The sequence below is a fragment of the Streptomyces sp. NPDC008238 genome (genome assembly GCF_042956445.1).
Lineage (GTDB): Bacteria > Actinomycetota > Actinomycetes > Streptomycetales > Streptomycetaceae > Actinacidiphila.
The window spans coordinates 1-55209 of record NZ_JBIBGK010000004.1 but is presented as its reverse complement, the minus strand read 5'-3'; the positions used below and the strand labels follow the sequence as shown (position 1 = coordinate 55209).

Below are 55209 nucleotides of genomic sequence, written 5' to 3'. Positions count from 1 at the left end.
GGCCGCGCCAGGCTGCACGGCGCCCCGCACACCAGGAGCCGCGACCGGGCCGCCGTCAGCCACCACTACGACCTGTCCAACGACTTCTACGAACTCCTCCTCGACCCCTCCATGGCGTACTCCTGCGGCTACTGGACCCGCGACGACGACCCCACGTACGGCCTCGCCGACGCCCAGCGCGACAAGCTCGAACTCATCTGCCGCAAGCTGGACCTGCGCCCCGGCACGCGGCTGCTCGACATCGGCTGCGGCTGGGGCGCGCTCGCCCTCCACGCCGCCAGGACCCACCGCGCGCAGGTCCACGCCGTCACCCTCTCCGCCGCCCAGCGGGACTTCGTCCGCGAGCGGATCCGCCGGGAGGGGCTGGAGCAGTACGTCACGGTCGAACTGCGCGACTACCGCGACCTGGAGGGGGACGGCGGCTACGAGGCGGTCAGCGCGGTCGAGATGGGCGAGCACGTCGGCGACGAGCACTACCCGCGGTTCGCGGCCGCCGTCCACCGCATGCTGCGCCCCCGGGGCAGGGCACTGGTGCAGCAGATGTCCCGCGGGCGCGCCGCTCCCGGCGGCGGCGCCTTCATCGGGACGTACATCGCCCCCGACATGCACATGCGGCCGCTGGGCCGCACCGTGAACCTGCTGGAGGACGCGGGGCTGGAGGTCAAGGCCGTGGAGTCGCTGCGAGAGCACTACGTGCGCACCGTGCGGGCCTGGCTGGCCACCCTGGAGCGGCGCTGGCCCGACGTCGTCCTCCTGGCCGGCGAGGAGACCGCCCGTGTGTGGCGGCTGTACCTGGCGGGCGGCGCGCTGGCCTTCGCGGAACGCCGCATGGGCGTCGACCAGATCCTCGCCGTACGGCCCACCGCCGACGGCACCGGTGCCCCGGCCGGCACGCCCGCCGCCTGGTACGCGGGGTGGTGAGGGCGATGGACGGCTTCCCCTGGGGCGCGTTCGGGGCGGGCGCGGCCGTGGCGGCCGGGGCCGCGCTCGCCGTCATGCTCGCCACCTTCGCCTTCGCGCTGTCCCGCGGCCGACACCGCTACGTCGACGTCGCCTGGGGCGCGGCCTTCACGGCGGTCGCCGCGTCCGCCTACGGCATGTCCGCCGGGCACGGCGACCCGGCCCGTCGCGCGCTGGTGTTCGCGCTGACCGCCGTGTGGGGCCTGCGGCTCGCCGTCCACATCGTGCGCCGCGGGCGCGGCCACGGCGAGGACCCCCGCTACGAGGCCTTCCTGGCCAAGGCCCCCGGCAGCCGGGCCGCCTACGCCCTGCGCGCGGTGTACCTGCTGCAGGGCGCGCTCGTCCTGGTCGTCTCGCTGCCCGTCCAGGCCGCCTCGTACATCCCCGGCCCGGCCGGCCCGGCGGCGGTCGTCGGGGCGCTGCTCTGGCTCACCGGCCTGCTCTTCGAGGCCGTCGGCGACCACCAACTGGCCCGCTTCAAGGCCGACCCGGCGAACCGCGGCCGCATCATGGACCGCGGCCTGTGGAGCTGGACCCGGCACCCCAACTACTTCGGCGACTTCTGCGTCTGGTGGGGCCTGTTCGCGCTCACCTGCGACGCCTGGCAGGCCGCCGCGGCGTCGGCCGTCTCGCCGCTGCTGATGTCGTACCTGCTCACCCGGGGCAGCGGCAAGGCCCTGCTGGAGCGCCACATGGCGGACCGCCCCGGCTGGGCCGGCTACGCCGCACGCACCAGCGGCTTCTTCCCCCGGCCGCCGCGGGGGCGGGGCGCTGCCCCGCCCCGGTGAGCGGCGGCCCGCGGCGCCGGGGTGTTGCTGCGGCGCACAGGCGGGCCGTGTGCGCGACTGAGCGGCCATGGCGGGCGTGGGGTACGCCCGTTGCGCGGCGTTGTATGCCGCGGGCGTCGCGGGCGTCGCGGGCGTCGCGGGCGTCGCGGGCGCGGCGGCCCGCGGCGCCGGGCCGAGTGCGGGGTGCCGGGTGGCCCGGCGGTCTGGTGCGGGTGTCCACGGGCGGCAGACGCGTGCCGCAGCAAGGTGGACGGGGTGTTGGTGCGGGCCGCGAGTGGGCCGGGTGTGCGTTGGGGTGCGGTCATGGCGGGTGTGGGGATGTCCGTTGGGCGGTGCCGTGTGGCGCGGATGCCGCGTCGAGTGCCCGGCCGCGGTGGGCGGTTCGGGAACGTCGGGGCCGCGCTTTCGCCGAGCGCGGGGTGCCGGGTGGCCCGGTTGTCCGGCGCGGCGTGTGCACGGTCGGCAGGGCGGCGGGACCGTATGCCGCGCGAGCCTGACGCGGGGCGGGTGGTCGGGCTGTCGGGCGGCCGGAGGCGGGGTGCCGGGGTGGAACGGCTGTCCCCTCCGTGTGTTCACGGCCGCAGAGGACGCCGCGTCTCCCGGGCGGACGGCCGCCCGTCCGCACGCCGGTTGACGCGGCTCACCTCCGGGGAGGGCCGCTACTTGCCGCGGGCGCCGCGGAAGCGGGCGAGGGCCTCGTCGAGGTCGACGAGGGGGGCGGGGTAGTCCAGGGCGGCGCGTTCCGCCTCGGGGAGCCGCCAGGGGCGGTGCACGGCGCCGCCCGGCACGTCGGCCAGTTCCGGCACCCAGCGGTGCACGTAGGCGCCGTCCGGGTCGAAACGGCGGGCCTGCACCAGGGGATTGAGCACCCGGTTGGGGCGGGTGTCGGTGCCGGTGCCCGCCACCCACTGCCAGTTCAGCTGGTTGTTGGCGACGTCGCCGTCCACCAGCAGCTCCAGGAAGTGCGCGGCGCCGATCCGCCAGTCCACGTACAGCGTCTTCGTCAGGAAGCTCGCGGCCAGCAGCCGCGCCCGGTTGTGCATCCAGCCCTCGTGCCGCAACTGCCGCATTGCCGCGTCGATCACGGGGTAGCCGGTGCGGCCCTCGCGCCACGCGTCCGCCTCCGGGCCGTCGCCGCGCCAGCGGTCGCCGCGCGTGCGCAGGTCCCGGGAGGCGGCGTCGGGGCGGGCGGCGAGCACCTGGTGGTGGAACTCCCGCCACGCCAACTGCCGTACGAACGCGTCCGCGCCGGGCCCGCCGGCGTCCCGGCCGCTCCGGACCAGTTCGGTGGCCGACAGGCAGCCGAAGTGCAGGTAGGGCGAGAGCCGGGAGGTGGCGTCGCCCGCCAGGTCGTCGTGCCGGTCCTCGTACGCGGAGAGCCCCGACGCCCGCCAGGCCCGCCAGCGTTCGCGGGCCTCGGTCTCCCCGCCCGCGGGCAGCCCGGGCGAGGTGTCCTTCGGCGCCTTCGGGAGCGGGCGGGACGTGACGCCGTCCGGCACCCGGACGGTGCGGGGCGCGCCCAGCGGGTCGCGCAGGTCCACGGTCTCCCAGCGCCGGAAGTACGGGGTGAACACCCCGAAGCTGTCCTTGCCCGCCGGGGTCACCGCACCGGGCGGGGCCGCCGTCAGCACGGCGTCGTGCACCCGCAGTTCACGTCCGGCCCCGGTCAGCGCCTTCCGTAGCCGCTCCTCGCGCCGCGCGGCGTAGCGGCTCACCCCGGCGGCGATGTGCACCTGCCCGGCACCGGTCTCCTCGGCGACCCGGCAGGTCTCGCGTGCCACGTCCCCGCGGCGCAGCACCAGCCGTCCGCCGCGCTTCCGCAGCCCCTCGTCGAGGTCGGCGAGGCAGTCGGCGAGGAACGCGGCGCGGTTGGGCGCGGCGAAGCCCGCCGCCTCGATGGCCTCGTCGAGCACGAACAGGGGGACGACCTGTGCGGCGGAGTCGAGGGCGGCACACAGGACGGGGTTGTCGTGCAGCCGCAGATCGGCGGTGAACAGGCAGATCGACGTCGTCGTCACGTCCGTTGCACTCCTCCTGGCCGGTGGTGCCGCCCGGCGAGCCTATGGCGCCGCCCCTCCCCACGCCGTGAGGCGCCCCGCCGCGTCGCCCTCCGCGACCCCGCAGGGGCGCGGCGTGCCGGCGTTGCCCGAGCCGGGCCGCGTTCCCCGGCCGTCCACGCGTCGGTCTGCCGCGTCGGCAGCCGGGCAACCGCGACGTGGGCCGTCCCGGCCCGTGCCGCGCACCGCGCCCGGGCGCGGTGCGCGGCGGGGGTGCTACGCCGGGAAGGTCACGAGGGCCAGCGGGTCGGAGGTGGGCCGGGGCGAGCCGCCGGGGGGCTCGACGGTGATGCCCATGCCGGAGGCGCCGTCGACGGCGCCCCGGAGGAGGACGGCCTGGGTGGTGTCGCCACCGGACGGCTTCGGCATGAGGCCCGCGGAGCGCATCGTGTCGCCGTCGGCGTACCAGAGCTGGTAGACCCGGTCGCCGGTCAGCGCCGGCATGCCGTGGGCGAAGAACACCGCGCGGTCCTGGCTGCGGGAGACGACCACCGTGCCGCCGGCGCCGCCCGCGAGCTTCGCGGAGGTCGTGACGGCGTCGGGCGCCGCCAGGACCCGGGAGATCTGCTCCGCCTGCGCCTGGGTCTGCCGGTTCTCCTGGCGCAGGTCGCCGAGTTGTTGCTGCTGCCAGACCGCGACGCCGCCCAGTGCCGCGGCCGCGGCGAGGCAGGCCGCCAGGGCGAAGCGGACCCGGCGCCGGGCGGGCTGCGAGGCGCGGCGGCGCGTCGCCCGGGCCGCGGCGCGGGGTGGCTCGGGCACCGACGGCGGCTCCTGCCGCACGTTGGCTATGAGCCGCATGACGTCGTCCTTCACGCGGGGCGGAACGGGCTCGGCCGCGGCGAGCCCGAGGCGGGCGGCGGTCGCCGCCAGCTCGCGCACCTCCAGCGCGCAGGCCTCGCACTCCGCGAGGTGGCGTTCGAACTCCGCGCGCTCGTGCCGCGTCAGCGCGTCGACGGCGTAGGCCCCGGTGAGGGTGTGCAGTTCGGCCTCGGTGCTCACGCGGTCACCCCCAGGCAGTCGCGCAGCCGTATCAGGCCGTCCCGGAGCCGGGTCTTGACGGTGCCCAGCGGCAGCGCCAGCAGCTCGGCGACCTCCCGGTACGTCAGCCCCCGGTAGTAGGCGAGGGTCACCGACTGGTGCTGCACCTCGGTGAGGGTGCGCATGCAGCGCCGCACCTGTTCGGCCTCCAGCCGGGCCTCGACCTGTTCGGTGACCTCGTCGTAGGCGGGGGTGCGCTCCAGCAGCGCCGCCTTGTGCTCGCGGTCGGCGGCCGCGTTCGCGGACCGCACCCGGTCCACGGCCCTGCGGTGGGCCAGGGTCATCACCCAGGTCATCGCGCTGCCCTTCTCCGGCCGGAAGCGGGCGGCGGTGCGCCACACCTCCACCAGCACCTCCTGCGTCACCTCCTCCGACTGCGCGGGGTCCCTGAGCACTCCGCGCACCAGCCCGAGCACCGGTCCGCTCACGGCGTCGTACAGCCGGGCGAAGGCCTCCTGGTCGCCGCGCGCGACGGCGAGCAGCAGCTCCGAGGGGTCCGGCCCCTGCCGTGCGGGCCTGCCGAACCGCAGCGGTTCCCTCACCACACCTCCAGCGTTCGATTCCGGGTGTCGCGGACAAGTGTCCCGTCCGGCATTCGGCGCCGCGAGCGTTTCGGATGGGTCCGTCGTACCGTGGCAGTCATGTCCGACACCACTTCAGCAGCAGTTCTGGGCACCGGGATCATGGGTGCCGCGATGGCCCGCAACCTCGTCGGGGCCGGCCTCGACGTCCGCGTGTGGAACCGAACGAAGGAGAAGGCCGAGCCGCTCGGCAAGGACGGCGCACGCGTCGTCGACACCCCCGCAGAGGCGGTGGACGGTGCCGACGTGGTGGTGACCATCCTGCACGACGCCGACTCCGCCCTGGAGACCATGCGGCAGGCGGCGCCGGCGCTGCGGAAGGGCGCGGTGTGGGCGCAGTGCACCACCGCGGGCGTGGCCGCCCTCGGGGCGTTCGCGCAGTTCGCGCGCGAGCACGGCGTCGTCTTCCTCGACTCGCCCGTGCTGGGCACCCGGCAGCCCGCGGAGAACGGGCAGCTCCTGGTGCTGGCCGCCGGGCCGCAGGAGGCCCGGCAGAAGGTGGCGCCGGTCTTCGACGCGATCGGCAGCCGCACCGTGTGGGTGGGGGAGGACGCGGCGGAGGGCGCCGCCAGCCGCCTCAAGCTGGTCGTCAACAGCTGGGTGCTGACGATCACCCACGGCACGGCCGAGGCCCTCGCGCTCGCGAAGGGCCTCGGCGTGGACGCCGCGGACTTCCTCCAGGCCGTCTCCGGTGGCCCCCTCGACATGGGCTACCTGCGAGCGAAGTCGGCGGCGGTCCTGGCCGGCGACTTCGCCCCCAGCTTCGCCGTGCACACCGCGGAGAAGGACGCCCGGCTGATCGTGGAGGCCGGGGAGTCGGCCGGGGTCCGGCTCGACGTCATGGCGGCGGGCGCCGAGCGCTTCCGCCGCGCGGCCGAGCTCGGGCACGGGGCGGAGGACATGGTGGCCTCGTACTTCGCGAGCTTCGAGAAGTGATCACCCGATGTGCGGGAAGAGGCTGGTGAAGGACGCCGCCGCCTCGGCCGGGTCGCGGCCGAAGGGGGCGTCCAGGTCCCAGATGAGGAAGAGCAGGAAGGCGATCAGGGCGCTGTAGAGCCCGGCGAGGACGAGTTCCCGCCGGGAGCGCCGGATCTGCAGGCTGAAGATCAGTCCCACCGCGACGAGGGCGCCGGTGACCAGGCCGAACCACACCACCCCCGGCATGGTCGGTCCGGCGTTCTCGCCGCGTGCGGTGCGCGCGTCGTCGGCGGCCGCGACCTGGTCGACGACCGGCTGGTACGCCTGGTTGGCCAGCGGGGTGCGCGGTTCGAAGTCGGTCACGTCGCGGCGCACCTTGTCGAGGAGTTCCGAGCCGCGCCCGGTGTTCTCCCCGTGCTTGATCATGTAGGGCAGTTCGGTGTGCGCGACGTAGGAGACGTACGCGTCCACGTCGGCGCGCACCTGGTCGCGGACCTCGGCCGGGTAGACCTGGACCCGCTGCCGCACCTCTTGCAGGGCCTGGGTCTCGCGGTGGAAGGTGTCCTCGGCGCCCCCGCGGGCCTCCCAGACGCCGGCGATGGCGAGGCCGAGGACGATGGCGTACACCACGCCGATCATCATCGTCATGTACTCGATGACGTCGGGGGTCTCCGAGGGGTCGTCGTCGTCCCCGATGCGGCGGTGGTTGATGAACACGATGGTCAGCACCACGGCGCAGGCCGCGGCCATCGCGATGCCCAGGACGAGCCAGTCCGACATCGATCACCTCCGGGAGCGGGCTTGGGAGCGGGGTTTGAGCGCCGCGGCGGACAGGACCGCCGGGGCGGTGACGAGCAGCATGAGCTGGACGATGCTCGGCCCCTCGGGCGGGGGCGGCGCGCTCGCCTTGCGGTAGGCGACCACCGGGAGTTCCGCGCGGTGCGTCGGCGTCGGCGTGGGGGTCGGGGTGGGCGTGGGTGTCGGAGTGGGGGTCGGCGTCGGTGTCGGTGTCGGTGTCGGGGTGGGGGTCGGCGTGGGTGCCGGGGCCGGTGCGCGGCGCACGGGGCGGGCGGGGGTGGGGCGCGGCGCCGGCCCGCAGGGGTGCCGCCAGGACACCGAGCCCCGTGAACCGCCGCCGTCGGTGCGGGCGTTGACCGTCGACTCGTACGCGGGACAGTGCCGTCGCCGGACGGTCGCGGACGAGCCGCCCTTGCCCGTGCGGGCGTCCACGGTGTCCCCGCCGTGCGTGACCCGGGCCCGGGTCTCCCCGTCACGTGTCTCCACCCGGACGGCCCCGCCGCCGGTCTCCACCCGCACGGTGCCGTCGGGCAGGAACCGGACCACGGGCGGGCCCGGTGGCCCTGGTGGGTCGTGCGCGTACGCCGTCCCCCCGGCCGCGCCCGGCACCAGCACCGTCAGCGCCGCGGCCGCCGTGAGGCCGGCCCCCCTCAGCCAGATGCTCATGGACACGATCCTGCGCGGGGCCGGGCGCGCCCATCCGGGGGATGCGGCCAATCCCCCCGAAGGGCTGATTCGTCAGCTCAGGACACGCCGCAGCGCACGCCGGGCGCGGTCGGGGGCGCTCCGGTCGCCGAAGAGCTGGACGGCGTGGTTGAGGGAGAAGTAGATCCCGTTCAGCTCGAAGACCAGCTGCTCCGGGTCGGTGTCCGGGGGCAGTTCGCCGTGCTCCACGGCGGCCCGGATGTCGCGGGTCAGCCGGCGCCGCCAGACGGTGTAGAGCCGGGCGACCGCGTCCCGGACCGGCCCCTCCCGGCCGTCGAACTCCACGGCGGAGGCGGTGAACAGGCAGCCGCCGGGGAAGGCCTCGCGCTCGCGGTCCAGGTAGGTCACCCAGGCCTCGCAGATCGCGGTCAGCCGGGCGAGGCCGGGGGCGGCCCCCGACGCGGGCACCCACACGGCGCGCGTGAAGATCTCCGAGGCCCGCCGCAGCGCGGCGATCTGCAGGGCCTCCTTGGTACCGAAGTGCCCCAGCAGCCCGGACTTGCTGATCCCGAGGTCGGTCGCGAGCCGGCCGATCGTGAGGCCCTCCAGACCCTCCACGGAGGCGACCGCGACGCTGCGTTCGATGATCCGCTCACGGGTGTGGCGCGCCTCGGCGGCGGACTTGCGTGGGCTCATGCGCCCATCGTAGCCACCCCTCCACCTTTAGAGTCCGACCGATCGGTCGCTATAGTTCCGGCATGACTGCATCCCGCATCGCCGCCCTGGGCCACCACCAGCCGCAACGCGTCCTCACCAACGACGACTTGGCCACCATGGTCGACACCAGCGACGCCTGGATCCGACAGCGCACCGGCATCGCCACCCGGCACATCGCCGACGAGGACGAGTCGGTCGCCGACATGGCCGTGGCAGCCGCGGGCAAGGCCCTCGCCACCGCGGGCCTGGACCCCTCCGAGGTCGACCTGGTCGTCGTCGCCACCTCCAGCGCCGTCGACCGCAGCCCCAGCACCGCCGCCCAGGTCGCGGCCCGGCTCGGCATGACGGCCCCCGCCTCCTACGACCTCAACAACGCCTGCGCCGGCTTCACCACCGCGCTCGCTGCCGCCGACCACGCCGTACGGGCCGGCGCCGCGCGCCACGCCCTGGTCGTCGGAGCCGAGAAGATGTCGGACCTCACCGACTGGACCGACCGCAGCACCTGCGTCCTGCTGGGCGACGGGGCCGGCGCGGCCCTGGTCAGCGCCGCGGACGCCGCTCCGGGGGCGCTCCCCGGCATCGGCCCGGTCGTCTGGGGCTCGGACCCCACCCGCGCCGACGCCGTACGGCTGGCCGGCGCCTGGCAGCCCCGCTTCGCCCAGGACGGCCAGGCGGTCTTCCGCTGGGCCACCACGACCCTCGCCCCGATCGCCGAGGAGGCCTGCCGGCGTGCCGGTGTCACCCCCCGCGAGCTCGGCGGCATCGTGACGCACCAGGCCAACCTGCGGATCATCGAGGCCGTCGTGAGCCGGTTGGACGCCCCGCAGGCGGTCGTGGCGCGAGACGTCGTGGACTCCGGGAACACCTCGGCGGCCTCCGTGCCGCTGGCCTTCTCCAAGCTCGTCGAGCGGGGCGAGCTCACCCCGGGCGCTCCCGTGCTGCTGCTCGGTTTCGGCGGCGGGCTGTCCTGGGCCGGGCAGGTCGTCGGCTGCCCCTGACCCGGGGACGACCGAGGGCCGGTCGGCCGCGCGAGCGGCTGACCGGCCCTCAGGGGTGCCGTACGGCTCAGGCGCTCTTGAACGCCATGACGACGTTGTGGCCGCCGAAGCCGAAGGAGTTGTTGACGGCCACGATCGGGCCCTCGGGCAGCTTGCGCGCCTCGGTGGAGACCAGACCGGGGTCGATCTCGTCGTCCAGGTCGTCGATGTTGATCGACGGCGGCGCGAGCCGGTGGTGCAGGGCGAGGACGGTGGCGACCGTCTCGATGCCGCCGGCGCCGCCCAGCAGGTGACCGGTCATCGACTTGGTGGCCGAGATGGCCACGTGGTCGAGGTGGTCGCCGAGCACCTTGCGGAGCGCCTTGACCTCGGCCACGTCACCCTGCGGGGTGGAGGTCGCGTGCGCGTTCAGGTGGACGATCTGCGCCAGGTCCAGGCCGGTCGCGGCGATCAGCTGCTCCAGCGCGGCGGCGATGCCGCGGCCGGTGGGCTCCGGCTGCGCGATGTGGTGGGCGTCGGACGACAGGCCCTGGCCCAGCACCTCGGCGTAGACCCGGGCGCCGCGCCGGGCGGCGTGCTCGGCCGACTCCAGCACCACGACACCCGCGCCCTCGCCGAGGACGAAGCCGTCACGGCCCTTGTCGTACGGGCGGGAGGCGCCCCGCGGGTCGTCGTTGTTCTTGGACATCGCCATCATGTTGGCGAACGCGGCGATCGGCAGCGGGTGCACGGCCGCCTCGGTGCCGCCGGCCACGACGACGTCGGCGCGGCCGGAGCGGATCATCTCGTACGCGTAGCCGACGGCCTCGGCGCCGGAGGCGCAGGCGCTGACCGGGGTGTGCACACCGGCGCGGGCGTTGACCTCGAGGCTGACGTTGGCCGAGGGGCTGTTGGGCATCAGCATCGGCACGGTGTGCGGGGACACCTTGCGGGGGCCGGAGTTCTTGAGGTTGTCGTACTGGTCGAGCAGTGTGGTGACGCCGCCGATGCCGGAGGCGATCACGGTGCCCAGGCGGTCGGGGTCGACCGAGCTGTCCTCGCCGGCCTTGGCGGTGAAGCCCGCGTCGGCCCAGGCCTCACGGGTGGCGATCAGCGCGAACTGCGCCGAACGGTCGAGCTTGCGGGCGACCGGGCGGGGCAGGACCTCCAGCGGCTCCACGGCGATCTGCGCGGCGATGCGCACCGGCAGCTCGGCGGCCCAGTCCTGCTCCAGGGGGCGTACGCCGGAACGTCCGGCGGTCAACCCTTCCCAGGTCGACGCGCTGTCCCCGCCCAGCGGAGTGGTTGCGCCGATACCGGTGACGACCACGGTGTGATTGGTCGGGCTCACAGGGATTGTCTCTCCACGTCTAGAAGGGCGGGCGACAGACACGTCGACCAGGGGTGGCTCAGGCTCAGGCCTGGGCCTTGAGGATGTAGTCGACGGCGTCGCCGACGGTCTTCAGCTGCTTGACGTCGTCGTCCGGGATCTTGACCTCGAAGCGCTCCTCGGCGGCGACGACGACCTCGACCATGGACAGCGAGTCGACGTCCAGGTCGTCGGTGAAGGACTTGTCCAGCTGGACGTCCTCGGTCGGGATGCCGGCGATCTCGTTCACGATCTCCGCGAGACCCTCGACGATCTCTTCCTGGGTGGCCATGGCGGCGCTCTCCTTCTTCGTGCTGGTTACTACGGGCTGCGGCGGGCGGGAGTGCGCGCCGCGTGGGTGGTGGTGCCTAGGGGAGGGTAACGACAGTGGCGGCGTACACGAGCCCTGCCCCGAAACCGATGATCAGTGCCGTGTCGCCGCTCTTGGCCTGTCCGGTGGCGAGCAGACGCTCCATCGCGAGCGGGATCGACGCGGCGGAGGTGTTGCCGGTGGTCTCGATGTCGCGGGCGACCGCGACGTGCTCCGGCAGCTTGAGCGCCTTGATCATCGAGTCGATGATGCGCATGTTGGCCTGGTGCGGGATGAAGACGTCCAGGTCGTCCGCGCTGATCCCGGCGGCGTCCAGCGCCTCCTGGGCCACCTTGGCCATCTCGAACACCGCCCAGCGGAAGACGGTCTGGCCCTCCTGGGTGATCGCGGGGAACTTCAGCTCCCCGTCCTCGCCCACCGGCAGCTGCGAGACGTCGCCCACACGGAAGCGGTCCCACGCGACGGTCTGGGTGATGGTGTTGGACTTGTCGCCCTCCGAGCCCCAGACGGTGGGGCCGATCTCGGGCTCGTCGGCCGGGCCGATGATGACGGCGCCGGCGCCGTCGCCGAAGAGGAAGGCGGTGGCGCGGTCCGACTTGTCGGTCAGGTCGCTCAGCCGCTCGACGCCGATCACCAGGACGTGCTTCGCGCTGCCCTCGGTGACCATGCCCTTGGCGAGGGTCACGGCGTACGTGAAGCCCGCGCAGCCCGCCGAGATGTCGAAGGCGGCCGGCTTGCCCGCGCCGATCCGGTGCGCGATCTCGGTCGCGACGGCCGGGGTCTGCTTGAAGTGGGAGACGGTGGCGACGATGACGCCCCCGATGTCCTCCGCCGAGATCCCCGCGTCGGCGATGGCCTTGCCCGCCGCGGTCACCGACATCTCGGCGACCGTCTCCTCCGGGCCGGCCCAGTGCCGGGAGGCGATGCCCGAGCGCGAGCGGATCCACTCGTCGCTGGAGTCGATGTTCTCCAGGATCACCTCGTTGGGCACCACACGGGTCGGCCGGTAGCCGCCGACGCCCATGATGCGCGCGTACGGGGAGCCCTTGCTGGGCCTGATCTTCGCCATGTCTGCGGGGACTCCTATTCCTGGGTGCCGTGCTCGGCCACGATCGCGCGGGCGGCCTCGAGGTCGTCCGGGGTCTTGAGGGCCAGGGTCGCGACGCCGGGCAGCGCGCGCTTGGCCAGCCCCACCAGGGTGCCACCCGGCACCAGCTCGATGATCGCGGTGACGCCGAGCTCCTTGAAGGTCTCCATGCACAGGTCCCAGCGGACCGGGTTGGACACCTGCGACACCAGGCGCGAGACGACCTCGGCGCCGGAGCGGACGACCGCGCCGTCGGCGTTGGACACGTACGGCAGGGCGGGGTCGGAGACGGCCAGCGACTGCGCCAGCTCCTCCAGCACGGCCACGGCCGGGGTCATGTGGTGGGTGTGGAACGCGCCCGCCACCTTCAGCGGGATGACCCGCGCCTTCTCGGGCTTGTCCGAGGTCAGCTCCGCGAGCTGCTTCGCGGTGCCGGCCGCCACGATCTGACCGGCCCCGTTGATGTTCGCCGGGGTGAGGCCGAGGTTCTCCAGGTGGGCGACGACGACGTCCGGGTCGCCGCCGAGCACGGCCGACATGCCGGTCTCGGTGACGGCCGCGGCCTGGGCCATCGCGGTGCTGCGGGTACGGACGAAGCTCATCGCCGCCTCGGCGCTCAGCACGCCCCCGACGGCCGCCGCCGTGATCTCGCCGACGCTGTGACCCGCCACGGCGCCCAGCGCGGAACGCGCGGCGGCCGGGCCGTCGAACAGCTGCTCCGCCGCGACCAGACCGGCCGCCACCAGCAGGGGCTGGGCGACGGCGGTGTCACGGATCTCCTCGGCCTCGGCCTTGGTGCCGAAGTGGGCGAGGTCGAGACCGGCGGTCGAGGACAGACCGGAGAGACGGTCGGCGACACCGGGAAGTTCGAGCCACGGGTTCAGGAAGCCGGGGGCCTGGGCGCCCTGGCCGGGAGCGACGAGTACGAGCACGCTTTCAACTCTCTCTTGAGCGAGGTGATCCCCGCCCGTGGGGACAGGGACCAAGAACCGACGGGCGATTTGTTGGTGTCCCACAAAGGCCCTGGGTGCGTCTACGGTGTCTGCCCCGACTCGGAGAGTCGGCCCAGGATGAGCGCGATGCGAAGGGTGAAGGCGGAGCGCACGTCCGAGGGCGACCAGCCGGTGACGTCCGTCACACGTCGGAGCCGGTAACGAACGGTGTTGGGGTGAACGAACAACATCCGGGCGGCCCCTTCCAGCGACGAGGCCTGTTCGAGGTAGACGGACAGAGTCTCAAGCAGTGCCGAACCAGCTTCCTCCAACGGCCTGTAGATCTCCTCCACCAGCTGATCGCGGGCGTGTCGGTCGCCCGCCATCGCGCGCTCCGGGAGCAGGTCGTCGGCGATCACCGGACGCGGCGCGTCGGGCCAGGCCGCGCACGCCTTCAGGCCCGCGGCCGCGGCCGCCGCCGACTTCGACGCCGCCAGCAGGTCGCCCACCACGGGCCCGGCGACCACCGGACCGGCCGCGAACGGCCCGATCAGGGCCTTGGCGACGCGCAGCGGCTCCCCGTCACCACCCGCGACCACGATCAGGCGGTCGCCGAGGACCCCGGTGAGCACCTGCAGCTTGGCGTGCCGCGCCGCCCGCCGGATCGCCTCGACGGTCAGCTCGCTGTCCCCGTTGGGTGCCGTGCCCAGCACCACCACGATCTTGTCGGGGGAGCTCCAGCCCAGCGCCGCCGCCCGCGACAGCACGCCCTCGTCGGCCTCGCCGGACAGCACCGCGTTGACCACCAGGGACTCCAGCCGGGCGTCCCAGGCGCCGCGCGCCTCGGCGGCCTGGGCGTAGACCTGGGCCGTCGCGAAGGCGATCTCCCGCGCGTAGACCAGCAGCGCCTCGCGCAGCACCGACTCGTCGCCGGGGGCCGCGACCTCGTCGATCGCCGACTCCATGACCTCGATGGTGGTGCGCACCATCTCCACCGTCTGGCGCAGCGAGATCGCCCGGGTCAGCTCCCGCGGGGCGGTGCCGAAGACGTCGGTGCTGATCGCCTGGGGGGTCTCCGGGTGGCGGAACCACTCCGTGAAGGCCGCGATGCCCGCCTGCGCCACCAGCCCGATCCACGAGCGGTTCTCCGGGGGCATGGCCCGGTACCAGGGCAGCTGCCCGTCCATCCGCGCGATCGCGGCCGCCGCCAGGCGCCCCGAGGACTTCTCCAGCCTCCTCAGCGTGGCGGAGTGGGGGTGGTCGCGGGCGGGGTCGAATGCGTTCAGCGCGGGTTCTGGCACGGGTACAAGCCTGCCTTATCCGGGCGGATGCATTGGCACGTACCCCTCACCTGCCGCCACTGGCGGCTCAGAGGCGGCCTCCCGAGGCGGAGTCGGCCGACAGCCGCTGCGCGAGGTAGACCGGGATCACCGACGCGACGACGAGCACCGCGGCCACCACATTGACGACGGGCGCCTGCTGCGGCCTGGCCATGTTGCTGAAGATCCACACGGGGAGGGTCTGGACACCGGGACCCGCGGTGAAGGTGGTGACGACGATCTCGTCGAAGGAGAGGGCGAAGGCCAGCAGCCCGCCGGCCAGCAGCGCGGTGCGCACCAGCGGGAAGGTGATGTCGCGGAAGACCTGGAAGGTGTCGGCCCCCAGGTCCATCGCCGCCTCCTCGTACGAGCCCGAGGTGCGCCGCAGCCGGGCCACGACGTTGTTGAAGACCACCACGACGCAGAAGGTGGCGTGGCCGACGACGACCGTGAACAGCCCCAGCCCCACGCCGAGCGGCTCCAGCACCGTACGGAACGCGGTGTTGAGGGCGATGCCCGTGACGATGCCGGGCAGCGCGATCGGCAGGACGACGACGAAGGAGAGCGCCTCCTGTCCGAAGAAGCGGTACCGGGAGACGGCGAAGGCGATCAGGGTGCCCAGGACCAGGGAGACCGCCGTCGCGCCCAGCCCCGCCTTCACCGAGGTCCACAGCGCGGAGCGGGCGCCGGAGCTGTGCCAGGCGTCGGCCCACCAGTGCAGGGTCAGCCCCGAGGGGGGCCAGCCGAAGCCGCGGGCGGCGTTGAAGGAGTTGAGCAGGACGAGCAGCAGCGGCACGTAGATGATCGCGAAGCCCAGCGCGGCCGCGACGCGCAGGGCGATGCGGGCGGGTCGGGAGAGTTGCATGGTCACGGCCCTCACAGACTCCGGAGCGCGCCGGTGCGGCGCATGGCCAGCAGGTAGAGGACGATCACCGCGACCGGCACGGTGCCCAGCGCCGCGGCGAGCGGCAGGTCGAGGGTGATGTTGGAGTAGACGACGTTGCCGATCAGCTGGGTCTTGCCGCCGACGATCTGCACGGCGATGTAGTCGCCGAGGCTGAGCGAGAAGGTGAAGACCGAGCCGGCCGCGACCGAGGGCAGCACCATGGGCAGCACCACGGACCGGAAGGTGCGCCAGGTACGGGCCCCGAGGTCGGCGGAGGCGTCCAGCAGGGCGTCCGGCAGCTGCTCCAGCCCGGAGTGGATCGGCAGGATCATGTAGGGCAGCCACAGGTAGGCCAGCACGACGACCGCCGCGGGCAGCCCGTAGCCGGGTCCGCTCAGGCCGAGTGGCGCCAGCGCCCAGTCCAGCGGCCCGCCCTCGGAGAGCATGATCCGCCAGGCGTACGCCTTGACCAGGTAGCTGGCCCACAGCGGGGTGAGCACGGCGACCACCAGCAGGTGCCGGTACCTGGGGGCGGCCACCCGGGCGGTGTAGAAGGCGATGGGGAAGGCGACGACGACGTCGATCGCGGTCACCGCGACGGCCACGCCGACGCTGCGCAGGGCGACGTCCCGGTAGACGTCCGTGGTGAGGAGGGTGCGGAAGTTGTCGGTGCTCCAGACCCTCACCACGTCGGAGGTGAAGGGGTCGGTCGTCCAGAACGCGGAGAGGAAGAGCGCGGCCAGCGAGCCCAGGTAGGCGAGCACCAGCCAGAGCAGCGGTGCGGACAGCAGCAGCGACAGCCGCAGCCGCGGGCGGCGGTGCAGGGAACCTGCCAGCCGCCGCCCGGGGGTGCCGCCCGCCGTGGTGGGCGGGGTGGGCGGGGCGGACGTGGTGGTCACGGACGGCTCAGCCCTTGATCTCGGTCCAGGCCTGGACCCACTGGGCGTACGGCACGCACTTCACGTCGGTGCGGCCGTCCAGGCACTGCGGGATGGGCGTGTTCCAGAAGTGGACCTGCTTCCAGTAGGGCTCGTCGGCCGCGTGGAAGACGGTGCAGTGGTCCTTGGCCGCGGTCTGGGCGCAGGACCTCTCGTTCGCCGGGGCCTCGCCGAACCACTCGGCGACCTGGGCGTTCACCTTCGGCGAGACGATCCAGTCCAGCCACTTGTAGGCGCAGTTGGGGTGCTGGGCCTTGGCCGAGACCATCCAGGTGTCGGACCAGCCGGTGGAGCCCTCGCTCGGCAGGACCGCCTCGACCGGTGCCTTCTCGGCCTTGGCGAGGTTGGCGATGACCTGCCAGCTGGTGCCGATGACGGAGTCGCCGCTCTTGAAGGAGGAGATCTCCTTCAGGTAGTCGCTCCAGTACTCGCCGACGTTCGCGTTCTGCTCCTTCAGCAGGGCGACGGAGGCGTCGAACTGCTTCTGGTCCAGCGCGTACGGGTCCTTGATGCCCAGCTCCGGCTTGGTCTTCATCAGGTAGAGGGCGGCGTCCGCGATGTAGATGGCGGAGTCGTACGCGGTGACGTGGCCCTTGTAGGGGGAGGCCTTGTCGAAGACCGCCGACCAGGAGGTGGGGGCGGGGGAGACCTTGTCGGTGCGGTACATCAGCAGGTTGGCGCCGCGGCCGTGCGGGATGCCGTAGGCGACGCCGTTCACCGAGTTCCACTTCTGCATCTTCAGGTCGGCGAAGACGTCCTTGTAGTTGGGGACGAGGCCGGTGTTGACCGGTGCCGCGTCGCCCGAGGCGATGAGGCGCAGCGAGGCGTCGCCGGAGGCCGACACGGCGTCGTACTGGCCGGTCTTCATCAGGCTGACCATCTCGTCGGAGGTGCCGGCCACCTTGGTGTTGACCTGGCAGCCGGTCTCCTTCTCGAACGGGGTGACCCAGTCGACGGACTTGTCGTTCGAGCCGTCCTCGGCGTAGCCGGCCCAGGCGATCAGGTTCACCGCGCCCTCCGTCTTGCCCAGCGCCTTCGGCGCGCTGAGCTTGGGCGGGGTGAAGGCGCCGCCGGAGGAGCCGGCGCCCTTGCCGGGGGAGGACGACCCGCCGCAGGCGGTGGCCAGGGCCAGGACGGTGCAGGCTGCGAGGGTATGGGTCAGACGCACGTGGACTCCGTTTCCGGGTGGGGGGACTGGACGGTGACGTTGTGCCGGCGGTGCCACTGGAGGCGGACGCGGGTTCCCCGGTAGGCGGCGACGTCGGCCGAGGAGGTCTCCTGGTTCTGCTGCAGGGCGGTCAGCCGCCCGCCCCCGTCGAGGTCGACCAGGAAGCGTGTGCTGTCGCCGAGGTAGACGACCTCGGCGACGGTGCCGGAGACGGTGCGCAGCTCGTCGTCGGAGGCGTCCGGGGCGTTTGGCGCGTCCGGGGCGTCCGAGGGGCCGCCGGGACCCAGCAGGCGGATCTTCTCCGGGCGGACGCTGTAGGTCCCGGTGCCGTCGGTGAGCAGGTTGGAGGTGCCCACGAAGCCCGCGACGAAGGGCGTGGCCGGCCGCTCGTACACCTCGGCGGGGGTGCCGACCTGCTCGATCCGGCCCTGGTTGAAGACCGCGATCCGGTCGCTGAGGGTCAGCGCCTCCTCCTGGTCGTGCGTGACGAGGACGAAGGTGATGCCCACCTCGCGCTGGATCGCCTTCAGTTCGACCTGCATCTGCTCGCGCAGCTTGAGGTCGAGCGCCCCCAGCGGCTCGTCGAGCAGCAGCACCCGGGGACGCCCCACGAGGGCGCGGGCCAGTGCGACCCGCTGCCGCTGGCCGCCGGAGAGCTGTGCCGGGCGGCGTCCGCCGAACCCCTCCAGCCGGACCGAGGCCAGCGCCGCGCGGGCGCGTTCGACCCGTTCCGCCTTGGGCACCTTGCGGACCTTCAGCCCGTAGGCGACGTTCTGCTCCACCGTCATGTGCGGGAAGAGCGCGTAGTCCTGGAAGACGGTGTTGACGTCCCGCTCGAAGGGGGCGAGCCGGGTGACGTCCCGGCCGGCCAGCTCCACCGTGCCGGCGGTGGGGGCCTCGAAGCCCGCGACCATCCGCAGCACCGTGGTCTTGCCGGAACCGGAGGGGCCCAGCATCGAGAAGAACTCGCCGTCGGCCACCTCCAGGTCCACCCCGGCGACCGCGTGCACCTGCCCGAAGGACTTGCGCAGGTCCCGCAGGCGTACGGCGGGGGTGCCGCTGTCCGGTTCCTCGGCCGTTCCCTCCATCGGTGGGGAACCTCCCTCTTGGCTGGAGCGTTGACGCGTTGACCGAAAACCTATGAAGTTATATTTCAGAGGACAAGGCCTGCCCCGGGTAAAACTTTCGCCAAGTGAGAAGGTGTGCGGGTGAGCAAACTTTCGAATGGCGCGCTGCGCGCGGTCTTCGCGCCGGTCGGCAACCTCGCCCGGGTCGACGCGGTCGTGCGTCGCCTCGCGGACGCCATCGAACTGGGCCTGCTCGCCGACGGGGAGCAACTGCCCGGCGAGAGCGAGCTCGCCACCCGCCTCGGTGTCTCCACCGTTACCCTGCGCGAGGCCCTCATGGCCCTGCGGCAGCAGGGCCTGGTCACCACCCGCCGCGGCCGCGGCGGCGGCAGCTTCGTCACCGCCCCCGACCGGCCACGCACCGCCCGGCTCGGCCACCGGCTGGCCGACTGGAGCACCGAGGAACTGCGCGACCTGGCCGACCACTGGGCCGCCGTCGCCGGCACCGCCGCCCTGCTGGCCGCCCAGCGCACCGCGCCGGAGGACCTCGCCCCGCTGGAACGCTCCCTGGAGGAGTTCGAGGCGGCCGCCGGCCCCGCCGCCCGCGGCCGCGTCTACGGCCGGCTCCATGTGGAACTCGCCGCCGCCTCCCAGTCGGCCCGTCTCACCAAGGAGGAGATCCGTATCCAGGCGGAGATCGGAGCGCTAATCTGTCTCGCACTCGGGGAGGACGACGCCCGCGCGGCGGTCGTCGGGCTGCACCGCGCGCTGCTCCGCGCCGTGCGCGACGGCGACCCGGAGTTGGCCCGGTCCCTGGCCGAACGACGGGTGCAGGACGCGATGGAACGCCTGATCGGACTGCGTCTGACCGTCACCGGCTGACCCGGGCGTCCCGCACCTCCCGTCCTCCCGCACCGGAGGCAGCCGCCGTGGCCGTCAGCTCAACCGCCCTCGTCGACGAGGTCGTCGCCGACGTCGTGGACCGGGTCCGCGGCACCCTGGAGGACGTCTTCGCCGACGTCGCCCGGGTCGCCGAACGCACCACCGCCATCGCCGCCGTGCGCGCCGCCGGCCGGGCCCCCACCACGGCCGACCTCGCCGCGCTGCGCCCCTTGCTGCACGATCGGCTGCGGCGCCGCCACGACCTCGTCTCCGGCATCGGCTTCATCGCCGAACCCGGGCTGCTCGGCGACGTACCCGCCTGGCTGGAGTGGTGGCAGAACCACGGCGAGGACGGCCTGCGCCCGCTCCTGCCCGACCTCGACCCGGGCACCTCGGCGTACTCCGACTACACCCACTGGGACTGGTTCGCGCTGCCCCGCGCCACCGGCGAACGCGCCGTGGCCGGGCCGTACGTGGACTACCTGTGCTCCGACGAGTACAGCCTCACCCTGTCGGTGCCGGTCCGGCACGGCGGGCACTTCCTCGGGGTCGCCGCGGCCGACGTCTACCTGCGCCACTTCGAGGCCGCCGTGCTGCCCCTGCTGCACCGGCTGCCCGCACCGGCCGCCCTGGTCAACGCCCGGGGCCGGGTCGCGGCCTCCACCGACCCCCGCCACCTGGCCGGTTCCCTCCTGCGCAGCGTCAGCGGCCGGTCCTGCGGACCGATCCCGCTGACTCTGGTCACAGCTCTGCCAGGACCGCGTCCGTGAGCGCCGGCCACAACGGCAGGGCCCACTCGCCGAAGTCACGGTCCGTCAGGACGACGCAGGCGGCGCCCGCGTCGGGGTCGACCCACAGGAAGGTGCCGGACTGGCCGAAGTGGCCGAAGGTGCGCGGGGAGGACGCGGCGCCCGTCCAGTGCGGGGACTTGTGGTCCCGGACCTCGAAGCCCAGGCCCCAGTCGTTGGGGTTCTGACCGCCGTAGCCGGGCAGCACGCCCTTGAGGCCGGGGAAGACGACGGAGGTCGCCGCGGCGACGGTCTGCGGGGCCAGCAGCCGCGGTGCCTGCAGTTCGGCGGCGAAGCGGACCAGGTCGTCGACGGTGGAGACCGCGCCGGCGCCCGCCGAGCCGGGGCAGTCGGTGGCGTGCATGCCGAGCGGCTCCAGCACCGCCTGGCGCAGGTACTCGGCGAAGGGGATCCCGCTGGCCTTGGTGATGTGGTCCGCCAGCGCGTCGAAGCCGGCGTTGGAGTAGATCCGCCGCGTGCCGGGGGCCGCCATCACCCGGTGCTCGTCGAAGGCGAGGCCGGAGGTGTGGGCGAGCAGGTGCCGTACGGTCGAGCCCTCGGGCCCGGCCGGTTCGTCGAGCTCGACTGCGCCCTCCTCCACCGCGACGAGCGCCGCGTAGGCGGACAGCGGCTTGGTCACCGACGCCAGCCGGAAGCGCCGTCCGGTCTCGCCGTACGTTCCCAGGACCGTGCCGTCGCGGCGGACGACCGCCGCCGAGGCCGTCGGGACAGGCCAGTTCTCGATGGCGCTCAGGCTGCTCAGGCTCCGCATGACGGTGAGCCTAACGAATGGCCTTGCCTGGAGTGCACTCCAGGGTTTTAGCGTGGAACCCATGACCGTGACGCAGGTGGCCAAGAGCAAGCCCGGAAGCGTACGCAACTGCTCCGACGAGGCGCGGCACCCCCTGCCGGACGGCCGGGACCGCTACACGATCAGCGAGGTGGCGGCCTTCACCGGACTGACCGCGCACACGCTGCGCTGGTACGAGCGCATCGGGCTGATGCCGCACGTCGACCGCTCCCACACCGGGCAGCGCCGCTTCACCAACCGCGACCTCGACTGGCTGGCCTTCGTCGGCAAGCTGCGGCTGACCGGCATGCCGGTCGCGGACATGGTCCGCTACGCCGAGCTGGTGCGGCTGGGGCAGCACACCTTCCCCGAGCGGCAGGAGCTGCTGGAGTCCACCCGGCGCGACGTGCTGCGGCGGATCGCCGAGCTGCAGGACACCCTCGCGGTCCTGGACCACAAGATCGACACCTACGCTGACGCCCGCCGGGCGTCGGAGAGGGCGTGAAGCGCATGAGCGACAGCGACACGTACGAGCCGATCGCCGAGGTCACGCTCGGCACGGACGGCCCCCGGGTCGGCGCCCAGGGGCTCGGCTGCATGGGCATGAGCGAGTTCTACGGCCCCACCGACGAGGCCGCCGCCCGCGCCACCCTCGACGCGGCCCTGGACCTCGGGGTCACCCTCCTCGACACCGCCGACGTGTACGGCCTGGGCGCCAACGAGGAGTTCCTCGCCCCCTTCGTGCGCGAGCACCGGGACGAGATCACCCTCGCCACCAAGTTCGGCATGGAACGGAAGGCCGACGACCTGCGGTACCGGGCCGTGCGCAACGACCCGGAGTACGTCCGCCAGGCCGTCGAGGGCAGTCTGCGCAGGCTCGGTGTGGAGGTCATCGACCTGTACTACATGCACCGCCGCGACCCCGCCGTGCCGCTGGCCGACTCCGTCGGCGCGATGGCCGAGCTGGTGCGGGCGGGCAAGGTCAGGTACCTGGGCCTGTCGGAGGTGACCGGGGCCGAGCTGCGCGAGGCGCACGCCGTGCACCCGATCACGGCCGTGCAGTCGGAGTGGTCGCTCTTCAGCCGGGACGTGGAGGTCTCGCTGACCGGCGCCGCCGTCGAGCTGGGGGTGGCGCTCGTGCCGTACTCCCCGCTGGGCCGGGGCTTCCTGACCGGCTCCTTCCAGGACGCCTCCGAGCTGACGGCGGACGACTTCCGGCAGAGCCAGCCCCGCTTCTTGGGGGAGAACGCCAAGCGCAACCTCGACCTGCTGGAGCCGCTGCGGGAGATCGCCGGGGCGCACGGCGCCACGCCCGCGCAGATCGCCCTGGCGTGGGTGCAGCAGCGGGCACAGGTGCACGGCCTGACCGTGGTGCCGATCCCGGGGACCCGCAAGGCCGGGCGTCTGCGGGAGAACGCCGCCGCCACCCGGATCGTGCTCGACGCGGCGGAGCTGGGCCGGCTGGAACCGATCGCCGGCCAGGTCGCGGGCGACCGCTACCCGGACATGTCGTCCACGTCGGCGGCGCGCGAGTAGCTCTCCCGGTCCAGGGCGGGCCGTGTCCGCGCGGCCCGCTGGACCGCCGCCACGACCGCCGCCGCCAGCGGCAGCGACTCGTGGACGAGGCCGTAGCCCAGTCCGAAGACGACGGTCGCCGGGTCGTCGTCGGGGTTGCCGGCGCCGTGGCCGTCCGCGTCGCGCGGCAGCAGCCGCAGGTGGCCGCCGAGCATCTCGGGGGAGCGCCAGTCGACCCCCGACAGCGCGGCCACCGGGAAGTGCTGGTCGCCGGCCTTCCACTTGGCCGTCGAAGCGCCCGTCCAGAACCAGCGGAAGGACACCGTCTCGCCGTCGAAGGTGGCCTTGCCGTCGTACGCCTTGAACGAGTGGGGAGCGGAGGGCACGTCCACCAGGTGGCGCTGGGCGGGCCCGGCCTCCGCGCCGCCTCCGGCCGCGCCGATCGCGGACAGCAGCTCCCCGGCGTAGTACTCGGCGAGCAGTTCCCGCTCCGCGGGCAGCACCAGCCGGTAGGGGTCGGCGGACTCCTTGAGCTGGCCCTTGGCGGCCTCCATCAGGGGGTCGGCGCCCCGGCGCGGAAGCGCGCGCAGCACCATCGTCCCGCGCCGCCCCGGGACGAGTTCGACGCCCGCGAGGGCTTCGAAGGGGACACGTCGCCGGCCCAGGATCTGCAGCAGCTTCGAGTTGCGCATCCCCCGCTCGTAACGGATGAGCACAGCGTCGGCATCGAACTCCCATACGGCGTTGGATCCGGCCAATACGTCACCCATACGGGTCATCGTAGGCCGCGTCGCCGTTTCGGGAACCGGCCGGGCGCGGCCGGACTAGGCCATGTCGGTACACGGGGTGCCCCATCCGGCGCCGCAGGCGCACCGGGTACGGCGCGTCGCGCGGCGGAGCACCGTCCTCGGGGTGGCTACTCGGCCACGCCCGCCGTGCAGTCGCTGCCGTCGGCGCACCGGACGTCCGGGTAGCGGCCGAGGGCGATGCTGGTGAAGTTGGCGAGGCTGTCCGTGCCGGAGCGGAAGTAGCCCGCGTGCCCTTCGGCGGCCTCGGAGGTCACCACGCGGGCGCCGAAGGCCCGGGAGACGGGGTCGGCGCCGTGGCCGAGCCCGGCGAACTCCATGTGCGGCACGTCGCCGATCCAGTCGGTGCTGTCCCGGGTCGCCCACACCCGGGCGGCCGTACCCAGGTCGGCCGCCTTGTCCACCCGCATGCCGGGGCTGCCGAAGACGGCGATGTCGGAGACCCGGCCGGTCGGCAGGCCGGGGGCGGCGACTCCGCACAGCACCGAGCCGTAGGAGTGGCAGAACAGCGAGACGCGGCCGCGGGCGGGCAACGCCCGTACCAGCGCGGCCAGCCGGACGGCGCCCTGCTCGGCCAGTTCCCCGGTGGAGGCGTCCAGGCCGACGCCCTGCGGGGTGGTGTAGTCGGCCCAGGCGATGACGGCCGTCCGGGTGCGCGGGGCGGCGGCGCGCTCGGACGCGTACAGCGAGCGGGCCATGCCGACGGGGGCCCGGGTCGGGTCGTCCTCGCGTTCGAAGGAGAGCACATCGGTGTCGACACCGGGCACGACGAGCGACACCCGTTCGGCGGAACCGAGGTCGCCGAAGACCTCGGCGGCGCGGCCCCGGCCAGTGGGGTCGAAGGCGAGGATCTGCCGTCCCCCGTCGAGCAGTGAGGCGTAGCGTTCGGCGCGTCGCGCGGCGTCCTGGCGGCCCTCCGCGGTCAGCAGGGCACTGCGCGAACGGGCGGTCTCCTGGACGCGGGCCGTGCCGAGCGAACGCCGGTTGGCCTGGTAACGCAGGGCGAGCGGGGCGCCGTTGAGGTTGCCGACGACGAGCGGGTAGCGGTCGGCGAGCCGTTTGGCGCCGTCCGGCCCGACCGAGGCGAAGAAGCGCGCGATCACACCGGGGGCCGCCTGGGGATCGGGAAGCGCACGCCCGCCGACCGAGCCGTGCCGCCACGCGGCGGTGGCCACCGACAACGCGTCCCCGCCGCCCTTGTGCTGGCGCAGCGCGGTCCAGCCGGTGGTCGCCAGCATGACGAAGACCACGGCCAGGGCCAGAAGGGCGCGCAGGGAGGGGGAGCTGAAGCGCTCGTCGACGAGGTTCACTGGGGGACACCCTAGGAGACGCCGCAGACCCCCTGGGCACGCCGTGACCCAAGTCACGTTTGGAACAAGGAGATTCCGGACACACCCTGGTGTTCGTCCCACGGTTGTGCGAGGACCGGGACCAGCAGGTCGAGGTGTTCCTCGGTGACCCGGCGGATGGACTCCACGGTGGTCTCGTCGCCGTCGCCCCACAGCCGCTGGGCCACCCGGATGACCCCGCCGACGGCCGCCACGAGCACCCGCGGCCGCGGGTCGGCCGCGTCCAGTCCCTCCCGGGCGGCGATGACCGAGGCGAGCCGCTCCTCGACGAGCGCCGAATGGCGCATCTGTGCGGACAGCAGCGTCGGCGTGGACTCGATCACCCGGTACATCGCCATGTACGTGGACAGCGGCACGACGGCGGCGATGACGGCGCTGATGCTGTGCCAGGACTCGTCCAGCGCCGCGCGCAGCGCCTCGAAGGGCGGTTCGCCGGCCGGGCGCTCGGCCACGGCGGAGACGAAGGCCTCCTCGACGCTGTCCTCCAGCGCGAGCGCGACCTCCTCCTTGCCCGCGAAGTAGCGGAAGAAGGTGCGCTGCGAGACCTCGACCTCGGCGGCGATCTCGTCGACGGTCGTGCGCTCGTAGCCCTTGACGACGAACAGTTCGATCGCGGCCCGTATGAGCGCGTCGCGCGTGCGCTGCTTCTTGCGTTCGCGCAGTCCGCACACGGGCGTCGCGCGCATCGCGTGCTTCATCTGCCGTCCACCTCCAGGGGGCCCCACGATAGTTCCGTGCTTCCTGACAGTTACCGACGGATGACTGCTTTGGTCAAATGTCAGACACTGACATAATCTCTTGCCCATGACCCAAGGCTCCGTCGTCACCGACAAGGCCCCGGACTCGATACCGGCGCCTTCCAAGAAACCCCTCCGCGGCCACCCCTGGCTGACCCTGTTCTCGGTCGCCATCGGCGTCATGGTGGTGGCCCTGGACGGCACGATCGTCGCCGTCGCCAACCCGGCCATCCAAGCCGACCTGGGTGCCTCCCGCGAGCAGATCCAGTGGATCACCACCGGCTACATGCTGGCCCTGGCGGTCTCGCTGATCACCGCGGGCAAGCTCGGCGACCGGTTCGGCCACCGCCAGACCTTCCTCGTCGGCCTCGCGGGCTTCGCCCTCACCTCCGGCCTGATCGGGGTGTCCAGCGGCGTCGGCATGGTGATCGCGCTCCGCGTCCTGCAGGGTGTGTTCGGCGCGCTGCTGCAGCCCGCCGCGCTCGGCCTGCTGCGCGCCACCTTCCCGGCCGAGAAGCTCAACATGGCCATCGGCATCTGGGGCATGGTCATCGGTGCCTCCACCGCCGCCGGGCCGATCGCGGGCGGTCTGCTCGTCGAGCACGTCAACTGGGAGTCGGTCTTCTTCATCAACGTGCCCGTGGGTCTGGTCGCGCTGGTCCTGGGCCTGGTCATCCTCAAGGACGTGCGCGCCGAGAACGCCCCGCGGTCCTTCGACGTCCCCGGCATCGTGCTGCTCTCCAGTGCGATGTTCGGTCTGGTCTGGGGCCTGATCAAGGCCCCGGAGTGGGGCTGGGGAGACCCGCTGACCCTGGGCTTCCTGGTCGGCTCCGTGCTGCTCTTCGTCCTGTTCGCGCTCTGGGAGACCAAAGCCTCCGAGCCGCTGATCCCGCTGCGGATGTTCCGTTCGGTGCCGCTGTCCGCGGGCACCGCGCTGATGGTGCTCATGGCCTTCGCCTTCCTGGGCGGCCTGTTCTTCGTCACCTTCTACCTGCAGAACGTCCACGGCATGTCGGCGGTGGAGTGCGGCGTCCACCTGCTGCCGCTCACCGCGATGATGATCGTCAGCTCGCCCGTGGCGGGCGCGCTGATCACCAAGTTCGGTCCCCGGGTGCCGCTGGTGGGCGGCATGGTGTGCACGGCGGTCGCCATGTTCGGCATGACCGGTCTGGAGGCCGACTCGGGCACCGGGGTCATGTCCCTGTGGTTCGCGCTGCTGGGCCTCGGCCTGGCCCCCGTGATGGTCGGCGCCACCGACGTCATCGTCGGCAACGCCCCGCTGGAGCTGTCCGGTGTGGCCGGCGGACTCCAGGGCTCCGCCATGCAGGTCGGCGGCAGCCTCGGTACCGCCGTCCTCGGCACGATCATGGCCTCGCGGGTGGACAGCGCGCTGCCCGAGAAGTGGGCCGCGGCCGGCCTGCCGCCGCTGAAGGGCGAGCAGGCGGCGCAGGCCGCCGACGCGGTCGTCGTCGGCGTCCCGCCCGTCGCCAAGGACACCCCGGCCGAGGTCGTCGCGCTGATCACCAAGGTCACCAACGAGACCTTCCTCTCGGGGATGGGGCTGGCCTTCACCGTCGCCGGCGTCGTGGCCGCCTTCGCCGCGGGCATCGCCTTCCTGACCAAGCGCGGCGTCAACGCCGACGCCGCGGGCGGCGGGGTGCACATCTGACGCCGGACGTTTCCCTATCCGGGTGAACGAGGCCCGGGGCCCTTGGCGGCCCCGGGCCTCGCCGTTCACCGTGGAACTCCGACCACCACGGGGGAGTGATCCACATGCGCAGTGCGGCCCTGACCCTTGCCCTGACCGCGGCGGCGGCGGCCCTGGCGGCCCCAGCGCCGCCCGCGGCCGCCGCCCCCACGGCCTCCGGCCCCACGGCGGCCGCCCCCACGACGTCCGGTCCGGCCGGCCGCTGCGACCCGGGGGAGCTGTGCCTGTGGGGGAAGCCGGGATTCCGCGGGGCGCGTCTCGTCCACGAGCTCGCCGACACCGACGTCAACTCCTGCGTGCCGCTGCCGCCCGGGACGTCCGCGAAGTCGTTCGTCAACCGGACGCGCAAGCTCGTGACGACCTACCAGAGCGCCGAGTGCTCCACCGAGGGCGACTTCGAGACGTTCCCGTCCGGCACCTGGGTCCCGGAGTCCGGGCACACCGTCCGCGCCTTCCAGATCGTCGACCAGTGACACGAGCCCGCGGGGAGCCGGGAAACGCCGGGGCCCCCGCCGCGCGGTCGCGCGGCGGGGGCCCGGTCGGGACGACGGTGTTACGCGTCGCCGCCCGCAGCGCCGGGGTCGGCGGCGGCGACGTCGAGCAGCTGGTAGCGGTCGATCGCCTGCTTCAGCACGGAGCGGTCGATCTTCCCCTCCCGGGCGAGCTCGGTGAGCACGCCGAGGACCACCGACTGGGCGTCGATGTGGAAGAACCGGCGCGCCGCGCCACGGGTGTCGGCGAAGCCGAAGCCGTCGGCACCGAGCGACTGCCAGGTGCCCGGCACCCAGCGGGAGATCTGGTCCGGGACGGCCCGCATCCAGTCCGAGACGGCCACGAACGGGCCCTCGGAGCCGCTGAGCTTCCGCGTCACGTAGGGGACGCGCTGCTCCTCCTCCGGGTGGAGCAGGTTGTGCTCCTCGGCCTCGACGGCGTCGCGCCGCAGCTCGTTCCAGGAGGTAGCGGACCACACGTCGGCCCGGACGTTCCACTCCTCGGCGAGGATCCGCTGCGCCTCCAGCGCCCACGGCACGCCCACGCCGGAGGCCAGGATCTGCGCCGGGATCGCGCCCGCCTCGGCGGCCCGGTACTTGTACAGGCCCCTGATGATGCCCTCGACGTCCACGTTCTCCGGCTCGGCCGGCTGGACGATCGGCTCGTTGTAGACGGTGAGGTAGTAGAAGACGTTCGGGTCCTCGCCGGGGGCGGGCTCGCCGTACATGCGGCGCAGGCCGTCCCGGACGATGTGCGCCATCTCGAAGCCGAACGCGGGGTCGTACGCGACGACGGCCGGGTTGGTCGAGGCCAGCAGGTGCGAGTGGCCGTCGGCGTGCTGCAGGCCCTCACCGGTGAGGGTGGTGCGGCCCGCCGTGGCGCCCAGCACGAAGCCGCGCGCCAGCTGGTCGGCCATCTGCCAGAACTGGTCGCCGGTCCGCTGGAAGCCGAACATCGAGTAGAAGACGTAGACCGGGATCAGCGGCTCGCCGTGGGTCGCGTAGGACGACCCGGCGGCGATCAGCGAGGCGGTGCAGCCCGCCTCGGAGATGCCGTCGTGCAGCATCTGGCCGGTCGGGGACTCCTTGTACGCCAGCAGCAGCTCGCGGTCGACCGACTCGTACGTCTGGCCCAGCGGGTTGTAGATCTTGGCCGACGGGAAGAGCGAGTCCATGCCGAAGGTGCGGTACTCGTCCGGGGCGATCGGCACGAAGCGCTTGCCGATCTCCTTGTCCCGCATGAGGTCCTTCAGCAGCCGGACGAAGGCCATGGTGGTGGCGATCGTCTGCTGGCCGGAGCCCTTGCGGGTGCCCGCGTAGGCCTTGTCGTCCGGCAGGGCCAGCGGCTTCGCGCGCACGACGCGGGTCGGGACGTAGCCGCCCAGGCCCTTGCGCCGGTCGTGCATGTACTGGATCTCCTCCGAGTTCCGGCCCGGGTGGTAGTACGGCGGCGCGCCGGACTCCAGCTCCTTGTCGGCGATCGGCAGGTGCAGACGGTCGCGGAAGCGCTTGAGGTCGTCGACCGTCAGCTTCTTCATCTGGTGGGTCGCGTTGCGGCCCTCGAAGTTGGGGCCGAGCGTCCAGCCCTTGACGGTCTGGGCCAGGATCACGGTCGGCTGGCCCTTGTGCTCGCGGGCCGCCTTGTACGCCGCGTAGATCTTGCGGTGGTCGTGGCCGCCGCGGCCCAGGTGCAGGATCTGGGCGTCGGTGAGGCCCTCGACCATCTTGCGCAGCCGGTGGTCGTCGCCGAAGAAGTGGTCGCGGATGTACTCGCCGGTCTCGGTGGCGTAGGTCTGGAACTGGCCGTCGGGCGTGGTGTTGAGCTTGTTCACCAGCACGCCGTCGCGGTCCTGGGCGAGCAGCGGGTCCCAGGTGCGGTCCCAGATCAGCTTGATGACGTTCCAGCCGGCACCGCGGAACTGCGACTCCAGCTCCTGGATGATCTTGCCGTTGCCGCGCACCGGGCCGTCGAGCCGCTGCAGGTTGCAGTTGACGACGAAGGTGAGGTTGTCCAGGCCCTCACGGGCGGCCAGGGAGAGCTGGCCGAGCGACTCGGGCTCGTCCATCTCGCCGTCGCCGAGGAAGGCCCACACGTGCGACTGCTCGGTGTCGGCGATGCCGCGCGCCTGGAGGTAGCGGTTCATCCGCGCCTGGTAGATCGCGCCCAGCGGGCCGAGGCCCATGGAGACGGTCGGGAACTCCCAGAAGTCCGGCATGAGCCGCGGGTGCGGGTAGCTCGACAGGCCGTACGGCGCCTTGGACTTCTCCTGGCGGAAGGCGTCGAGCTGGGTCTCGGAGAGCCGGTCCAGCATGAAGGCACGGGCGTACACGCCGGGGGAGGCGTGGCCCTGGAAGAAGATCTGGTCCCCGCCCTTGCCGTCGTCCTTGCCCCGGAAGAAGTGGTTGAAGCCCACGTCGTACAGGGAGGCCGAGGACGCGAAGGTGGCGATGTGCCCGCCGACGCCGATGCCCGGGCGCTGCGCCCGGGACACCATGACCGCCGCGTTCCAGCGGGTCGCGTTCAGGATGCGCCGCTCGATGTCCTCGTTGCCGGGGAAGAACGGCTCGTCCTTGGTGGCGATGGTGTTGACGTAGTCGGTGCTGCGCATCTCGGGCACGGCAACCCGCCGCTCGCGGGCTCGCTCGATCAGGCGGAGCATGAGGTAGCGGGCGCGCTCGCGTCCGCGCTCGTCGATGGCGGCGTCAAGCGAGTCGAGCCATTCCGCCGTCTCCTCGGGATCGAAATCCGGGACCTGGCTGGGAAGGCCGCCAATGATGATCGGGTTGCGATCTGATCCGGAAGCCACGCTATTCCTTCGCTTCTAGGGTCTTGCTCTGCTGGGTCGCGCCGCCTCCATCGTGTACCGCGCGTTCGGGATACGTCATCTCTACTGAGTGGTAACCACCACTAAGTGAGACAGACCCCTCTTCCAGACCCTCTTGAGGCTCTCGCATGGCTGTCCGGTGGCCGTTCGACCAAACCGCAACTCTACGCCCACTCGGACGTACGACCGACCGCAACCCCGATTCGGGAGAAACCCTGGCATAGTGGAGTGAGCCACGTCACCCCTCACGGTTCGGGTTGCGGTGACACGTCAACGTTTGGGCGGGATGGGCGGCTGGGTACTTGCGCGATCCGCCGCGCCCGTGTGGACTACCGCCCATAACCCCGCACAGGAGCGGGAAGACAACCCCCATGACAGGAGGCAGAGCGTGAGCGCGACCGCGGGCCACGCGGAGGAGCAAACCAACCCGGCGAGCCGGCTTGGTTTTGAGCCCGGACAGGTGGTCCAGGAGCTCGGCTACGACGACGACGTCGATCACGAGCTCCGTGAGGGTATTGAGGGGATCACGGGCGAAGAGCTCGCGGACGAGGAGTACGACGACGTCGCCGACGGCGTCATCCTGTGGTTCCGTGATGATGACGGCGATCTGACCGACGCCCTGGTCGACGCCACGTCCGCCATCGACGAGGGCGCCCAGATCTGGCTCATGACCCCGAAGACCGGCCGTGACGGGCACGTCGAGCCGAGTGACATCGGAGAGGCCGCGCAGACCGCGGGCCTGGCTCAGACCAGCAGTGTCAACGTCTCCAAGGACTGGACCGCCAGTCGTCTGGTGACCCCCAAGACGGCGAAGGCCGGCAAGCGCTGAGCGCAGCCCGGTACCGCGCCCCCGTGACCGAGCGTCGCGGGGGCGCCTCGTATCGCGTGCGTCCCGCGGTGCGAGACTGACGGAGGGACCCGGCCGTGGGTCCGTCTCCGTCCACCGAGAGGTGTGTCCACCATGGCGATCGCCGTAGGCGACCAGGCCCCCGACTTCGCGTTGCGGGACCAGCACGGCCGGACCGTGCGGCTGTCCGACTTCAAGGGCTCCAAGAACGTCGTCCTGCTCTTCTTCCCCTTCGCCTTCACCGGGGTCTGCACCGGCGAGCTGTGCGCGCTCCGCGACGAGCTGCCGGCCTTCCAGAACGACGAGGTCCAGCTGCTCGCGGTCTCCAACGACTCGATGCACACCCAGCGCGTCTTCTCCGACCAGGAGGGCCTGGAGTACCCGCTGCTCTCCGACTTCTGGCCGCACGGCGAGGTCTCCCGGGCCTACGACGTCTTCGCCGAGGACAAGGGGTGCGCGGTGCGCGGCACCTTCGTCATCGACAAGGAGGGCGTGATCCGCTGGACCGTCGTCAACGGCCTGCCGGACGCCCGTGACCTGAACGAGTACGTCAAGGCGCTCGAAGCCCTGTAGTCCTGGGGAACCGGGTACTAACCTCAGGGCGTTGATCCTGATACGAGCAGCACGCGATGACATGGGAGGACTCGTGGGAGTCAGCCTCAGCAAGGGTGGCAACGTATCGCTGACGAAGGAGGCCCCCAACCTCAAGGCCGTCATCGTCGGCCTCGGCTGGGACGCCCGCACCACCACGGGCGCCGACTTCGACCTCGACGCCAGTGCCCTGCTCACGGGCACCGAGGGCAAGGTGCTCTCCGACCAGCACTTCGTCTTCTTCAACAACCTCAGGAGCCCCGACGGCTCCGTGGAGCACACCGGTGACAACATCACCGGCGAGGGCGAAGGGGACGACGAGCAGATCAAGGTGAACCTGGCCGGCGTGCCGGCCGAGGTCGCCAAGATCGTCTTCCCGGTGTCGATCTACGACGCCGAGACCCGTCAGCAGTCGTTCGGCCAGGTCCGCAACGCGTTCATCCGCGTCGTCAACCAGGCCGACGACAAGGAACTGGCCCGCTACGACCTCACCGAGGACGCCTCGACCGAGACGGCGATGGTCTTCGGCGAGCTCTACCGGCACGGTGCGGAGTGGAAGTTCCGGGCCATCGGCCAGGGTTACGCGTCCGGCCTGCGCGGCATCGCGCAGGACTTCGGCGTCAACGTCTGATTCGCCGGGGGCTCGCGGTCCGCGCACGGCGGGCCGCGAGCCCCCGCGGGGGAGGAGAACAGCATGGGCGTGACGCTCGCCAAGGGGGGCAACGTCTCCCTCACCAAGGCCGCACCCAACCTGACCAGCGTGCTGATCGGGCTCGGCTGGGACGCGCGCTCCACCACCGGGGCGCCCTTCGACCTGGACGCCAGCGCCCTGCTGTGCGCCTCGGGCCGGGTGCTCGGCGACGAGTACTTCGTCTTCTACAACAACCTCAAGAGCCCGGAGGGCTCGGTCGAGCACACCGGCGACAACCTGACCGGTGACGGCGACGGCGATGACGAGGTCCTGCTGGTGGACCTGTCCGCCGTGCCCGAGCGGGTCGACAAGATCGTCTTCCCGGTCTCCATCTACGACGCCGACGCCCGGGGCCAGACCTTCGGCCAGGTCAGCAATGCCTTCATCCGGGTGGTCAACCAGACCGACCAGAGCGAACTGGCGCGCTACGACCTCTCCGAGGACGCCTCGAGCGAAACAGCGATGATCTTCGGTGAGCTCTACAGGTACGGCGGCGAATGGAAGTTCCGAGCCGTTGGCCAGGGGTATGCATCAGGGCTCCGGGGCATCGCCCTAGACTTTGGGGTCAACGTTTCGTAAAGGGATTGGATATCCAGTGCTCCTCCGAACTTTCGGCTGGTCGTTCGGTGTCACCGCCGCCGGCCTCGCCCTCGCCGGTTATCTGTGGGGTGCGGAGGGGCTTGCCCTCGTCGCCATCCTGTCGGTGCTGGAGATCTCGCTCTCCTTCGACAACGCGGTGATCAACGCCGGCATCCTGCGGAAGATGAATGCCTTCTGGCAGAAGATCTTCCTCACCATCGGCATTCTGATCGCCGTCTTCGGCATGCGCCTCGTGTTCCCGATCATCATCGTGTCGATCACGGCGAAGCTCGGGCCCATCGAGGCCATCGACCTGGCGATCAACAACAAGGAACAGTACGAGCACCTCGTCACCTCCGCGCACCCGGCGATCGCCGCGTTCGGCGGGATGTTCCTGTTGATGATCTTCCTCGACTTCATCTTCGAGGAGCGTGAGCACAAGTGGCTCGCCTGGCTGGAGAAGCCCCTCTCCAAGCTCGGCAAGCTCGACACGCTCTCCGTCGTCGTCGCCCTGGTCGCCCTGCTGATCACCGCCACCACCCTCGCCACCGCCGTCCCGCACGGCGGCGGCGACAAGTCCTCCACGGTGCTGCTCTCCGGCATCGGCGGCCTCATCACCTACCTCGTCGTCGGCGGCATCTCGAGCTACTTCGAGGACAAGCTGGAGGACGAGGCCGAGGAGGCCGACGAGGAACTCGAGGAGATCAGCTCGGGCGGGAAGCCGGCCGGCAGCGGCGCCTCGGCCGTGGGCCTGGCCGGCAAGGCGGCGTTCTTCCTCTTCCTCTACCTCGAGGTCATCGACGCGTCGTTCTCCTTCGACGGCGTCATCGGCGCCTTCGCGATCTCCAACGACATCTTCATCATCGCCCTCGGCCTCGGCATCGGTGCGATGTACATCCGGTCGCTGACCGTCTACCTGGTCCGCAAGGGCACCCTGGACGACTACGTCTACCTGGAGCACGGCGCGCACTACGCGATCGGCGCGCTGGCCATCATCCTCCTGGTGACGATCAAGTTCGAGATCAACGAGGTCATCACCGGCCTCATCGGCGTCGTCCTGATCGGCGCGTCCTACTGGTCGTCGGTGGTGCGAAACCGCCGTCTCGGGGAAAGCTCCGAGCAGCGGGACGACAAGACGGAGGTGACGAGCGGGGTCTGACCCCCGGCTCGTCACGACAATCGGTTCACGCCGCCCCCCGCCGACCGGTGGGGGGCGGCCTGCGTGCAGGGGACGGACGGACATGTGGAACTTCCTGCGGCCGAGCGGCGGCTTCAACGCGCAGTTCGACATGGCGAACGCGCACACCATCGAGCTCACCAAGCGGCACCAGGTCGTCTCGCTGTCCAAGCAGGGCGCGGCCGTCGGCAACCTGCGCATCAACCTGTCCTGGCAGATGCGCACCTCCGACACCGGCGGCTGGAACCAGCGCAGCGGCTCCTGGCTGAGCCGGCAGATGCACCTGTTCAAGCCGGAGCCCGTGCAGGCCGCCGGCCCCGCGATGGTCAACGTCGACCTCGACCTGGCGTGCATGTACGAGCTGGCCGACGGCACCAAGGGCGTGGTCCAGCCGCTCGGCAACTTCCTCGGCGACCTCGACGCCCCGCCGTACATCCAGATGACCGGCGACGACCGCTTCGGCGGCTCGTCCGGCGAGACGCTCTACATCAACCTCGACAAGCACGAAGAGTTCAGGCGCATGCTCGTGTTCGTCTACATCTACGACGGCACGCCCGCCTTCGACCGCACCCACGCCAAGGTGGAGATCTTCCCCAGTTCGGGCCCGCGGATCGAGATCCTGCTGGACGAGCGCGAACCGCAGGCCCGCTCCTGCGCCGTGGTGCTCATCGAGAACAGGAAGGGCGACCTGACCGTGCGCCGCGAGGTGAAGTACGTCTACGGCTTCCAGGCCGAGCTCGACCGGCTCTACGGCTGGGGCCTGCAGTGGGGCCGCGGCTACAAGACCAAGGTCTGAGCGCGCGGCCCCGTGCCGGGCCCGCTCAGCGGCGTTCCTGGAACTGCGGGCCCATCGGCGGCAGCCGGAACCCCTGGACCGGCTGCGGGTAGCCGTACGCGGGACCGGGGGCCGCGGAGGTCGGCGCGGGCTGCTCCTGCGGGTAGCCGTACGCCGGGGCGGCGGCCACGGTCGGCTGGGGTTCCTGCGGGTACCCGTACGCCGGGGCCGCGGCCACGGTCGGCTGGGGTTCCTGCGGGTACCCGTACGCCGGGGCCGCGGCCACCGTGGGCTGGGGCTCCTGCGGGTAGCCGTAGGCGGGCGGCGCGCTGGGCTGCGGGGGCACCTGGGCCGGGGCCTGCAGGGTGTACGCGTCCGGCTCCCCGGTCACGGCGACGGTCGGCGGCACGGGCTGCGGCACCGCGGCCGCCTCGCCCTCCGGCCGCGGCGGCGGCGCCTCGTCGAGGTCGCCCTCCTCCACGGTGATGCCGAACTCGGTGGCCAGCGCCTCCAGCCCCGCCGCGTAGCCCTGCCCGAGCGCGCGGAACTTCCAGCCGCCCGACCGGCGGTACAGCTCGCCGCAGATCAGGGCCGACTCGTCGCCGGTGTCCGGGACGACGTCGAAGAGCGCCAGCGGCTCGGCGTCGGCGCCGCCTGCCGTGTCGTACAGCAGCACCGTCAGGTCGGAGACCAGGGCGAAGGGGCCGCCGTCCGAGGAGGCCGCGACGACCACCCGGTCCACGCCCTCCTCCAGCGCGGACAGGTCGACCTCGATCGCGTCCGTCAGGCCGGCCGGCTCGCTGCGCTTGGGCAGGTGCCGGGCGGCGCCCCCCGGGTGCCGGGGCTGGTTGTAGAAGATGAAGTCCTCGTCCGAGCGCACCCGGCCGTCCGCACCCAGCAGCAGCGCCGAGGCGTCGACGTCCGGCACACCCGCCCCCGGGCTCCAGCGGAGCACCGCCCGCACCCCCGAGGCCGTCACCGGGATGTTGGAGCCCTTCACCATCGCCTGCGTCATGCGCGTAATCCTGCCCTCCCGGGGGCCGTGGCCACAACGCGGGGCGTGTGACGGGTGCGGCGCGGGGGAGAGATGCGGACAGGCCGACACGTTCCGGACCCGCGGGGGTTACCTGATTTTCACGTACGCCGGGAACGTCCGCAGGGGGCTCACACGTACGATAATCGGCCACGGCGTCGGGGGACGCTTCCCACCACACCATCCACCACCTGCCACGGGGGAACGCATGCGCCACTTCGGGCACCTCGCGCCGGACGTACGGAACGAGCTCTTCCACCGGGAGCCCGCGGAGTTCACCGCGGCCTCGTCGGCCGGCACGCTCGCCGTCGCCCTCGGCGCCACCCTCTACTGCCCGGCCACCCGGTCGCGGCTCGCCGACGACGTGCTCAAGCAGGCCGCGCGCGGGGTCGTCTCGATGGTGCTGTGCCTGGAGGACTCCATCGACGACGGCGACGTCGAGGCCGCGGAGGAGAACCTGGTCCGCCAGTTCGGCGAACTGTCCCACCGGATCCCGGACGGCGACCCCCCGCTGCTCTTCATCCGCGTCCGCACCCCCGGCCAGATCACCGACCTCGTCCGCCGGCTCGGCGACCACGCGTCCCTGCTCTCCGGGTTCGTGCTCCCCAAGTTCACCGAGGAGTCCGGGGTCCCCTTCCTGGAGGCCCTCGCAGCCGCCGAGGCGCACAGCGGACGGCGGCTGTTCGCGATGCCGGTCCTGGAGTCCCCGCAGCTGCTCCACCTGGAGACCCGCACCGAGACGCTGTACGGCATCTCCCGCACCGTCGACAAGTACCGCGACCGGGTCCTCGCACTGCGGCTGGGCGTCACCGACTTCTGCTCCGCCTACGGGCTGCGCCGCTCGCCCGACATGACCGCCTACGACGTCCGCATCGTCGCCTCGATCATCGCCGACGTCGTCAACGTCCTCGGGCGCGCCGACGGCACCGGCTTCACCATCACCGGACCGGTCTGGGAGTACTTCAAGCACTCCGAGCGCATGTTCAAGCCACTGCTGCGGCAGAGCCCCTTCGTCCCCGCGGCCGTCGACCTGCGCGAGGCCCTCATCCAGCGCGACATGGACGGGCTGCTGCGCGAGATCGAACTGGACCGGACGAACGGCCTGCAGGGCAAGACCTGCATCCACCCCTCGCACGTCCAGCCCGTGCACGCGCTCAGCGTCGTCTCCCACGAGGAGTGGAGCGACGCCGTCGACATACTCCACGAGGACCGCAGCGGCGGGGGCGTGCTGCGCTCGGCCTACACGAACAAGATGAACGAGGTGAAGCCGCACCGCGCCTGGGCCGAGCGCACCGTGCGGCGCGCCGAGGTCTTCGGCGTGGCGCGGGAGGAGATCGGCTTCGTCGAACTGCTCTCCGCGTGTGTGCCGTCGTGACCGACCACAGCGAGAGGGAGAGTGCCGAGCGCATGGCAGTCGAGCACGTCTGGTCCGGGCAGTGGGTCGCCGACCGCCTCGGCGTCACCCTGCGGGGAGAGGGGCTGAGCGGTCTGCTCGGCCTCGCCCTGCGCCGCAACCCCAAGCGGGCGCACCTGCTCGTCTCCAACGTGCTGGGCAAGCACGTGCCGCAGCGCCCGCGGGTGGTCTACGACGCCGGGTACGGGCTCGGCGTGCGCGTGCGGGAGCTGCTGGGCGAGGACGAGGCGGCCCGCGCCGTGGTGCTCGGCTACGCCGAGACCGCGACCGGCCTCGGGCACGCCGTGGCCGACGGCGTCGGCACCGCCCCGTACCTGCACTCCACGCGGCGCCCGGTCGCCGGGGTCGAGCCGGTCGGCGGCTTCGAGGAGGAGCACAGCCACGCCACCTCGCACCTGCTGCTGCCCGAGGACGCCGGCCTGCTGTCCGGGGACGGGCCGCTGGTGCTGGTCGACGACGAGTTCTCCACCGGCCGGACGGTGCTCAACACGGTGCGGGCGCTGCACGCCCGCTACCCGCGCCGCCGCTACGTCGTGGTCGCCCTGGTCGACATGCGCTCGGAGGCCGACCGCGTACTCCTCGACCGCTTCGCGGCCGACCTGGGCGCGGGCGTCGACGTCCTCGCCCTGGCCTCGGGCACGGTCGGCCTCCCCGAAGGCGTGCTGGAGCGGGGCCAGGCCCTGGTCGCCGCCCATGCCGCCGCCGAGCCCGCCCGCCGGGCCGCGGCCGCGGCCGCGGTGCCGCACCGGGTGCGGCTGGACTGGCCCGCCGGGCTGCCCGACGGCGGCCGGCACGGCTTCACGCCCGTGCACCGCGCACGGCTGGAGGCGGCGCTGCCCTCGATGGCGGCAGGCCTGGCGGAGGACCTGCGCGTCCTCGGCGGCAACCCGGCCCGGCGCGTCCTCGTGCTCGGCAACGAGGAGCTGATGTACGCCCCGCTGCGGCTGGCGCAGGCCCTGCAGGACGCCCTGCCCGCCGCGGAGGTGCGGTTCTCCACGACGACCCGCTCGCCGGTCCTGGCCGTGGACGACCCGGGGTACGCGATACGCACCCGGATCACCTTCCCCGACCACGACGGGCCCGCCGACGGCCCCGGCGAGCGCTACGCGTACAACGTGGCGGGCGCGGGCTTCGACACCGTCGTCGCCGTCGTGGACAGCGCGGGCGACACGCCCGCCCTGCACGCCCCCGGAGGGCTGCTCGCGCAGCTCGCCGCCCACACCGAAAGGCTCCTGCTGGCCGTGGTGCCCTCGTACGAACCCCGCCCGCCCGCCCCCACGCTCCCGGAGCCGCTGCGCGGACCCGCGTTCTCCTCGTACGCCGCCGACGAGGTCGGCTGGCTGCTGAAGGACCTCTCCGACGTCGAGCTGGAGGCGCCCACCGAGGAGCGCGAGGAGGCCATCCAGAGCGGTGGGGCGCACTACGCCGAGTCGCTGCCAGTTGAGTACCAGCCCAGCGCGGAGTACCAGGAGCTGTTCCGGTCCGCGCTGGCGGACTCCGCCGGCCGGATCGCCCGCGCCGTCGGCGCCGTGACCGAGCTGGTGCTCGCCGAACGCGGCCCGGACGCCGTCCTGGTGTCGCTGGCCCGCGCGGGCACCCCGGTCGGCGTGCTGATGCGCCGCTGGGCCCGGCACGCGCACGGCCTGGACCTCCCGCACTACGCCGTGTCCATCGTCCGCGGCCGCGGCATCGACACCACCGCCCTGCGCTGGCTGGCCGGACACCACGACCCCGCCCGTGCGGTGTTCGTCGACGGCTGGACCGGCAAGGGCGCCATCACCCGCGAACTGGCCGACGCCGTGGCCCCGTTCGGGGGCTTCGACCCGGAGATCGCGGTGCTCGCCGACCCCGGCTCGTGCGTCCGCACCTTCGGCACCCGCGACGACTTCCTCATCCCGTCCGCGTGCCTGAACTCCACCGTCTCCGGCCTGGTCTCGCGCACCGTGCTGCGCTCCGACCTGATCGGCCCCGACGAGTTCCACGGCGCCAAGTTCTACCGCGAGCTGGTCGGCTCGGACGTCTCCGGCCTCTTCCTGGACGAGGTGTCGGCCCGCTTCGCCGCCGTGACCGACGAGGTCGCCCGCGACGTCAAGGAACTCCGGGCCGGCGACCGCACGCCCACCTGGGAGGGCTGGAAGGCCGTCGAGCGGATCAGCGAGGAGTACGGGATCGGGGACGTCAACCTGGTCAAGCCCGGCGTCGGCGAGACCACCCGGGTGCTGCTGCGCCGCGTGCCCTGGCGGGTCCTCGCCCGGCGCGGCGCGGGAGGCGACCTGGCGCACATCCGGCTGCTCGCCGAGCAGCGCGGCGTCCCGGTGGAGGAGGTGGACGACCTGCCGTACTCCTGCGTCGGGCTGATCCACCCGCGCTTCACCCGGGGCGCGACCGGAACGGACGGCAAGGCGGTGGAGGCCAAGTGAAGCAACGCCCGGAGATCGTGAAGTCCCTCGCCGCCAGCGACCTGGACCGCACCCTCATCTACTCGCCCTCGGCCCTGGCCCTGTCCATGGCCGACGAGGAGGCACCGCGGCTGCTGTGCGTCGAGGTGCACGAGGGCCGGCCGCTGTCCTTCATGACCGAGAACGCCGCCGCGCTGATCCAGCGGCTCGCCGCCGCCGCCGAGTTCGTCCCGGCGACGACCCGCACCCGCAAGCAGTACCGGCGCATCAACCTGCCGGGCCCGGTGCCGCGGTACGCGATCTGCGCCAACGGCGGGCACCTCCTGGTCAAGGGCCACACCGACCACGACTGGAACGCCGAGATGCGCCGGCGCCTCGCCGAGGGCTGCGCGCCGCTGGAGGAGGTCCGCGCCTACCTGGCCCGCACCGCGGACGGGTCCTGGCTGCGCAAGGAGCGCGTCGCCGAGGACCTGTTCGTCTACCTGGTCGTGGAGCGGTCGCTGCTGCCCGAGCTCTGGGTGAAGGACCTCGCCGAATGGGCCGAGGAGCGCGGCTGGACGGTCTCGCTGCAGGGCCGCAAGGTCTACGCCGTCCCCAAGCCCCTCACCAAGTCAGCGGCCCTGGCCGAGGTCGTCCGCCGCACCGGCGCCGATCACGTGCTCGCCGCGGGCGACTCCCTGCTCGACGCGGACCTGCTGCTCGCCGCCCACACCGCCTGGCGGCCCGGCCACGGCGAACTCGCCGACACCGGCTGGGGGGCGCCGCACGTCGACGCGCTGACCCTGCCGGGCGTCGCGGCGGGGGAGGAGATCCTGCGCCGGATGCTCAGCGTGGCGCGCCGCTGACCCCGTCCGGCCGCACGACCCGCGTGCACGCGCTGCGCGTCGCCTCGACGCGCAGCGCGTTCGGCCGTTCGCTGGCCTCGATGAAGGCCCGGGCCTCCGACTCGGTGCGACCGCCCGTCAGATGCCGTTCCAGCAGGCGCTCCTCGCGGACCGCCGGGTCGGCCTCGACGAACCACAGCTCGTCCAGCAGGTCCCTGACCTCGTGCCAGCCGGCGGCGTCGTCGGCCAGGTAGTTCCCCTCCGTCACGACCAGCCGGGCCTCGGGCGGCACGGCGATCCCCGCCGCGACCGGCTCGTCCAGCGCCCGGTCGAAGTCCGGCGCGTAGACGGTACGGCCCCGCCACGAGCGCAGCCGCCGCAGCAGGTGGACGTAGCCGTCCACGTCGAAGGTCTCCGGCGCGCCCTTGCGGCCGCGCAGCCCGAGCCGGTACAGCTGGGCGTTGGAGAGGTGGAAGCCGTCCATCGGCACGTAGGCCGCGGTGCCCGCGCCGAGCCGCGCGTCGACCCCCTCCACCAGCGAACGGGCCAGCGTCGACTTGCCCGCCGCGGGCGCACCCGTCAGCCCCAGCAGAACCCGCCTGCCTGGCATGCTGGGCACCAGGGCGAGGACGTCATCCACGTACATGCCGCCACCTTAAGGAGCAGCCGTGCACGAGACCAAGAACCCGCAGCTCACGCCCGAACTGTACGAGTACGTCCTGCAGCACAACCCGCCCCTGGACCCGGTCCAGGAGGAACTGGTGGAGATCACGCGCGCCCGCTTCGGTGACGCGGCCGCCATGCAGTCGGCGCGCGAGCAGGGCCCGCTGCTGGCCTTCCTGGTACGGCTGACCGGCGCGCGGCAGGTCGTCGAGGTCGGCACCTTCACCGGCTTCTCGGCGCTGTCCATGGCGCAGGCGCTGCCCGCGGACGGGCGGCTCATCGCCTGCGACGTCTCCGAGGAGTGGACCGCGGTCGCCCGTGAGGCCTGGGCCAAGGCCGGTGTCGCCGACCGCGTGGACCTGCGGATCGCGCCCGCGCTGGACACGCTGCGCGCCCTGCCCGGCGATCCGTGGATCGACTTCGTCTACCTCGACGCCGACAAGGACAACTACCTCAACTACTGGGAGGAACTGGTGCCGCGGGTGCGGCCCGGCGGGATCGTCGCCGCCGACAACACGCTCTACCACGGGCGGGTCGTGGACCCGCACGCCACGGGTGGCACGGCGGGGATCCAGGCCTTCAACGACCGCGTCGCGTCCGACGGGCGCGTCGAGGCGCTGCTGCTGACCGTGGCGGACGGGCTGACCCTGGCGCGCAAGCTGTGAGCCGTGGTTAATCTGTGCCCATGCCCCGTTACGAGTACCGCTGCCGCTCCTGCGGCACCACGTTCGAGCTGAGCCGGCCGATGGCCGAGTCCTCCGCACCGGCGGAGTGCCCCGCCGGGCACGACGACACCGTCAAGCTCCTGTCGACGGTCGCGGTGGGCGGCACCGCCTCCGCGTCCGCCGCGGCGGCCCCCCGCCCGGCCGCGGGCGGCGGCGGGTGCTGCGGCGGAGGGTGCTGCGGCTGAGGCGGAGGCTGAGGCTGACTGATGGCGGTGCCGTCCCCGCTCGTTCGGCTGTCGCGCCGTCTCGCGCCCTTCGGGCGCACAGCGGCGGGCTGCGGAGGGGAGGGTGGGGTCCCTGCCTTCTTTGCGGTGTGCGGCCCGGTGGGCGGTTGGGGTTCCGGCGCCGGAGCGGGGCTGGTTGTTCGTCCGGCTCGGGTCTCGTTGCCGTCCGCGGGTATGGATGGCCGGTGACCACGCCCACCGTTCGTGGGTGGCGCGCCCGCCGTAACCGGCGTCTGCGGGTGCTTCCCCGATCCGAGGATCGGGCTCTGTTTCGACGTCCATGCCGCTGAAAGCGAGCCCGATCTCCGTCCGCGCAAAGATCGGGCCCTCTTCCGACGTCCATACCGTCGAAAGCGGGCCCGATCTCCCGCCGACCCTCGGCAGCACCCCGAAATACCCGCAGACGCAGGTGACGGCGGGCGCGCCCACCACCGGCAGTAGGCGTGGCAACCGGCCATCTGTACCCGCGGACGGCAACGAAACCGGAACCCGACGAACAACCCACCCCGCTCCGGCGCCTGAACCCGCACCACCCACCCACCCGCACACCGCGGACAAGACCGGGCCCTCCACCCTCCCCTCCGCAGCCGGCATCATTGCGCCCGCAGGGCGCGAGACGGCGGGAGAGCCGAACGGCACGCGGCCGGGGTGCGCTACGGGCGTCCCGAGGCGCGGTCCTCGCGGATGGCGGTGACTACCCGCGCCGCCGCGTCGCGTACCGCCGCCGTCTCCATGAGGAAGTGCCACCAGTCGGGGTGCCGGCCCTGGAGGCCCTCGACGGCGCGGTCGAGCCGGGCCACGGCCTCGTCGAGCGGGCGCGCGTGCCGCTGCTCCGGTGTCGTACGGCCCTGCATGGCGAGCCGCTGGGCGTCCCGGACGGCGAACCGGGTCCGCTCGATCTCGCCCTGCGGGTCCTTGCTGACCTCGTTGAGCCGGCGCAGCCGGTCACCGGCCGCGGACACCGCCGCGTCGGCGTCGTCGAGCAGCGCCCGTACCGTGCCGAGCAGGGCCGTCGCGTCCGGCCAGCGCTGCTCGTCCCGGGCCTTCGTCGCCTCCGAGAGCTTCTGCTCCGCACGGCCGACGGCCTCCGTCGCCCGCTCCGGCACGTGCTGCAGGTCCTGCCAGCACGCCATGCTGAAGCGGCGGCGCAGCTCGCTGAGGACCGGATCGACGCCCTCCGTGCGGGTGGCCAGGGCCTGCGTGCGGGTGCGCAGCGACACGATCCGCTTGTCGATCTCGCGGGCCCGCTCGGGCAGCCGCTCGGCCTCCGCGCGGATCGCCTCGGCCGTGCGCAGCACCTCGTCGGCCCGCCGGATCGTCTCCTGGACGCCGTGCGTCCCGGCGCCCTGGTTGAGCTTGGTCAGCTCCGGGCCCAGGGCGGCCAGCCGGGCCGCGAGGTCGTCCGCGCGCAGGCCCGAGGCCCGTACCGCGTCCAGTGCGTTGGACGCGCCGAGCAGGGCCTGCCGGGCCCGTTCGACGGCCGGAGCCAGCCGGGCGAGCTGGGTCTCGGCCTTGTCCAGCAGCGGGCCGAGCCCCCGGGCGAAGGCGTCCAGGTCCTGCCTGGCCCGGACCAGGTCGTCCTTCGCCTTGGTGAGCTCGGTGCGGGCGCGGGCCGCGGTGGCGGCCTCCAACTCGTCGCGGTCCAGGTCGTAGGCGTCGACCGCCGCGATGTAGGCGGCGCTGACCTGGTCGATGCGCTCGCCCAGCGAGCGGAAGTCCTCGCTCGCGCGCCGCGCGGCGGGGGAGCTGTCGACCGCGGTGATGGTCTCTATGGAGATCACCAGGTCGCGCTGGGCGGTGTCCAGCTCGTAGAACGCCTCGGCGGCGGCGTCCTTCGCGGCCTGGGCGTCGGCGCGCAGGTTGTCGCCGCGCCGCCACCACGAGCGTGCCGTCGTCACAGTCGCCCTCTCCCGCAGGTCCGCCGCCGGTGGTTGTCCGCTCCAGTCTCCCACCTGGCTGGGACGAATACACGGGTCGGGCGGTTGCGGTCAGCGGCCGGCTTCCGTGACGCTCACCGAGCCGTCGCCCGTACGGACCGTCACGACGTGGCCGCTGCTCTCGTCGCGGGGAACGTCGACGCTGACGTGCCCGTCGCCGGAGCGCGCCGAGACCTTGTAGCTCTGGTGGGGCAGCGCCACGCTGACCCGGCCGTCGCCGCTCGTCGCCTCGACGAGGTCGGGCACCTCGTCGAAGGCCAGCTTCACCGAGCCGTCGGAGGTGTGTGCGCTCACCTCGCGGGAGCCGATGCCGTCGGCGTCGATCCGGCCGTCGCCACTGGACAGCCGCAGGGGGCCGGTCACGTCCCGGACGACGACCGAGCCGTCGCCCGTGCTGAGCTCCAGCGGGGTGCTGAAGCCGCTCGCCTCCACGCTGCCGTCGCCGTTGACCACCGTCAGGCGTACCCCGCGCGGCACCAGGACCTCGTGCCGCACCGAGCAGTTCTGCGCCACGCCCTGGCACTTGGTGCGGAAGCTGAGGGTGTGCCCGCGCATCGACCAGGTGGCCTTCGGGGTGTCCCCGAACACGGCCCACCCGTCGAACCAGCGGGTGACCTGGACCTCGTCCACGTCGGCCGGTTTCACCACGACCCTGCTGTCGGAGGAGTCGATGGTCAGCTCGTTCCCGTCGAGCGCGAAGCTCTTGCGCTCCGGCTCGCTGTCGTCGGAGGCGTTCGCGCAGGCGGACGCCGTACCGATCAGCGCCACGACGCCCGCGGCGGCGGCGATGGTCCTCAACGTGCGGGTGCTCTTCGTCATACCCAGGACGCTACGGAGCGCCCGTTCTGCCCGGAATCAGGACGCCCACCGGAAGCGGGGTGGGGAAAACCCCCGCCCCGTCCGGGGGTTCCGCGGGCGGCGGCCGTGCCCGTGGCGGACGGTGCGGCCGGCCGGGGCCGTTCCGCCGCGCCACGGGCACGCGCCGTCGTTCCCGCGGGCCGCGCGGGCGCCGGGGCTACTCCCCGGCCCGCGCGATCTCGACGTTCTCCAGGACGCCGAGGGCGTCGGGGACGAGGACGGCGGCCGAATAGTAGGTGCTGACGAGATAGGAGATGATCGCCTTCTCGTCGATTCCCATGAAACGCACCGAGAGGCCCGGTTCGAACTCGTCCGGGATTCCCGTCTGGTGGAGGCCGATCACACCCTGGTTGTCCTCGCCGGTGCGCATCACCAGGATCGAGGTGGTGTTCTCCCGGGAAATCGGGATCTTGTTGCAGGGGAGGATCGGGATTCCGCGCCACGACGGGATGTGGTGGCCGTGGAAATCGACGGTGTGCGGCACGAGACCGCGGCTGTTGAATTCCCTTCCGATGGCCGCGATGGCCCGCGGATGGGCCAGCAGGTACTGGGCGTTGCGGCGCCGGCTGATCAGCTCGTCGAGGTCGTCCGGGGTGGGCGGGCCGGAGTGCGTGGTGATGCGCTGCCGGTAGTCCGCGTTGTGCAGCAGGCCGAACTCCCGGTTGTTGACGAGTTCGTGCTCCTGCCGTTCGCGCAGCGCCTCGATGGTCAGCTTCACCTGCTGCTCGACCTGGTTGTAGGGCTGGTTGTACAGGTCGGCGACGCGGGTGTGGACCTTCAGCACGGTCTGGGCGACGCTCAGCTCGTACTCGCGCGGGGCGAGGTCGTAGTCCACGAAGGTGCCGGGCAGGTCGGGTTCCCCGACGTGGCCGGAGGCCAGTTCGATGGCCTTCTCGCCGTACTTGTTCTGTGCCTGCTGGGTTCCGGTGACGAAGCCCGCGACGTGCTCGCGCAGTCCGTCGGCCTGCTGCATGACGGACTGGAAGGCCTGGCGCGGCAGGGCGAGCGCGGTGACCGGGGTGGCCGCCCTCGCGGTGTAGTCCCAGGTGCTCTCGGGGCCGGCCAGGCCCTCGGAGCCGAAGTGATCGCCGTCGGCGATGCTGCCGATCACGCCCTGGCCGTCCCACTTGGCCGGGGCCAGCTTGTTGATCCTGCCGTGGGCGACGAGGAAGACGTGGTCGGCCGGCTCCCCGGCGGCCACGATCGTGTCGCCGGGCGCGTACTCCCGCTGCTCGAACTGCCCGGCGAGGGCGGTGAGCACCGCGTCCTCGGTGAAGCCCCGCAGCAGCGGCAGTTCGCCGAGTTCCGCCGGGATCACCCGGACCTCGGAGCCGGTCTGGACGAAGTCCACCCTCCCGTCTCCCACCGAGTAGCTGAGCCGCCGGTTGACCCGGTAGGCGCCGCCGGCGGCCTCGACCCACGGCAGCACCCTCAGCAGCCACCGTGACGTGATTCCCTGCATCTGTGGCGCGGATTTGGTGGTCGTCGCCAAATTCCGCGCCGCAGCGGTGCTCAGACTCCGCTGAGACTGGCCGTTCCCCGTCGCCGCCTCCGACGCGACACCCGGCTCAACCGTCATGGATGGTCCTTCCCTTGCGGCCTGATGGCCCACGCGCACAAAGGCGTGGTTAAGACAAACAATTCACGGTGGAACGAGGTTTGTTGTGCGGTGGTCCCCCTGCCTTCGGGCGCTTTCCTCCCGGTAACTACCCACCGGGTGGAGCACCCTGCACTCACTCATTCGGGTGAGCGCGCCCGGACGTACGCGTGTGCGACCGCTCGCGCAGGTCGGCAGGGTGTGAATGTGTGGCATGTCCATGATGCGCACGGGAAGGTGAGTGGAACATCTCGTTCCGGGGACGTTTCGTCGCCCCTCCCGGTTAATCGCGTGCTATTCCCGATGCCCACCATCGAAGATGAGGAAAACGTCACGCGCCCCCGAGGGGATCACCTGAGCATGGCTGGCGTACGCTGTACGGCTGAGAGCGGGTCGCAGGAGAACCGCTTCTGCGCGACACCGCCTCACACCCCGGAGGCGCCGCGCACTCGCCAGGAGAGGAGGACGCGGTGTTCGTCGGAGCAGGTTCCCTGTTCGATTCACCGTGGATCTACGCCCTGGTAGCCGCCTCCATCGTGCTCGACGTCTTCCTGCCGGTGATGCCGAGCGGCGTCCTGCTCATCTCGGCCGCCACGGCCGGCACCGCCGCCGGCGGCAGCAACGACCTCCTCGACGTGCTCGCCCTGCTGCTCTGCGCGGCCGCGGCCTCCACCCTCGGCGACCTCGCCGCGTACCGCCTGGCCTGGCGCGGCGGCAACTGGATCGACCACCGCGTGGCGCACTCCCGCCGGCTCTCCACCGCCCAGGAGATCCTCGGCGCGGTCCTGTCCCGCGGCGGCGGCGCGCTCGTCGTGCTCGCCCGCTTCGCCCCGGCCGGCCGCTCCGTCGTCAGCCTCAGCGCGGGCGCCGCGCACCGCCGCATACGCGAGTTCCTGCCCTGGTCCGCGCTGGCCGGACTGGCCTGGGCCGCGTACAGCGTGGGCCTGGGCTACGCGGGCGGCCAGTGGCTCGGCGCGGGCTGGCTCGGCACCGCCACCTCCGCCGTCGCCCTGCTCGGCTCCGGCTCCCTCGCCGCGTACGTCTTCCGCCGCGAGCGCCGCGCCCACGCGGTCGTCCCCGTGACGCTGCCCGCGCAGGTCGCGGCCTCGCCCGAGCGGGCCGCCGTCGCCGAGGCCCGCTGACCCGTACCGGCTCGGCCCCGGACGCGCCCCGGGTGGTCTCCGCCGGTGGGCGGCCCACCACGAGGCGTGACAGCATCGGTACGGACATCCACCGGTCTGGGGGGCCCACGGACGGATCGGAGACCCCCGATGCGACTCGGACCGCTCACCGGCCTGGCGGCCGTGATCCTGGCCGCCGTCTCCTACGCGCTCCAGGGGGCCACCCCGGGCATCGGCAGTTCCGGAGTCGCGGTCAGGGCGTTCTACCTCAGCCACGACACCAGGCAGGGCGTCGGCCTCTACCTGCTGCTCGTCGCCGGGCTCTTCCTGGCGTTCTTCGCCGGCTACCTGCGGCACGTCCTGGCCGCGTCCGACCGCACCGGCTGGCTGCCCCAGGTCGCCTTCGCCGGCGGCATCCTGGCCGCCCTCGGCTTCTGGATCAGCGCCGGGCTCACCCTCAGCCTCATCGAGGCCAGCGACCGGCCACTGGTCGGCGGCGGCGCCCTCCAGGCGCTCAACGCCCTCGGCAGCGACCTGTTCATGCCCATCCTGGCCGGGATCGGCGTCATGCTGCTCGGGGCGGGACTGGCCGTCTCCCGCAGTGCCGCCGGCGCGCTGCCGCACTGGCTGGGATGGGCGGCCTTCGTCCTGGGCGTGCTGATGTTCATCCCGTTCGCCGGCTTCATCGGCCTCGGGCTCGCCGGGCTCTGGGTCATCGCCGTGTGCGTGCTGCTGCTGGCCCCTGGGCGCCCGCAGCCCTCCGCCGGCGCCCCCGGTCCGGACGGCCCCGCCGGTCCGGGTCAGCCACGCAACGGCGCCCCCCGCTGACGCGCCCGGCTCCCGCGCCGCGGCGGGGGGTCAGCGCTTCCTACGGTACGCGGCCCCGTCCGCGGAGCGCTCCAGCCAGCCGCCCTCGACCAGGTAGCGGCGCAGGGCCGCGCAGTCGTCGTGCACCGTCCGCAGCGCCTCGTTGACCTCGCGCTCGTGGTAGTCCCGGCCCGGCAGGAAGAGGGTCTCGGTCAGGTGCCGCAGCAACTGCTCACGCCGCGCCGCCCGGCGCGGAACGACCGTCAGCCGCCCCTGCGAGAACAGGGCCGACACCGCATGCGCACCACTCTCGGACACCGCACACTCCTCCGGGATCAGGACGACTACTCCGTCGCGTACTCGTCGCGCAGCGTCCCACGCCTCACCGGCCGCGGCACGCGATTTTCCCTCCCGTCGCCGCGTGGGCACGCCCGGCACGTGGTGCGCGGCCCGGCGGGCCGGTGACGGGCGTGCGCTGAGGCAGGATGGACGCATGAGCGTCGTCAAGATCAACGTACTGACCGTCCCGGCCGAGCAGCGCGAGGTGCTGGAGCAGCGGTTCGCCTCGAGGGCGGGCGCCGTCGAGAGTTCGGACGGCTTCGAGTGGTTCGAGTTGCTGCGCCCGGTCGAGGGCACCGACCAGTACCTCGTGTACACGCGCTGGCGCAGCGAGGAGGACTTCCGCAACTGGATGTCCGGTCCGATGCAGGCCGCGCACCGCGAGGGCGGCGGCGAGGGCGGCGAGCGCCCCAGGCCGGCCGCCACCGGGTCCACGGTGTGGTCCTTCGAGGTCGTCCAGCAGGCCGCGCCGAAGCAGGCCTGAGCCCGCGCGGCGCCCCGTCCTGCGGGGCGCCGCCCAGCCGGCCCCGGGAAACCGCCTTGCCGTCCGCGATCACCGGACGTCAGGCTGTGACCATGGACAGGCCGCTGCTCTTCCTCGACGTCGACGGCCCGCTCAACCCGTACGCGGCCAAGCGCACCCGGCGACCCGAGGGCTACACCACGCTGCGGGTCCCGGTGCCCGGCGTCTCCGCACGTCCGCTGCGGGTGTGGCTCAACCCCGCGCACGGCGAGGCGCTGCTCGGGCTGGGCTTCGAACTGTGCTGGGCCACCACGTGGATGGCGGAGGCCAACCACTGGATCGGCCCGGTCGTCGGTCTGCCCGAACTGCCGTACGTCGACTTCGGCGCCGCGCTGTTCGCGCACCGCCCCGACCTCGTCCATTGGAAGACCGAGGCACTGGTGGCGTACGCCGCCGGACGGCGTTTCGCCTGGGTCGACGACGAACAGAGCCCGGCCGACACGGACTGGGTCGCCGCCCACCACCCCGGCACGGCCCTGCTGCACCACGTCGACCCGCGCGTCGGGCTGCGCGAGCCGGACTTCACCGCGCTGGCCGCCTTCGCCGCGCTCGCGCCGTGACCGTCCCGCCCGCTCACGCCGCCGGGCGGTGGGGGCCGGGCCGGTCCTGGTCCTGGCCGCAGAGCTCGGTGGTGAGCCGGGTGAGCAGGGCCGCCAGGTCGGCGTGGTGTTCCGGGTCCCAGTCGCCGAGGAGTTCGGCCAGCACCTTGCGGCGGGCCTCGGTGAGCAGGGCCACGACCTCCTGACCGCGTTCGGTGAGGTACAGCGGGTTGCCGCGGCGCGCGGCGTAGCGGTGTTCCTCGATCTCGAAGGCGGCGGCCTCGATGACGTCGTAGGGCACGGTGGTCTGCACGGCGAGGTCGACAGGATCGGCGGAGCCGGTGCGGGCGATGTACAGCAGCAGCCAGCCGGAGGCGGGCTGGAGGCCGAGGCCGGTCAGGTCGGTGATCCTTACGTACAGGTCGCGGCGGGCCTCCCGGCTGCCGAGCACGCTCAGGCCGCGGGCGATCTCGTCGAGGGAGGAGCGGTCGACGGGGTTGGCGCCGATCGTCTCGCTCGCGTCGGGCACGGTGACGGTGCGCCGCAGCGGCTGCTCCTTGAGGAACCAGGCCACGACGAAGGCCAGCGCGCAGACCGGCACCGCCCACAGGAAGACGCTGGTGATGGCGGTGGAGTACGCGTGCAGCACCGGGTCGCGCAGGGACGCCGGGAGTTGCCGTACGCCGCGCGGATCGGACTGGACCATGGCCGGGTCGAAGCCGGGCGGCAGGGCGAGACCGCTGAGGGCGGCGGTGATCTCGCGGGCCAGGTTGGTCGCGAAGATCGTGCCGAAGATGGAGACGCCGAAGGCCGCGCCGATGGAGCGGAAGAAGGTGGCACCGGAGGTGGCGGCGCCCAGGTCGGCGTAGCCCACCGCGTTCTGCACGGCGAGGATCAGCACCTGCATGACCAGGCCGAGCCCCAGGCCGAAGACGAGCAGGTAGCTGCTGAGCGCCCAGACCGCGGTGGTCTCGTCGAGCCGGTGCAGCAGGAACAGCCCGAGGATCGTGACGGCGGTCCCGGCGATCGGGAAGACCTTGTAGTGGCCGGTGCGGGAGACGATCTGGCCCGAGGCGGTGGAGGCCACCAGCATGCCCACCACCATGGGGATCATGTGCACGCCCGACCAGGTCGGCGAGTAGCCGTGGACGACCTGGAGGAAGGTCGGCAGGAAGGTCAGCGAGCCGAACATGGCGAAGCCGATGACGAACGAGATCACCGAGCACAGCCAGAAGGTGCGGATGCGGAACAGCCGCAGCGGCAGCACCGGTTCCTCCGCCCGCCGCTCGACGAGGACGAAGGCCCCGGCCAGCAGCACGCCCAGCACCGCCAGCCCGATGACCTGCCAGGAGCCCCAGGCCCAGGTCGTACCGCCCAGTGAGGTCATCAGCACCAGGCAGGTCGCCGCGGCCGCCACCAGCACCATGCCGCCGTAGTCGATGCGGTGCGTGGTCCGCCGGACCGGGATGTGGAGCACGGTGGCGATGACGGCGAGCGCGACGATGCCCAGGGGGAGGTTGACGTAGAAGACCCAGCGCCAGCTGAGGGTGTCCACGAACAGCCCGCCCAGCAGCGGCCCGAGCACGCTGCTCGCGCCGAACACTGCCCCGAACACGCCCTGGTAGCGCCCCCGGTCGCGCGGCGGCACGATGTCGCCCACGATCGCCATCGACAGCACGATCAGCCCGCCGCCGCCCAGGCCCTGCAGCGCGCGGAAGGCGATGAGCTCGCCCATGCTCCGGGACAGGCCGCACAGCGCGGAGCCGATCAGGAAGATCACGATGACGGACTGGAAGAGCTTCTTCCGCCCGTACATGTCGCCGAGCTTGCCCCACAGCGGGGTGGCGGCGGTGGAGGCCAGCAGGTAGGCGGTGACCACCCAGGAGAGGTGCTTCAGCCCGCCCAGGTCGCTGACGATCGTCGGCAGCGCGGTGGAGACGATCGTCTGGTCGAGGGCGGCGAGCAGGAGGCCGAGGGCGAGCGCGCCGATCGCGATGTACACCGCGCGCCTGTCGGTCACTTCGGCCGGGCCGTCCCCCGCGGCCCGCCCCGCCGGGGCAGTGGTGTCGTCCTGCGCCATAGGGACTCGTTCCCCTCGGGCACCGGGGCTCCGGTACCGCGTTCACGTCACTTCTTCATAAATATTCACACCCTTTCCACGAGATTGGCTCCGTTTGTACGACCGGAGGGGCCGGAGGCGCCTGGGCACCGGGGCCGCGCGGTCTGCATAATCACTGCGTCTGTCAGGGGATGGGGAGGGGGCGCCGGTGGCGTCTGACAAGCCGGGGTCACCGGCTTCGCAGGAGGAGCACGAGTACGAGTCCCTCCGGGTGCGGCCGTACGTGCCGGGACCCGAGGGCTACGCGGACGCGGAGGAGGCCGTCCCGGCCGCCGTCGCGGCGGGGGCCGCCGAGGCCTTCCCGTCGCACGACGCGGGCCCGCCGACGGCACCCCTGCCGCCCGTGCCGCCGGAGGGGGCCGGCGGGGCGGCCGGGCAGGAGGAGGACACCGACCTCATCGACCTCGGCACGGTCTCCTCGGACCGGCTGCCGGTGCCGGTGGCCACCACGTCCCGCGAGCTGGTGCCCCATCCCTCCCGCGCCGAGGGCAGGCGCCGCGCCGGGGCGCACCGCCGCCGTCGGGGCGCGCTCGTCGCCGGTGCGGGCATCGCGGCCGTCGGCCTCGCCGTCGGCGCGGTCTTCCTCACCGCCCAGCTGACCGGCGTGCCGGACCGCACCGAGGCGGCCCCCGACCAGGGCGTGTCCGAGCCGGCGGTCGAACTGCCGTCCTCCGCGCGGCCCTCGGCCTCCGTCTCGCGCTCGGCCTCGCCCAGCGTCACCCCCTCCACGCTCGCCTCGGCGAGCGCCTCGGCCTCGGCCACGACCGGCGCGCCGACGCCCAGCGCGACCGCGTCCCGGCCGACGGCCTCCGCGAGCGGTCAGGTCTCCCAGGCCCCCAGTTCCGCGCCGCCGCCGGCCGCGCCCGTGACGCTGCAGCGCGGCGACACCGGCCCGGCCGTGGTGGACCTGCAGAACCGCCTCAAGGCGATGCGGCTCTACTACGGTCCCGCCGACGGCGACTACAGCCGCAAGGTCGGCGACGCCGTGTCCCGCTTCCAGTTCTTCTACGGGGTCAAGGGCGACCCGCAGGGCGTCTACGGGCCCAACACCCGGGCCGCCCTGGAGGCGAAGACCGGCTCCACGCAGGACCCGGACCCCGACGGGGACGACGGGAACGGACACGGCCGGGACTGACCGGCCGCCGCGTTCCGCACGACGACGCCCGCCCCGGTTCGCACCCGGTTCCGCGGCGGGCGCCGCCGTGTCCGGCCCGCGGGGGCGCTCGGGCAGGATGGGGGCGTGGCGATCGACGACTTCGGGCCGAGGGGCTTCCAGCTCGTACTGCTGCGGCGCATGGCCGACCACCGGCCCGAACTGGTGGAGGAGGCGCTGCGCACGCTCGGGGCGAGCCGTGGCGAGATGCGGGAGGCGAACCGCCGCTGGCAGGCCTGGGGGCACGCCAAGGGCTTCCCGCGCGGCGAACGCCGCTACCGGACGGTGCTCGGGCCGCCCGAGACGGTGCTCCGGCGCCAGGTGGGCGACCTGACCTGCCCCGCGCTGCTGTGGCCGGTCCCGCTGTGGCCGACCCTGCGGTACGAGGTGCTGTGCGCTCCGGGCGGCGGGGCGGTCTGGAACGAGTGGCTGGTCCGCGCGCCGGGGGAGCGGGGGCCGCGGCTGTCGGGCCTCGCCGACCTCGCGCCCTGGTCCTGCACCGTCGACGAGGTGGCCCGGGCCTTCCCGCCCGCGCGGCCCCTGGAGGGCGACGCCCCCACCCGCTGGCGGCTGCAGTTCACCGACCCGCAGGCCCCGCCCGGCGCGGCGCCCCGGACCGCGGGCTTCACCCACGGGCTGCTGCAGTACGTGGACGGGGCGGACGCCACGCGGTGACCCGCGTCGCGCGCTGGAGGGGCGCGGCCGGCCCGCGAGCCGGACACGCCGGCGGGCACCCCCCTGGCGGAACCGCCGCACGGTTTTGTATCGTGTAGGAACAAAGTGGTTCCGCCCGTTTCCCCTGACCGGCGGGCGGGCCACTTGCTTGTCCGTCCGAGGGAGTTCCATGCTGTCGCCGTCCACCGTCGTCCCCGCCCGCGCCCTTCTGCTGGACATGGACGGCACGCTGGTCAACTCCGATGCCGTGGTCGAGCGCTGCTGGCGCCGGTGGGCCGCGACGCACGGGCTCGACGGCGACGCCGTGATGAAGGTCGTCCACGGCCGCCAGGGCCACGCCACGATGGCGGTGCTGCTCCCGGACCGCCCGATGGCGGAGAACCACGCCGACAACGCCCGCATGCTCGCGGAGGAGACCGCCGACGTCGACGGCGTCGTCCCGGTCGAGGGCGCCCCGGCGTTCATGGCGGCGCTGCAGGGCCGCCCGCACGCCCTGGTGACCTCCGCGGACGAGGCCCTCGCCCGGGCCCGCATGGGCGCCGCCCGGCTCCCGATGCCCGAGGTCATGGTCACCGCGGAGAGCGTCAGCGCCAGCAAGCCCGACCCGGAGGGCTTCCTCAAGGGCGCCGCCGAGCTGGGCTTCGGCCCCGAGGACTGCGTGGTCTTCGAGGACTCCGAGGTCGGCATCGCGGCCGCCAAGGCCGCCGGGATGCGGGTGGTCGGCGTGGGCCCCCGCGCGGCGGCCCACGGGCCGACGGTTCACGTCGACCACCTCGCGCAGGTGCGCGTCGAGGCCGCGGCGGACGGGACGCTTCTGCTCCACATCGGCTAGGCATGAGTGCGGGGCGGTTGTCGTGTGCGGCGCCGTTGTGGTTGCTGTTGGGTTTCTCCCCCACCCGCCCGCCCTCCCCCAGCCTTCGGCCGGGGGGACCCCCAGAACGCTCGCGGTTTACGTCTACATCCTTGGGCACCGCACTTAACCGCTCGTCTCCCCCAGCCTTCGGCCAGGGGGCGCACCCCGCCACACCCCCTCCCGTCGTGTGGGCGCACAACGGCCGGTGGGGGGTCGGATAGGCAGGTGCGATCACCCCGGACGGCATTTGGCACCCCCACAGGTCTTCAGCGCACAGGC

The 55209-nt window shown here is 72.8% G+C and carries 55 protein-coding genes (1 of these 55 only partly in view); 28 read left to right on the top strand and 27 right to left on the bottom strand.

What is annotated here, in order from left to right:
- On the top strand, positions 1–921 hold the 3' portion of the coding sequence (locus ACFZAU_RS12580) for a class I SAM-dependent methyltransferase (protein WP_500552124.1). Its footprint begins 366 nt before the window's first position; the window shows 921 of its 1287 coding nt (coding positions 367–1287); the start codon falls outside the window, past its left edge; it ends in the stop codon at positions 919–921.
- 5 nt (positions 922–926) lie between these two features.
- On the top strand, positions 927–1748 hold the full coding sequence (locus tag ACFZAU_RS12575) for a DUF1295 domain-containing protein (RefSeq protein WP_500552123.1): 822 nt from the start codon (positions 927–929) through the stop codon (positions 1746–1748).
- Between the two features lie 659 nt (positions 1749–2407).
- Here the strand turns inward: ACFZAU_RS12575 and ACFZAU_RS12570 are convergent.
- The 3 genes from ACFZAU_RS12570 to ACFZAU_RS12560 all read right to left on the bottom strand — a co-directional run bounded on the left by ACFZAU_RS12570 (position 2408) and on the right by ACFZAU_RS12560 (position 5385).
- Positions 2408–3766, bottom strand: a complete 1359-nt coding sequence (locus tag ACFZAU_RS12570) for a cryptochrome/photolyase family protein (RefSeq protein ID WP_500552122.1) — start codon at positions 3764–3766, stop codon at positions 2408–2410.
- A 255-nt stretch (positions 3767–4021) separates the two neighbouring features.
- Positions 4022–4804 (bottom strand): anti-sigma factor, encoded by a 783-nt coding sequence (locus ACFZAU_RS12565; RefSeq protein ID WP_500552121.1) that lies wholly within the window; start codon positions 4802–4804, stop codon positions 4022–4024.
- On the bottom strand, positions 4801–5385 hold the full coding sequence (locus ACFZAU_RS12560; protein ID WP_499599331.1) for a sigma-70 family RNA polymerase sigma factor: 585 nt from the start codon (positions 5383–5385) through the stop codon (positions 4801–4803). The genes ACFZAU_RS12565 and ACFZAU_RS12560 overlap by 4 nt, the downstream gene beginning before the upstream one ends.
- A gap of 99 nt (positions 5386–5484) precedes the next feature.
- Here ACFZAU_RS12560 and ACFZAU_RS12555 point away from each other — a divergent pair, with 99 nt between their 5' ends.
- Positions 5485–6360 (top strand): NAD(P)-dependent oxidoreductase, encoded by an 876-nt coding sequence (locus tag ACFZAU_RS12555; RefSeq protein ID WP_500552120.1) that lies wholly within the window; start codon positions 5485–5487, stop codon positions 6358–6360.
- Here the strand turns inward: ACFZAU_RS12555 and ACFZAU_RS12550 are convergent, their stop codons facing one another.
- The 3 genes from ACFZAU_RS12550 to ACFZAU_RS12540 form a co-directional block, all read right to left on the bottom strand.
- The gene (locus ACFZAU_RS12550) at positions 6361–7122 is read right to left on the bottom strand and encodes a bestrophin-like domain (RefSeq protein WP_500552119.1); all 762 of its coding nucleotides are present in this window, start codon (positions 7120–7122) and stop codon (positions 6361–6363) included.
- A 3-nt stretch (positions 7123–7125) separates the two neighbouring features.
- Positions 7126–7806 carry a hypothetical protein gene (locus ACFZAU_RS12545; protein WP_500552118.1) on the bottom strand — a complete coding sequence of 227 codons (681 nt, stop codon included), beginning with the start codon at positions 7804–7806 and terminating at the stop codon, positions 7126–7128.
- A 72-nt stretch (positions 7807–7878) separates the two neighbouring features.
- Positions 7879–8481, bottom strand: a complete 603-nt coding sequence (locus ACFZAU_RS12540) for a TetR/AcrR family transcriptional regulator (protein ID WP_500462864.1) — start codon at positions 8479–8481, stop codon at positions 7879–7881.
- A 62-nt stretch (positions 8482–8543) separates the two neighbouring features.
- Here ACFZAU_RS12540 and ACFZAU_RS12535 point away from each other — a divergent pair, with 62 nt between their 5' ends.
- Positions 8544–9500, top strand: a complete 957-nt coding sequence (locus tag ACFZAU_RS12535; protein ID WP_500552117.1) for a beta-ketoacyl-ACP synthase III — start codon at positions 8544–8546, stop codon at positions 9498–9500.
- Positions 9501–9567: 67 nt separating this feature from the next.
- On the opposite strand, the gene fabF is transcribed toward ACFZAU_RS12535, so the two are convergent.
- The 9 genes from fabF to ACFZAU_RS12490 form a co-directional block, all read right to left on the bottom strand.
- Positions 9568–10830: a beta-ketoacyl-ACP synthase II gene (gene fabF / locus ACFZAU_RS12530; protein ID WP_499598694.1), complete on the bottom strand. Its 1263-nt coding sequence runs from the start codon at positions 10828–10830 to the stop codon at positions 9568–9570.
- A gap of 64 nt (positions 10831–10894) precedes the next feature.
- Positions 10895–11140 (bottom strand): acyl carrier protein, encoded by a 246-nt coding sequence (locus ACFZAU_RS12525; RefSeq protein ID WP_018556746.1) that lies wholly within the window; start codon positions 11138–11140, stop codon positions 10895–10897.
- A gap of 76 nt (positions 11141–11216) precedes the next feature.
- Entirely contained in the window at positions 11217–12248 is a 1032-nt protein-coding gene (locus tag ACFZAU_RS12520) for a ketoacyl-ACP synthase III (RefSeq protein ID WP_499598692.1), read from the bottom strand.
- 14 nt (positions 12249–12262) lie between these two features.
- Positions 12263–13198: an ACP S-malonyltransferase gene (locus tag ACFZAU_RS12515; protein WP_500462866.1), complete on the bottom strand. Its 936-nt coding sequence runs from the start codon at positions 13196–13198 to the stop codon at positions 12263–12265.
- A gap of 101 nt (positions 13199–13299) precedes the next feature.
- Positions 13300–14499, bottom strand: a complete 1200-nt coding sequence (locus ACFZAU_RS12510; RefSeq protein WP_499598689.1) for a PucR family transcriptional regulator — start codon at positions 14497–14499, stop codon at positions 13300–13302.
- Positions 14500–14566: 67 nt separating this feature from the next.
- Positions 14567–15382, bottom strand: coding sequence for an ABC transporter permease (locus ACFZAU_RS12505; RefSeq protein ID WP_500552116.1), 816 nt, complete (start codon positions 15380–15382; stop codon positions 14567–14569).
- 11 nt (positions 15383–15393) lie between these two features.
- Positions 15394–16302: an ABC transporter permease gene (locus tag ACFZAU_RS12500; protein WP_500552115.1), complete on the bottom strand. Its 909-nt coding sequence runs from the start codon at positions 16300–16302 to the stop codon at positions 15394–15396.
- A gap of 7 nt (positions 16303–16309) precedes the next feature.
- Complete coding sequence (locus ACFZAU_RS12495) at positions 16310–17509, bottom strand: ABC transporter substrate-binding protein (protein ID WP_500552114.1); 1200 nt, start codon at positions 17507–17509, stop codon at positions 16310–16312.
- Positions 17500–18597: an ABC transporter ATP-binding protein gene (locus ACFZAU_RS12490; RefSeq protein WP_500552113.1), complete on the bottom strand. Its 1098-nt coding sequence runs from the start codon at positions 18595–18597 to the stop codon at positions 17500–17502. Before ACFZAU_RS12490 ends, ACFZAU_RS12495 begins: the two co-directional genes overlap by 10 nt.
- A 114-nt stretch (positions 18598–18711) precedes the next feature.
- On the opposite strand from ACFZAU_RS12490, the gene ACFZAU_RS12485 reads away from it, so the two are divergent.
- On the top strand, positions 18712–19458 hold the full coding sequence (locus tag ACFZAU_RS12485) for a FadR/GntR family transcriptional regulator (protein WP_500552112.1): 747 nt from the start codon (positions 18712–18714) through the stop codon (positions 19456–19458).
- Positions 19459–19505: 47 nt separating this feature from the next.
- Positions 19506–20228, top strand: coding sequence for a cache domain-containing protein (locus tag ACFZAU_RS12480; protein ID WP_500462871.1), 723 nt, complete (start codon positions 19506–19508; stop codon positions 20226–20228).
- Here ACFZAU_RS12480 and ACFZAU_RS12475 read toward each other — a convergent pair.
- Positions 20200–21018, bottom strand: a complete 819-nt coding sequence (locus ACFZAU_RS12475) for a serine hydrolase domain-containing protein (protein WP_500552111.1) — start codon at positions 21016–21018, stop codon at positions 20200–20202. The genes ACFZAU_RS12480 and ACFZAU_RS12475 overlap by 29 nt on opposite strands.
- Before the next feature lie 61 nt (positions 21019–21079).
- On the opposite strand from ACFZAU_RS12475, the gene ACFZAU_RS12470 reads away from it, so the two are divergent.
- Together ACFZAU_RS12470 and ACFZAU_RS12465 are read left to right on the top strand one after the other, a co-directional pair.
- The gene (locus ACFZAU_RS12470; RefSeq protein ID WP_499598675.1) at positions 21080–21541 is read left to right on the top strand and encodes a MerR family transcriptional regulator; all 462 of its coding nucleotides are present in this window, start codon (positions 21080–21082) and stop codon (positions 21539–21541) included.
- 5 nt (positions 21542–21546) lie between these two features.
- On the top strand, positions 21547–22572 hold the full coding sequence (locus tag ACFZAU_RS12465) for an aldo/keto reductase (RefSeq protein WP_500552110.1): 1026 nt from the start codon (positions 21547–21549) through the stop codon (positions 22570–22572).
- On the opposite strand, the gene ACFZAU_RS12460 is transcribed toward ACFZAU_RS12465, so the two are convergent.
- The 3 genes from ACFZAU_RS12460 to ACFZAU_RS12450 form a co-directional block, all read right to left on the bottom strand.
- Positions 22533–23321 carry a DUF4429 domain-containing protein gene (locus ACFZAU_RS12460; protein ID WP_500552109.1) on the bottom strand — a complete coding sequence of 263 codons (789 nt, stop codon included), beginning with the start codon at positions 23319–23321 and terminating at the stop codon, positions 22533–22535. The genes ACFZAU_RS12465 and ACFZAU_RS12460 overlap by 40 nt on opposite strands.
- A gap of 146 nt (positions 23322–23467) precedes the next feature.
- Positions 23468–24667 (bottom strand): alpha/beta hydrolase, encoded by a 1200-nt coding sequence (locus tag ACFZAU_RS12455; RefSeq protein WP_500552108.1) that lies wholly within the window; start codon positions 24665–24667, stop codon positions 23468–23470.
- A 53-nt stretch (positions 24668–24720) separates the two neighbouring features.
- Positions 24721–25404, bottom strand: a complete 684-nt coding sequence (locus ACFZAU_RS12450; protein ID WP_499598668.1) for a TetR/AcrR family transcriptional regulator — start codon at positions 25402–25404, stop codon at positions 24721–24723.
- Positions 25405–25510: 106 nt separating this feature from the next.
- Between ACFZAU_RS12450 and ACFZAU_RS12445 the strand changes: the two genes are divergently transcribed.
- Positions 25511–27112 carry an MFS transporter gene (locus tag ACFZAU_RS12445; protein WP_499598667.1) on the top strand — a complete coding sequence of 534 codons (1602 nt, stop codon included), beginning with the start codon at positions 25511–25513 and terminating at the stop codon, positions 27110–27112.
- 104 nt (positions 27113–27216) lie between these two features.
- The gene (locus tag ACFZAU_RS12440; RefSeq protein WP_500552107.1) at positions 27217–27624 is read left to right on the top strand and encodes a peptidase inhibitor family I36 protein; all 408 of its coding nucleotides are present in this window, start codon (positions 27217–27219) and stop codon (positions 27622–27624) included.
- Between the two features lie 80 nt (positions 27625–27704).
- On the opposite strand, the gene aceE is transcribed toward ACFZAU_RS12440, so the two are convergent.
- Complete coding sequence (gene aceE / locus ACFZAU_RS12435; RefSeq protein WP_500552106.1) at positions 27705–30449, bottom strand: pyruvate dehydrogenase (acetyl-transferring), homodimeric type; 2745 nt, start codon at positions 30447–30449, stop codon at positions 27705–27707.
- 406 nt (positions 30450–30855) lie between these two features.
- On the opposite strand from aceE, the gene ACFZAU_RS12430 reads away from it, so the two are divergent.
- From ACFZAU_RS12430 to ACFZAU_RS12405, 6 genes are all read left to right on the top strand, one after another.
- Positions 30856–31296 (top strand): DUF3052 domain-containing protein, encoded by a 441-nt coding sequence (locus tag ACFZAU_RS12430; protein WP_026250565.1) that lies wholly within the window; start codon positions 30856–30858, stop codon positions 31294–31296.
- Positions 31297–31428: 132 nt separating this feature from the next.
- Entirely contained in the window at positions 31429–31887 is a 459-nt protein-coding gene (locus tag ACFZAU_RS12425; protein WP_500552105.1) for a peroxiredoxin, read from the top strand.
- Between the two features lie 73 nt (positions 31888–31960).
- Positions 31961–32536, top strand: a complete 576-nt coding sequence (locus ACFZAU_RS12420) for a TerD family protein (protein ID WP_500552104.1) — start codon at positions 31961–31963, stop codon at positions 32534–32536.
- Positions 32537–32599: 63 nt separating this feature from the next.
- Positions 32600–33175: a TerD family protein gene (locus ACFZAU_RS12415; protein WP_431966316.1), complete on the top strand. Its 576-nt coding sequence runs from the start codon at positions 32600–32602 to the stop codon at positions 33173–33175.
- A gap of 16 nt (positions 33176–33191) precedes the next feature.
- Entirely contained in the window at positions 33192–34334 is a 1143-nt protein-coding gene (locus ACFZAU_RS12410; protein ID WP_500552103.1) for a DUF475 domain-containing protein, read from the top strand.
- Between the two features lie 82 nt (positions 34335–34416).
- The gene (locus ACFZAU_RS12405; RefSeq protein ID WP_500462881.1) at positions 34417–35148 is read left to right on the top strand and encodes a TerD family protein; all 732 of its coding nucleotides are present in this window, start codon (positions 34417–34419) and stop codon (positions 35146–35148) included.
- Positions 35149–35173: 25 nt separating this feature from the next.
- On the opposite strand, the gene ACFZAU_RS12400 is transcribed toward ACFZAU_RS12405, so the two are convergent.
- Positions 35174–36142 (bottom strand): TerD family protein, encoded by a 969-nt coding sequence (locus tag ACFZAU_RS12400; RefSeq protein ID WP_500552102.1) that lies wholly within the window; start codon positions 36140–36142, stop codon positions 35174–35176.
- A 226-nt stretch (positions 36143–36368) separates the two neighbouring features.
- Between ACFZAU_RS12400 and ACFZAU_RS12395 the strand changes: the two genes are divergently transcribed.
- From ACFZAU_RS12395 to ACFZAU_RS12385, 3 genes are read left to right on the top strand one after another with little or no spacing between them, the layout of a single operon-like run.
- On the top strand, positions 36369–37535 hold the full coding sequence (locus ACFZAU_RS12395; protein ID WP_500552101.1) for an HpcH/HpaI aldolase/citrate lyase family protein: 1167 nt from the start codon (positions 36369–36371) through the stop codon (positions 37533–37535).
- Positions 37536–37567: 32 nt separating this feature from the next.
- The gene (locus tag ACFZAU_RS12390; protein ID WP_500552100.1) at positions 37568–39994 is read left to right on the top strand and encodes a phosphoribosyltransferase; all 2427 of its coding nucleotides are present in this window, start codon (positions 37568–37570) and stop codon (positions 39992–39994) included.
- Positions 39991–40818, top strand: coding sequence for an HAD family hydrolase (locus ACFZAU_RS12385; protein WP_500552099.1), 828 nt, complete (start codon positions 39991–39993; stop codon positions 40816–40818). Before ACFZAU_RS12390 ends, ACFZAU_RS12385 begins: the two co-directional genes overlap by 4 nt.
- Here the strand turns inward: ACFZAU_RS12385 and ACFZAU_RS12380 are convergent.
- On the bottom strand, positions 40799–41443 hold the full coding sequence (locus tag ACFZAU_RS12380) for a nucleoside/nucleotide kinase family protein (RefSeq protein ID WP_500552098.1): 645 nt from the start codon (positions 41441–41443) through the stop codon (positions 40799–40801). The genes ACFZAU_RS12385 and ACFZAU_RS12380 overlap by 20 nt on opposite strands.
- A gap of 22 nt (positions 41444–41465) precedes the next feature.
- On the opposite strand from ACFZAU_RS12380, the gene ACFZAU_RS12375 reads away from it, so the two are divergent.
- The gene (locus tag ACFZAU_RS12375; protein ID WP_500552097.1) at positions 41466–42125 is read left to right on the top strand and encodes an O-methyltransferase; all 660 of its coding nucleotides are present in this window, start codon (positions 41466–41468) and stop codon (positions 42123–42125) included.
- Between the two features lie 20 nt (positions 42126–42145).
- Positions 42146–42370, top strand: a complete 225-nt coding sequence (locus tag ACFZAU_RS12370) for an FmdB family zinc ribbon protein (RefSeq protein ID WP_499598650.1) — start codon at positions 42146–42148, stop codon at positions 42368–42370.
- A 692-nt stretch (positions 42371–43062) separates the two neighbouring features.
- Here ACFZAU_RS12370 and ACFZAU_RS12365 read toward each other — a convergent pair.
- The 3 genes from ACFZAU_RS12365 to ACFZAU_RS12355 all read right to left on the bottom strand — a co-directional run bounded on the left by ACFZAU_RS12365 (position 43063) and on the right by ACFZAU_RS12355 (position 46783).
- On the bottom strand, positions 43063–44307 hold the full coding sequence (locus tag ACFZAU_RS12365) for a hypothetical protein (protein WP_500552096.1): 1245 nt from the start codon (positions 44305–44307) through the stop codon (positions 43063–43065).
- Positions 44308–44397: 90 nt separating this feature from the next.
- Positions 44398–45165, bottom strand: a complete 768-nt coding sequence (locus ACFZAU_RS12360; protein ID WP_500552095.1) for a DUF4097 family beta strand repeat-containing protein — start codon at positions 45163–45165, stop codon at positions 44398–44400.
- A gap of 196 nt (positions 45166–45361) precedes the next feature.
- Complete coding sequence (locus tag ACFZAU_RS12355) at positions 45362–46783, bottom strand: family 2B encapsulin nanocompartment shell protein (RefSeq protein WP_499598645.1); 1422 nt, start codon at positions 46781–46783, stop codon at positions 45362–45364.
- 488 nt (positions 46784–47271) lie between these two features.
- On the opposite strand from ACFZAU_RS12355, the gene ACFZAU_RS12350 reads away from it, so the two are divergent.
- Together ACFZAU_RS12350 and ACFZAU_RS12345 are read left to right on the top strand one after the other, a co-directional pair.
- Positions 47272–47943 carry a DedA family protein gene (locus tag ACFZAU_RS12350; RefSeq protein WP_499598644.1) on the top strand — a complete coding sequence of 224 codons (672 nt, stop codon included), beginning with the start codon at positions 47272–47274 and terminating at the stop codon, positions 47941–47943.
- Between the two features lie 129 nt (positions 47944–48072).
- Positions 48073–48750, top strand: coding sequence for a hypothetical protein (locus tag ACFZAU_RS12345; protein WP_500552094.1), 678 nt, complete (start codon positions 48073–48075; stop codon positions 48748–48750).
- 30 nt (positions 48751–48780) lie between these two features.
- Here the strand turns inward: ACFZAU_RS12345 and ACFZAU_RS12340 are convergent, their stop codons facing one another.
- Positions 48781–49047 carry a DUF2087 domain-containing protein gene (locus ACFZAU_RS12340; RefSeq protein WP_499598640.1) on the bottom strand — a complete coding sequence of 89 codons (267 nt, stop codon included), beginning with the start codon at positions 49045–49047 and terminating at the stop codon, positions 48781–48783.
- A 175-nt stretch (positions 49048–49222) separates the two neighbouring features.
- On the opposite strand from ACFZAU_RS12340, the gene ACFZAU_RS12335 reads away from it, so the two are divergent.
- Both ACFZAU_RS12335 and ACFZAU_RS12330 read left to right on the top strand, forming a co-directional pair.
- Positions 49223–49552, top strand: coding sequence for an antibiotic biosynthesis monooxygenase family protein (locus tag ACFZAU_RS12335; protein WP_500462892.1), 330 nt, complete (start codon positions 49223–49225; stop codon positions 49550–49552).
- Positions 49553–49644: 92 nt separating this feature from the next.
- The gene (locus ACFZAU_RS12330; RefSeq protein ID WP_500552093.1) at positions 49645–50151 is read left to right on the top strand and encodes a hypothetical protein; all 507 of its coding nucleotides are present in this window, start codon (positions 49645–49647) and stop codon (positions 50149–50151) included.
- A gap of 13 nt (positions 50152–50164) precedes the next feature.
- Here the strand turns inward: ACFZAU_RS12330 and ACFZAU_RS12325 are convergent, their stop codons facing one another.
- Entirely contained in the window at positions 50165–52210 is a 2046-nt protein-coding gene (locus ACFZAU_RS12325; protein ID WP_500552092.1) for an MDR family MFS transporter, read from the bottom strand.
- Positions 52211–52397: 187 nt separating this feature from the next.
- Between ACFZAU_RS12325 and ACFZAU_RS12320 the strand changes: the two genes are divergently transcribed.
- From ACFZAU_RS12320 to ACFZAU_RS12310, 3 genes are all read left to right on the top strand, one after another.
- A complete protein-coding gene (locus tag ACFZAU_RS12320) occupies positions 52398–53384 on the top strand; it encodes a peptidoglycan-binding domain-containing protein (protein WP_500552091.1) in 987 nt (328 codons plus the stop codon).
- Between the two features lie 159 nt (positions 53385–53543).
- Complete coding sequence (locus ACFZAU_RS12315) at positions 53544–54077, top strand: hypothetical protein (protein WP_500552316.1); 534 nt, start codon at positions 53544–53546, stop codon at positions 54075–54077.
- Between the two features lie 169 nt (positions 54078–54246).
- A complete protein-coding gene (locus ACFZAU_RS12310) occupies positions 54247–54909 on the top strand; it encodes an HAD-IA family hydrolase (RefSeq protein WP_499598620.1) in 663 nt (220 codons plus the stop codon).
- The last annotated feature ends 300 nt before the right edge of the window (positions 54910–55209 follow it).

Coding starts and splice junctions, on each gene's coding strand:
- ACFZAU_RS12575 (WP_500552123.1), top strand. CDS start 927: ATGGACGGCTTCCCCTGGGGCGCGTTCGGGGCGGGCGCGGCCGTGGCG.
- ACFZAU_RS12555 (WP_500552120.1), top strand. CDS start 5,485: ATGTCCGACACCACTTCAGCAGCAGTTCTGGGCACCGGGATCATGGGT.
- ACFZAU_RS12550 (WP_500552119.1), bottom strand. CDS start 7,122: ATGTCGGACTGGCTCGTCCTGGGCATCGCGATGGCCGCGGCCTGCGCC.
- ACFZAU_RS12545 (WP_500552118.1), bottom strand. CDS start 7,806: ATGAGCATCTGGCTGAGGGGGGCCGGCCTCACGGCGGCCGCGGCGCTG.
- ACFZAU_RS12540 (WP_500462864.1), bottom strand. CDS start 8,481: ATGAGCCCACGCAAGTCCGCCGCCGAGGCGCGCCACACCCGTGAGCGG.
- ACFZAU_RS12535 (WP_500552117.1), top strand. CDS start 8,544: ATGACTGCATCCCGCATCGCCGCCCTGGGCCACCACCAGCCGCAACGC.
- ACFZAU_RS12525 (WP_018556746.1), bottom strand. CDS start 11,140: ATGGCCACCCAGGAAGAGATCGTCGAGGGTCTCGCGGAGATCGTGAAC.
- ACFZAU_RS12520 (WP_499598692.1), bottom strand. CDS start 12,248: ATGGCGAAGATCAGGCCCAGCAAGGGCTCCCCGTACGCGCGCATCATG.
- ACFZAU_RS12505 (WP_500552116.1), bottom strand. CDS start 15,382: ATGCAACTCTCCCGACCCGCCCGCATCGCCCTGCGCGTCGCGGCCGCG.
- ACFZAU_RS12490 (WP_500552113.1), bottom strand. CDS start 18,597: ATGGAGGGAACGGCCGAGGAACCGGACAGCGGCACCCCCGCCGTACGC.
- ACFZAU_RS12475 (WP_500552111.1), bottom strand. CDS start 21,018: ATGCGGAGCCTGAGCAGCCTGAGCGCCATCGAGAACTGGCCTGTCCCG.
- ACFZAU_RS12470 (WP_499598675.1), top strand. CDS start 21,080: ATGACCGTGACGCAGGTGGCCAAGAGCAAGCCCGGAAGCGTACGCAAC.
- ACFZAU_RS12465 (WP_500552110.1), top strand. CDS start 21,547: ATGAGCGACAGCGACACGTACGAGCCGATCGCCGAGGTCACGCTCGGC.
- ACFZAU_RS12460 (WP_500552109.1), bottom strand. CDS start 23,321: ATGGGTGACGTATTGGCCGGATCCAACGCCGTATGGGAGTTCGATGCC.
- ACFZAU_RS12450 (WP_499598668.1), bottom strand. CDS start 25,404: ATGAAGCACGCGATGCGCGCGACGCCCGTGTGCGGACTGCGCGAACGC.
- ACFZAU_RS12445 (WP_499598667.1), top strand. CDS start 25,511: ATGACCCAAGGCTCCGTCGTCACCGACAAGGCCCCGGACTCGATACCG.
- ACFZAU_RS12440 (WP_500552107.1), top strand. CDS start 27,217: ATGCGCAGTGCGGCCCTGACCCTTGCCCTGACCGCGGCGGCGGCGGCC.
- ACFZAU_RS12425 (WP_500552105.1), top strand. CDS start 31,429: ATGGCGATCGCCGTAGGCGACCAGGCCCCCGACTTCGCGTTGCGGGAC.
- ACFZAU_RS12415 (WP_431966316.1), top strand. CDS start 32,600: ATGGGCGTGACGCTCGCCAAGGGGGGCAACGTCTCCCTCACCAAGGCC.
- ACFZAU_RS12405 (WP_500462881.1), top strand. CDS start 34,417: ATGTGGAACTTCCTGCGGCCGAGCGGCGGCTTCAACGCGCAGTTCGAC.
- ACFZAU_RS12400 (WP_500552102.1), bottom strand. CDS start 36,142: ATGACGCAGGCGATGGTGAAGGGCTCCAACATCCCGGTGACGGCCTCG.
- ACFZAU_RS12395 (WP_500552101.1), top strand. CDS start 36,369: ATGCGCCACTTCGGGCACCTCGCGCCGGACGTACGGAACGAGCTCTTC.
- ACFZAU_RS12390 (WP_500552100.1), top strand. CDS start 37,568: ATGGCAGTCGAGCACGTCTGGTCCGGGCAGTGGGTCGCCGACCGCCTC.
- ACFZAU_RS12380 (WP_500552098.1), bottom strand. CDS start 41,443: ATGTACGTGGATGACGTCCTCGCCCTGGTGCCCAGCATGCCAGGCAGG.
- ACFZAU_RS12370 (WP_499598650.1), top strand. CDS start 42,146: ATGCCCCGTTACGAGTACCGCTGCCGCTCCTGCGGCACCACGTTCGAG.
- ACFZAU_RS12360 (WP_500552095.1), bottom strand. CDS start 45,165: ATGACGAAGAGCACCCGCACGTTGAGGACCATCGCCGCCGCCGCGGGC.
- ACFZAU_RS12355 (WP_499598645.1), bottom strand. CDS start 46,783: ATGACGGTTGAGCCGGGTGTCGCGTCGGAGGCGGCGACGGGGAACGGC.
- ACFZAU_RS12345 (WP_500552094.1), top strand. CDS start 48,073: ATGCGACTCGGACCGCTCACCGGCCTGGCGGCCGTGATCCTGGCCGCC.
- ACFZAU_RS12335 (WP_500462892.1), top strand. CDS start 49,223: ATGAGCGTCGTCAAGATCAACGTACTGACCGTCCCGGCCGAGCAGCGC.
- ACFZAU_RS12330 (WP_500552093.1), top strand. CDS start 49,645: ATGGACAGGCCGCTGCTCTTCCTCGACGTCGACGGCCCGCTCAACCCG.
- ACFZAU_RS12325 (WP_500552092.1), bottom strand. CDS start 52,210: ATGGCGCAGGACGACACCACTGCCCCGGCGGGGCGGGCCGCGGGGGAC.
- ACFZAU_RS12315 (WP_500552316.1), top strand. CDS start 53,544: ATGGCCGACCACCGGCCCGAACTGGTGGAGGAGGCGCTGCGCACGCTC.
- ACFZAU_RS12310 (WP_499598620.1), top strand. CDS start 54,247: ATGCTGTCGCCGTCCACCGTCGTCCCCGCCCGCGCCCTTCTGCTGGAC.